The sequence below is a fragment of the Enterobacter sp. SES19 genome (genome assembly GCF_011765665.1).
Classification (GTDB): domain Bacteria; phylum Pseudomonadota; class Gammaproteobacteria; order Enterobacterales; family Enterobacteriaceae; genus Enterobacter; species Enterobacter pseudoroggenkampii.
In genome coordinates this window covers 283,381-341,051 of the sequence record NZ_CP050320.1, presented here as the reverse complement: position 1 = coordinate 341,051, position 57,671 = coordinate 283,381, and the positions used below count along the sequence as shown (strand labels likewise).

The 57,671-nt window shown below is 57.1% G+C and carries 51 protein-coding genes (1 of these 51 running past the window's edge); 13 read left to right on the top strand and 38 right to left on the bottom strand.

All coding sequences use genetic code 11. The annotated features are described in order from the left end of the window. Nucleotides 1-1,611: the 5' portion of a gamma-glutamyltransferase gene (ggt, locus tag GXP72_RS01545; protein WP_090420783.1), read on the bottom strand. Its footprint begins 132 nt before the window's first position; 1,611 of the gene's 1,743 nt are visible here — the first part of the coding sequence; it begins with the start codon at nt 1,609-1,611; the stop codon falls past the left edge of the window. A gap of 126 nt (nt 1,612-1,737) precedes the next feature. On the opposite strand from ggt, the gene GXP72_RS01540 reads away from it, so the two are divergent. Continuing rightward, entirely contained in the window at nt 1,738-2,115 is a 378-nt protein-coding gene (locus GXP72_RS01540; protein ID WP_023326493.1) for a DUF2756 family protein, read from the top strand. On the opposite strand, the gene ugpQ is transcribed toward GXP72_RS01540, so the two are convergent. From ugpQ to livK, 10 genes are all read right to left on the bottom strand, one after another. Next, nucleotides 2,099-2,845 carry a glycerophosphodiester phosphodiesterase gene (gene ugpQ, locus GXP72_RS01535; protein ID WP_090420785.1) on the bottom strand — a complete coding sequence of 249 codons (747 nt, stop codon included), beginning with the start codon at nt 2,843-2,845 and terminating at the stop codon, nt 2,099-2,101. The genes GXP72_RS01540 and ugpQ overlap by 17 nt on opposite strands. Further along, the gene (locus tag GXP72_RS01530) at nt 2,842-3,912 is read right to left on the bottom strand and encodes a sn-glycerol-3-phosphate import ATP-binding protein UgpC (RefSeq protein ID WP_090420788.1); all 1,071 of its coding nucleotides are present in this window, start codon (nt 3,910-3,912) and stop codon (nt 2,842-2,844) included. Before GXP72_RS01530 ends, ugpQ begins: the two co-directional genes overlap by 4 nt. 1 nt (nt 3,913) lies before the next feature. Beyond that, nucleotides 3,914-4,759 carry a sn-glycerol-3-phosphate ABC transporter permease UgpE gene (ugpE, locus tag GXP72_RS01525; RefSeq protein WP_013099125.1) on the bottom strand — a complete coding sequence of 282 codons (846 nt, stop codon included), beginning with the start codon at nt 4,757-4,759 and terminating at the stop codon, nt 3,914-3,916. Beyond that, entirely contained in the window at nt 4,756-5,643 is an 888-nt protein-coding gene (ugpA, locus tag GXP72_RS01520; RefSeq protein ID WP_045328892.1) for a sn-glycerol-3-phosphate ABC transporter permease UgpA, read from the bottom strand. The genes ugpE and ugpA overlap by 4 nt, the downstream gene beginning before the upstream one ends. 118 nt (nt 5,644-5,761) lie before the next feature. Further along, nucleotides 5,762-7,078 carry a sn-glycerol-3-phosphate ABC transporter substrate-binding protein UgpB gene (gene ugpB, locus GXP72_RS01515; protein ID WP_047743093.1) on the bottom strand — a complete coding sequence of 439 codons (1,317 nt, stop codon included), beginning with the start codon at nt 7,076-7,078 and terminating at the stop codon, nt 5,762-5,764. A 252-nt stretch (nt 7,079-7,330) separates the two neighbouring features. Next, complete coding sequence (gene livF / locus GXP72_RS01510) at nt 7,331-8,044, bottom strand: high-affinity branched-chain amino acid ABC transporter ATP-binding protein LivF (RefSeq protein ID WP_008500102.1); 714 nt, start codon at nt 8,042-8,044, stop codon at nt 7,331-7,333. Nucleotide 8,045: 1 nt separating this feature from the next. After that, nucleotides 8,046-8,813: a high-affinity branched-chain amino acid ABC transporter ATP-binding protein LivG gene (gene livG / locus GXP72_RS01505; RefSeq protein ID WP_024906698.1), complete on the bottom strand. Its 768-nt coding sequence runs from the start codon at nt 8,811-8,813 to the stop codon at nt 8,046-8,048. Then, nucleotides 8,810-10,087 (bottom strand): high-affinity branched-chain amino acid ABC transporter permease LivM, encoded by a 1,278-nt coding sequence (locus tag GXP72_RS01500; protein ID WP_024906697.1) that lies wholly within the window; start codon nt 10,085-10,087, stop codon nt 8,810-8,812. The genes livG and GXP72_RS01500 overlap by 4 nt, the downstream gene beginning before the upstream one ends. After that, the gene (livH, locus tag GXP72_RS01495; RefSeq protein ID WP_008500099.1) at nt 10,084-11,010 is read right to left on the bottom strand and encodes a high-affinity branched-chain amino acid ABC transporter permease LivH; all 927 of its coding nucleotides are present in this window, start codon (nt 11,008-11,010) and stop codon (nt 10,084-10,086) included. Before livH ends, GXP72_RS01500 begins: the two co-directional genes overlap by 4 nt. 46 nt (nt 11,011-11,056) lie before the next feature. Further along, nucleotides 11,057-12,166, bottom strand: coding sequence for a high-affinity branched-chain amino acid ABC transporter substrate-binding protein LivK (gene livK / locus GXP72_RS01490; RefSeq protein WP_024906696.1), 1,110 nt, complete (start codon nt 12,164-12,166; stop codon nt 11,057-11,059). A 424-nt stretch (nt 12,167-12,590) separates the two neighbouring features. Here livK and panM point away from each other — a divergent pair, with 424 nt between their 5' ends. Further along, nucleotides 12,591-12,980: an aspartate 1-decarboxylase autocleavage activator PanM gene (panM, locus tag GXP72_RS01485; protein WP_024906695.1), complete on the top strand. Its 390-nt coding sequence runs from the start codon at nt 12,591-12,593 to the stop codon at nt 12,978-12,980. 95 nt (nt 12,981-13,075) lie between these two features. On the opposite strand, the gene livJ is transcribed toward panM, so the two are convergent. The 6 genes from livJ to ftsY form a co-directional block, all read right to left on the bottom strand. Next, on the bottom strand, nt 13,076-14,176 hold the full coding sequence (gene livJ / locus GXP72_RS01480; protein WP_024906694.1) for a branched chain amino acid ABC transporter substrate-binding protein LivJ: 1,101 nt from the start codon (nt 14,174-14,176) through the stop codon (nt 13,076-13,078). 197 nt (nt 14,177-14,373) lie between these two features. Further along, complete coding sequence (locus GXP72_RS01475; protein ID WP_157188477.1) at nt 14,374-15,639, bottom strand: 4-aminobutyrate--2-oxoglutarate transaminase; 1,266 nt, start codon at nt 15,637-15,639, stop codon at nt 14,374-14,376. 136 nt (nt 15,640-15,775) lie between these two features. Further along, on the bottom strand, nt 15,776-16,633 hold the full coding sequence (rpoH, locus tag GXP72_RS01470; protein WP_024906692.1) for an RNA polymerase sigma factor RpoH: 858 nt from the start codon (nt 16,631-16,633) through the stop codon (nt 15,776-15,778). 251 nt (nt 16,634-16,884) lie between these two features. After that, the gene (gene ftsX, locus GXP72_RS01465; protein ID WP_024906691.1) at nt 16,885-17,940 is read right to left on the bottom strand and encodes a permease-like cell division protein FtsX; all 1,056 of its coding nucleotides are present in this window, start codon (nt 17,938-17,940) and stop codon (nt 16,885-16,887) included. Then, nucleotides 17,927-18,598, bottom strand: coding sequence for a cell division ATP-binding protein FtsE (ftsE, locus tag GXP72_RS01460; protein ID WP_023310016.1), 672 nt, complete (start codon nt 18,596-18,598; stop codon nt 17,927-17,929). Before ftsE ends, ftsX begins: the two co-directional genes overlap by 14 nt. 2 nt (nt 18,599-18,600) lie before the next feature. Next, a complete protein-coding gene (gene ftsY, locus GXP72_RS01455; protein ID WP_208763409.1) occupies nt 18,601-20,061 on the bottom strand; it encodes a signal recognition particle-docking protein FtsY in 1,461 nt (486 codons plus the stop codon). A 127-nt stretch (nt 20,062-20,188) separates the two neighbouring features. Here ftsY and rsmD point away from each other — a divergent pair, with 127 nt between their 5' ends. Continuing rightward, a complete protein-coding gene (gene rsmD, locus GXP72_RS01450; RefSeq protein ID WP_024906689.1) occupies nt 20,189-20,791 on the top strand; it encodes a 16S rRNA (guanine(966)-N(2))-methyltransferase in 603 nt (200 codons plus the stop codon). Further along, entirely contained in the window at nt 20,775-21,056 is a 282-nt protein-coding gene (locus GXP72_RS01445) for a DUF1145 family protein (protein ID WP_010436509.1), read from the top strand. The genes rsmD and GXP72_RS01445 overlap by 17 nt, the downstream gene beginning before the upstream one ends. Before the next feature lie 60 nt (nt 21,057-21,116). Here GXP72_RS01445 and GXP72_RS01440 read toward each other — a convergent pair whose 3' ends face one another. Next, nucleotides 21,117-21,473: a DUF2500 domain-containing protein gene (locus tag GXP72_RS01440; RefSeq protein ID WP_208763408.1), complete on the bottom strand. Its 357-nt coding sequence runs from the start codon at nt 21,471-21,473 to the stop codon at nt 21,117-21,119. 129 nt (nt 21,474-21,602) lie between these two features. Between GXP72_RS01440 and GXP72_RS01435 the strand changes: the two genes are divergently transcribed. After that, on the top strand, nt 21,603-22,229 hold the full coding sequence (locus tag GXP72_RS01435; protein WP_208763407.1) for a lysoplasmalogenase: 627 nt from the start codon (nt 21,603-21,605) through the stop codon (nt 22,227-22,229). A 76-nt stretch (nt 22,230-22,305) separates the two neighbouring features. Further along, entirely contained in the window at nt 22,306-24,477 is a 2,172-nt protein-coding gene (gene zntA / locus GXP72_RS01430; protein ID WP_208763406.1) for a Zn(II)/Cd(II)/Pb(II) translocating P-type ATPase ZntA, read from the top strand. 87 nt (nt 24,478-24,564) lie between these two features. On the opposite strand, the gene ubiA is transcribed toward zntA, so the two are convergent. The 5 genes from ubiA to malK form a co-directional block, all read right to left on the bottom strand. Then, nucleotides 24,565-25,434, bottom strand: coding sequence for a 4-hydroxybenzoate octaprenyltransferase (ubiA, locus tag GXP72_RS01425; RefSeq protein ID WP_024906685.1), 870 nt, complete (start codon nt 25,432-25,434; stop codon nt 24,565-24,567). Nucleotides 25,435-25,446: 12 nt separating this feature from the next. Next, on the bottom strand, nt 25,447-25,944 hold the full coding sequence (gene ubiC, locus GXP72_RS01420; RefSeq protein ID WP_024906684.1) for a chorismate lyase: 498 nt from the start codon (nt 25,942-25,944) through the stop codon (nt 25,447-25,449). A 180-nt stretch (nt 25,945-26,124) separates the two neighbouring features. Then, nucleotides 26,125-27,078 carry a maltose operon protein MalM gene (gene malM, locus GXP72_RS01415; protein WP_024906683.1) on the bottom strand — a complete coding sequence of 318 codons (954 nt, stop codon included), beginning with the start codon at nt 27,076-27,078 and terminating at the stop codon, nt 26,125-26,127. A 112-nt stretch (nt 27,079-27,190) separates the two neighbouring features. After that, the gene (locus tag GXP72_RS01410) at nt 27,191-28,534 is read right to left on the bottom strand and encodes a maltoporin (RefSeq protein WP_208763405.1); all 1,344 of its coding nucleotides are present in this window, start codon (nt 28,532-28,534) and stop codon (nt 27,191-27,193) included. Between the two features lie 71 nt (nt 28,535-28,605). Continuing rightward, a complete protein-coding gene (malK, locus tag GXP72_RS01405; RefSeq protein ID WP_032650555.1) occupies nt 28,606-29,715 on the bottom strand; it encodes a maltose/maltodextrin ABC transporter ATP-binding protein MalK in 1,110 nt (369 codons plus the stop codon). 370 nt (nt 29,716-30,085) lie between these two features. On the opposite strand from malK, the gene malE reads away from it, so the two are divergent. From malE to malG, 3 genes are all read left to right on the top strand, one after another. Beyond that, complete coding sequence (gene malE / locus GXP72_RS01400; RefSeq protein ID WP_048990584.1) at nt 30,086-31,276, top strand: maltose/maltodextrin ABC transporter substrate-binding protein MalE; 1,191 nt, start codon at nt 30,086-30,088, stop codon at nt 31,274-31,276. Between the two features lie 120 nt (nt 31,277-31,396). Then, on the top strand, nt 31,397-32,941 hold the full coding sequence (malF, locus tag GXP72_RS01395) for a maltose ABC transporter permease MalF (protein ID WP_029740622.1): 1,545 nt from the start codon (nt 31,397-31,399) through the stop codon (nt 32,939-32,941). A gap of 14 nt (nt 32,942-32,955) precedes the next feature. After that, the gene (malG, locus tag GXP72_RS01390; protein ID WP_023310002.1) at nt 32,956-33,846 is read left to right on the top strand and encodes a maltose ABC transporter permease MalG; all 891 of its coding nucleotides are present in this window, start codon (nt 32,956-32,958) and stop codon (nt 33,844-33,846) included. Between the two features lie 97 nt (nt 33,847-33,943). On the opposite strand, the gene psiE is transcribed toward malG, so the two are convergent. From psiE to pgi, 6 genes are all read right to left on the bottom strand, one after another. Beyond that, nucleotides 33,944-34,354, bottom strand: a complete 411-nt coding sequence (gene psiE, locus GXP72_RS01385) for a phosphate-starvation-inducible protein PsiE (protein WP_000202963.1) — start codon at nt 34,352-34,354, stop codon at nt 33,944-33,946. A 193-nt stretch (nt 34,355-34,547) separates the two neighbouring features. Continuing rightward, nucleotides 34,548-36,644 carry a YjbH domain-containing protein gene (locus GXP72_RS01380; protein ID WP_024906678.1) on the bottom strand — a complete coding sequence of 699 codons (2,097 nt, stop codon included), beginning with the start codon at nt 36,642-36,644 and terminating at the stop codon, nt 34,548-34,550. Continuing rightward, the gene (locus tag GXP72_RS01375; protein WP_208763404.1) at nt 36,644-37,381 is read right to left on the bottom strand and encodes a capsule biosynthesis GfcC D2 domain-containing protein; all 738 of its coding nucleotides are present in this window, start codon (nt 37,379-37,381) and stop codon (nt 36,644-36,646) included. Before GXP72_RS01375 ends, GXP72_RS01380 begins: the two co-directional genes overlap by 1 nt. Then, entirely contained in the window at nt 37,378-38,016 is a 639-nt protein-coding gene (locus tag GXP72_RS01370) for a YjbF family lipoprotein (protein WP_024906676.1), read from the bottom strand. Before GXP72_RS01370 ends, GXP72_RS01375 begins: the two co-directional genes overlap by 4 nt. Before the next feature lie 63 nt (nt 38,017-38,079). Continuing rightward, on the bottom strand, nt 38,080-38,322 hold the full coding sequence (gene yjbE, locus GXP72_RS01365) for an exopolysaccharide production protein YjbE (protein WP_008503423.1): 243 nt from the start codon (nt 38,320-38,322) through the stop codon (nt 38,080-38,082). 367 nt (nt 38,323-38,689) lie between these two features. After that, nucleotides 38,690-40,339: a glucose-6-phosphate isomerase gene (pgi, locus tag GXP72_RS01360; protein WP_208763403.1), complete on the bottom strand. Its 1,650-nt coding sequence runs from the start codon at nt 40,337-40,339 to the stop codon at nt 38,690-38,692. Nucleotides 40,340-40,713: 374 nt separating this feature from the next. On the opposite strand from pgi, the gene lysC reads away from it, so the two are divergent. The 3 genes from lysC (at nt 40,714) to GXP72_RS01345 (ending at nt 43,424) form a co-directional block, all read left to right on the top strand. After that, a complete protein-coding gene (gene lysC, locus GXP72_RS01355) occupies nt 40,714-42,063 on the top strand; it encodes a lysine-sensitive aspartokinase 3 (RefSeq protein ID WP_023334126.1) in 1,350 nt (449 codons plus the stop codon). Between the two features lie 93 nt (nt 42,064-42,156). Next, nucleotides 42,157-43,101, top strand: coding sequence for a ketopantoate/pantoate/pantothenate transporter PanS (gene panS, locus GXP72_RS01350; protein WP_048990573.1), 945 nt, complete (start codon nt 42,157-42,159; stop codon nt 43,099-43,101). A 50-nt stretch (nt 43,102-43,151) separates the two neighbouring features. Continuing rightward, complete coding sequence (locus tag GXP72_RS01345) at nt 43,152-43,424, top strand: DUF3811 domain-containing protein (RefSeq protein WP_023309994.1); 273 nt, start codon at nt 43,152-43,154, stop codon at nt 43,422-43,424. Here GXP72_RS01345 and rluF read toward each other — a convergent pair whose 3' ends face one another. The 5 genes from rluF to metH all read right to left on the bottom strand — a co-directional run bounded on the left by rluF (nt 43,425) and on the right by metH (nt 50,489). Further along, nucleotides 43,425-44,297: a 23S rRNA pseudouridine(2604) synthase RluF gene (gene rluF, locus GXP72_RS01340; protein ID WP_048990571.1), complete on the bottom strand. Its 873-nt coding sequence runs from the start codon at nt 44,295-44,297 to the stop codon at nt 43,425-43,427. Between the two features lie 54 nt (nt 44,298-44,351). Further along, entirely contained in the window at nt 44,352-44,669 is a 318-nt protein-coding gene (locus tag GXP72_RS01335; protein WP_029740630.1) for a CcdB family protein, read from the bottom strand. Further along, entirely contained in the window at nt 44,669-44,962 is a 294-nt protein-coding gene (locus GXP72_RS01330) for a type II toxin-antitoxin system CcdA family antitoxin (protein ID WP_048990569.1), read from the bottom strand. The genes GXP72_RS01335 and GXP72_RS01330 overlap by 1 nt, the downstream gene beginning before the upstream one ends. A 95-nt stretch (nt 44,963-45,057) precedes the next feature. After that, nucleotides 45,058-46,689 carry a Na/Pi cotransporter family protein gene (locus GXP72_RS01325; RefSeq protein ID WP_024906669.1) on the bottom strand — a complete coding sequence of 544 codons (1,632 nt, stop codon included), beginning with the start codon at nt 46,687-46,689 and terminating at the stop codon, nt 45,058-45,060. 116 nt (nt 46,690-46,805) lie between these two features. Further along, on the bottom strand, nt 46,806-50,489 hold the full coding sequence (metH, locus tag GXP72_RS01320) for a methionine synthase (protein ID WP_090420806.1): 3,684 nt from the start codon (nt 50,487-50,489) through the stop codon (nt 46,806-46,808). Between the two features lie 193 nt (nt 50,490-50,682). On the opposite strand from metH, the gene iclR reads away from it, so the two are divergent. After that, entirely contained in the window at nt 50,683-51,510 is an 828-nt protein-coding gene (gene iclR, locus GXP72_RS01315) for a glyoxylate bypass operon transcriptional repressor IclR (protein WP_139210932.1), read from the top strand. A gap of 22 nt (nt 51,511-51,532) precedes the next feature. On the opposite strand, the gene aceK is transcribed toward iclR, so the two are convergent. From aceK to metA, 4 genes are all read right to left on the bottom strand, one after another. After that, complete coding sequence (gene aceK / locus GXP72_RS01310; protein ID WP_208763402.1) at nt 51,533-53,284, bottom strand: bifunctional isocitrate dehydrogenase kinase/phosphatase; 1,752 nt, start codon at nt 53,282-53,284, stop codon at nt 51,533-51,535. Nucleotides 53,285-53,333: 49 nt separating this feature from the next. Then, nucleotides 53,334-54,638, bottom strand: a complete 1,305-nt coding sequence (gene aceA, locus GXP72_RS01305; protein WP_024906665.1) for an isocitrate lyase — start codon at nt 54,636-54,638, stop codon at nt 53,334-53,336. Between the two features lie 31 nt (nt 54,639-54,669). Further along, nucleotides 54,670-56,271 (bottom strand): malate synthase A, encoded by a 1,602-nt coding sequence (gene aceB / locus GXP72_RS01300; protein ID WP_048990563.1) that lies wholly within the window; start codon nt 56,269-56,271, stop codon nt 54,670-54,672. Nucleotides 56,272-56,541: 270 nt separating this feature from the next. Beyond that, nucleotides 56,542-57,471 carry a homoserine O-succinyltransferase gene (gene metA / locus GXP72_RS01295; protein ID WP_024906663.1) on the bottom strand — a complete coding sequence of 310 codons (930 nt, stop codon included), beginning with the start codon at nt 57,469-57,471 and terminating at the stop codon, nt 56,542-56,544. Between the last annotated feature and the right edge of the window lie 200 nt (nt 57,472-57,671).

Sequence of the window (57,671 nt, the reverse complement as noted above, 5' to 3'; positions counted from 1 at the left end):
CAGCAGCTTGATGGTATCCGGGCTAAAACCCTTCTCCACGCGCAGCTCGTCCGGCAGCCACTGGTGATGGAAACGCGGGGCGTTGGTCGCTTCGGCGACGTTCATCCCAAAGTCGATGCTGTTCACCACCATTTGCAGCACGGTGGTGATAATCCGGCTGCCGCCAGGGCTGCCGGTCACCAGCCAGGTTTTCCCGTCTTTCACCACGATGGTGGGCGACATGGACGACAGCGGACGTTTCTTCGGCCCTACCGCATTCGCATCGCCGCCAACCAGCCCGTAGACGTTCGGCACGCCCGGTTTGGCAGAGAAGTCATCCATCTCGTTGTTCAGCAGAATGCCGCTGTTGCCCGCCACAATCCCGGTGCCGAAGGTGGTGTTGAGCGTATAGGTCACCGCCACCGCGTTACCGTCTTTATCCATCACCGAGAAGTGAGTGGTCTGGTTGCTTTCATACGGCGCCAGCTTGCCGGGGCGGATCTCGCTCGACGGCTTAGCCTTGTTGATGTCGATCTGATCGGCAATGGATTTGGCATAGGCTTTGTTGGTCAGCGCCTGCCACGGCACCTTCACGAAGTCCGGATCGCCGAGATATTCCGAGCGGTCGGCATAGGCGCGTTTTTCCGCTTCCGCCATCACCTGCATGGCATCCGCACTGCCGAAGCCGAACTTGTGCATATCGAAGTTTTCGAGAATATTGAGGATCTGCACGATGTGGATCCCACCGGAAGACGGCGGCGGCATGGAGAAGACCTCGTAACCGCGGTAGGTGCCGCTAATCGGCTCGCGCTCCACCGCCTTGTAGTCCGCCAGATCCGCTTTGGTGATGAGCCCGCCGTTCTTCTGCATCTCTTGTGCAATCTGGTCGGCAATCGCCCCTTTGTAGAAGGCGTCCGGACCGTGCTCTGCAATCAGCTCCAGGCTTTTAGCGAGGTTCTTCTGCACCAGCTTATCGCCCTTCTTCAGCGGCTCACCGTCTTTCCAGAAGATCGCTTTGCTGTTTTCATGATTCGGAATGACTTCGCTACCGTAGGTTTTGAGATCGTCCGCCAGCGCATCGTTTACCACAAAGCCGTCCCGCGCCAGCTTGATGGCAGGCTGCACTACCTTGTTCAGCGGCAGGGTGCCGTATTTTTCCAGCGCCAGCGAGAAGCCCGCGACGGTGCCCGGCGTGCCGGTCGCGAGATGCGAGGTCAGGGATTTTTTGCTGTCAGGGTTACCCTGGTCGTCGAGGAACATATCGCGGGAGGCCTGAGCAGGCGCCATCTCGCGGAAGTCGATGGCCGTCGTTTTGCCGTCTTTGGTGCGCAGCATCATAAAGCCGCCGCCACCCAGGTTCCCCGCCTGCGGATGCGTTACCGCCAGCGCATAGCCGACGGCGACCGCGGCATCCACCGCGTTACCGCCCTGCCTGAGAATATCGACGCCCACTTTTGTTGCCAGCGCATCCACGGACGCTACCATGCCATGGGTTGCCCGCACGGGATGAAAAACATCTTCCTCCACGCCGTAAGAGACCGGAGGCGCCGCGGGCGGGTTGGCCGCCACGCTAAATGTACCGCCTGCCATCAGCGCGGCGAGGGCGACCCAGCGCAAAAACGTTGGTTTCATGATTGTTGTTCTCCAGGTGAAGGGATCCATATTCCCCGCTTAAGCCTGGTTCACAACTCCTAAAAAATCATCGTCATGGTGAAATCAGGGTAAACTTAAGAGAGACCTCAAGAGGAGGAAATGACAATGAAACGCTTGATGATTCTTACGGCGCTGATCCCGTTTGCCGCGCTCGCACAGCCACTCAACACCATGAACAACCCGAACCAGCAGGGCTATGTCATCCCGAGCCAGCAGCGTATGCAGACCGAGATGATGAGCCAGCAACAGCAGCAGAAAGGGATGCTTAATCAGCAACTGAGAACGCAGACCCAGATGCAGCAGCAAAGCCTGCAAAATCAGATGAACGCCAACACCCAGCGCGTGCAGCAGGGGCAGGTGCGCGAGCAGCCGTTGCCGAATAAAAACGGCGGAATGTTAGGTGGGATGACCTCGTCAGGCAGCGGACAGCAGCATATGCTGCCGCCGCAGTCGAATGGCAGTATGCTTAATCCGCAGAACTAAAGTCCGGGCCGATCAGGTCTATCGCATCGGTACAGATGCTGTCCACGCCCCAGCGCAGCAGTTCGGCCGCACGCTGGGGTTTATTGACGGTGTAAACCAGAATACGCAGGCCCGCGTCTTTCAGCATCTTCACCCGCGCCTCATCCAGCAGCTTGTGATTAAGATGAATAGAGACACACGCTAAGCGCGTCGTCAGCTCGCGCCAGTCCTCGCGCCACTCGTCCAGCAGCAGTCCGCGCGGCAGTTCCGGCGCTGCGGCCTGTGCGGCCTCCAGCGCATCGATTTCAAATGATGACAGCAGCGGCGCGGTCATCCCCTCCCACAGCTCGCGCGCGGCCAGAGCAATCACTTTGCCCGTCAGCGGCCCGGTGCCGGTGGTCGGTTTGATTTCGATATTGGCCATCATGCCGTGCTGGCGACAGCGATCCGCCACTTCCGCCAGCAGCGGCAGCGGTTCGCCTTTGAATTCACCGCTGTACCAGCTTCCGGCGTCTACCTTCAGCAGGTCGCGCCACGGCAGTTCGCCCGCGATGCCCCAGCCGTTGCTGGTGCGCTCGAGGTTATCGTCATGCAGCAGGAAAATCTCGCCGTCTTTCGACAGCTTGGCGTCGAACTCGATCATCGTGTGACCGTAGCGCGCGCCAACGTCAATCGCCGCCAGCGTGTTTTCCGGCGCCAGCTTACCGCCGCCCCGGTGGGCGACGACGTGGGGATAAGGCCAGTTGCTCATACTCGTTGTCCTGTTTCACCGTCAAATAAGTGCAGGTGATTTTCCGGCAGGTGGAGCCACAGCGTGCTGCCGGCTTTAGGGCGCTCCTGATGTGCCAGACGCACCACCATTTTTTGCTCGCCCCAGCGCCCGTGCGCCAGGTTATCTGCACCCAACATCTCCAGCGTGTCCATGACCAGCGGCACGCCGCCTTCCGCCTGAGAGGTTAAACCGATATGTTCCGGGCGGATACCGAGCGTCATCTTACGCCCGGCGTAGCCACGATAGTACCAGTTGATCGGCAATGCCATCCCGCTTTCCAGCTCAAAGTGCGAGCCCGCGCTGCTGATGCGCCCTTCCAGCAGGTTCATCGCCGGGCTGCCGATAAAGCTCGCCACAAAGCGGGTGGCCGGTTTCTCGTACACCTCCACCGGGGTGCCAATCTGCTCGGCAACGCCTTTGTTCATCACCATCACGCGCTGGGCGAGGGTCATGGCCTCAACCTGATCGTGGGTAACGTACAGTGACGTGGTTTTCAGACGACGGTGCAGCTGCTGCAGCTCAAGACGCATCTGCACGCGCAGCTTGGCGTCGAGGTTAGAGAGCGGCTCGTCGAACAGGAATACCGCCGGGTCGCGCACGATGGCGCGTCCCATCGCCACGCGCTGGCGCTGGCCGCCGGAGAGCTCGCGCGGGCGGCGCTTGAGCAGGCCGTCGAGTTCCAGAATGCGGGCGGCCTCTTTCACGCGCTCCTCGATATGGCCTTTGCCCATGCCGCGGATTTTCAGCCCCCAGGCCATGTTCTCCTCCACGCTCATGTGCGGATAGAGAGCGTAGTTCTGGAAGACCATCGCGATGCCGCGGTCTTTGGGCTCCATCTCGGTGACGCGCTGACGGTCAATCCAGATATCCCCGGAGGTCGCGCGCTCCAACCCCGCCACCATGCGCAGCAGCGTGGATTTGCCGCAGCCGGACGGGCCAACCATCACGATAAATTCCCCGTCCGCCACGTCGAGCGTCAGCGGCTGAATCACCTGGGTTTTGCCGTCCCAGCTTTTGGTTACTGCCTGAAGTTTTAAACCTGCCATCTTATTTCTCGCTATCGACCAGGCCGCGGACAAACGCACGTTGCATGGCTAAAACAATGACTACGGGTGGGATAAGGGTCAGCAGCATCGCCGCCATTACCTGGTTCCAGAGGGTGGTGCCTTCGCCGGTGGCGATCATGCCTTTGATGCCCGCCACGGCGGTGCCGAGGTTGACGTCCTGAATAATCAGCAGCGGCCACAGGTACTGGTTCCAGCCGTAGATAAAGGTGATCACAAACAGCGCCGCAAGGTTAGTTTTCGACAGCGGCAGCACGATATCGCGGAAGAAGCGCATCGGCGACGCGCCGTCGATGCGCGCCGCTTCAATCAGCTCGTCCGGCAGGGTCATAAAGAACTGGCGGAACAGGAAGGTGGCGGTCGCCGAGGCCATCAGCGGCAGGGTTAAGCCCGCGTAGCTGTCGAGCATCTTCAGGTTGGCGATCACCTCCACCGTCGGGAAGATACGCACCTCTACCGGCAGCATCAGGGTGATAAAAATCATCCAGAAAAACAGGTTACGCAGCGGAAAGCGGAACCAGACGATGGCGAAGGCCGACAGCATCGACACCGTGATTTTGCCCACCGTAATGCCGAACGCCATGATGAAGCTGTTGAGCATCATCAGCCAGAACGGCGCGCTGTTGGCGCCCACGCCCTGGGTCCAGATGGTCTTCATATTCTCGAAAAGATGCGTGCCTGGGATCAGCGTCATCGGCGTGTCGAACACCGCTTTGGTGTCCAGCGTGGCGGCGACAAAGGCCACGTACAGCGGAAACAGGATGACGATAATCCCTAAAATCAGCATGGTATGGCTGAAAATCGTCAGCCCGCGACGGTTCTCAATCATTGGTAGCGCACCTTACTTTCAACATAGCGGAACTGCACCACCGTGAGGATGATGACGAGGAACATCAGCACCACCGACTGCGCGGCAGAGGCGGAGAGATCCAGACCGGCGAAACCCTCGCGGTAGATCTTATAGATAAGCGTCGTTGTCGCCTGCACCGGGCCGCCCGCGGTCGCCGCGTCGATCACCGGGAAGGTGTCGAAGAAGGCGTACACGAGGTTAACCACCAGCAGGAAGAAACTCACCGGGGCGATCAGCGGCAGCGACAGCCTGAAGAAGCGACGAATAGGCCCTGCTCCGTCAATTGCCGCGGCTTCCACCAGCGAGCGCGGGATGGACTGCAGCGCGGCAAAGAAGAACAGGAAGTTATAGCTGATCTGCTTCCACACCGAGGCGAACACCACCAGGAACATCGCCTGACCGCTGTTCTGGGCGTGGTTCCAGTCGTAGCCGAACTCTGCCAGGAAATGGGTAATCAACCCGCGGCCGGGGTTAAACAGGAAAATCCACAGTACGGCGGCGACGGCGGGTGCCACGGCATAAGGCAGCAGCATCAGGGTCTGATACAGGCGGCTGCCGCGCACCACGTAATCCACCAGCGCGGCGAAAAACAGCGATGCGACAAGACCGCTGACGGTGACCAGCGCGCTGAACTTCATCGTCGTCCAGAAGGCGTCCAGGTAGTAGCTGTCATGGAACAGCGCGGTGAAGTTGTCCAGGCCAACAAACTGGCTGGAGAGCCCGAACGGATCGACGCTTTGTACCGAGTACCACAGCGCTTCGCCCGCAGGCCAGATAAAGAAGATAACGGTGATAACCAGCTGCGGCGCGACCAACAGGTACGGCAGCCAGCGGGAACGGAACACCGGACGGGATGATGACATAGGTTTGCTCTGTAGGTATTCACCCCTCACCCCGGCCCCCTCTCCCCAAAGGGGCGAGGGTGTAATCGTCCCCTCTCCCCTTTGGGGAGAGGGTTAGGGTGAGGGGGATTAGTTTGAATTACGATTTGGTCGACTGCTCAAAGCGGCGCAGCAGCTGATTTCCGCGCTCTACCGCAGAGTCCAGCGCCTGCTGTGGCGTTTTCTTCCCGGTCCACACGCTTTCCAGCTCCTCATCCACGATGGTGCGGATCTGCGGCATGTTGCCCAGGCGCAGGCCTTTAGTGAACGGCAACGGCGGCTTGTTCAGCATCTGGCGCGTCGCGATGTCCGCGCCTGGGTTCTTGCTGTAGAAGCCCTGCTCGCGGGTCAGGTCATACGCGGCTTTGGTGATCGGCAGGTAACCGGTCTTCTGGTGCCACTCGGCGGCGTTTTCAGGCTTGGCCAGGAAGTCGAGGAATTCGGCCACGCCTTTATAGGTGCCCTTGTCTTTACCCTGCATCACCCACAGGCTCGCCCCGCCGATGATGGCGTTCTGCGGCGCGCCCTTCACGTCAGCGTCGTACGGCATCATGCCCACGCCATAGTTGAATTTGGCGTAGTGACGGATATCCGCCAGCGAGCCGGACGAGGCGGTGGTAATGGCGCAGTCGCCGTTGTAGAACTTCTCGGTGGATTCGTCTTTACGCCCGAAGTAGCTGAAGTCGCCCTTCTTGTTCAGGTCGGCAAGCAGCGCGATGTGCTTCACCTGCTCCGGCTTGTTGAACTCCAGTACCGCATCGGTGCCGTCGAAGCCGTTGTTTTTGGTCGCCACCGGCAGGCCATGCCAGGCGCTGAAGTTTTCAATCTGGATCCAACCCTGCCAGCCGCTGGCGTAGCCGCACTTCATCCCCGCCGCTTTCAGCTTCGCGGTGTACTCCGCCAGGTCCTGCCAGGTTTTTGGCGGCTGCTCCGGGTCTAAACCAGCTTTTTTGAAGGCATCTTTGTTGTAGTAGAGCACCGGAGTAGAGCTGTTAAACGGCTGGGACAGCAGATGGCCGGTTTTGGAATCGGTGTAGTAACCCGCTACGGTCGGCACGAACTGGGATTCATCGAAGTTGATACCCGCTTCTTTGAACACTTCATAGACCGGCTTGATGGCTTTGGAGGCCATCATAGTGGCGGTACCCACTTCATAAACCTGTAACAGTGCAGGTGCGTTGCCGGTACGGAAGGCGGCGATGCCCGCGCTCAGGCTCTGCTCATAGTTGCCTTTGTACACCGGCACAATTTTGTAATCCGGGTGGGTGTCGTTGAAACGTTGCGCCAGGGAGTCAACTTCTTTACCCAACTCCCCTTCCATTGAATGCCAGAACGGAATGGTGGTGACAGCCATTGCGTTCGCCGCAAAAGCCAGACCCAGTGCCAGACCCAAAGCTGTGTGTCGTAACGATGTCATTGTCATCTCTCTTATTGTGCCGGATGCGCGATATCACGCGTTTTATGCTCGCGAGGTAACATGACATGCTCGAATTACAGAAAAATAACTGTTTGTTTACAGATAAGTGACAGCCAGGCGTCAGGGGGATGATGGTTGTGTGAAGGGGGTTGGATGGTTGGGTGCGGTCTGGTGCCCTCACCCCGGCCCTCTCCCACAGGGAGAGGGAGAAAACACTAAAAAAGGCAACTTACGTTGCCTTTTTGCTTTTACCTATCCGCCCAGATACGCGCTCCGCACCGCTTCGTTCGCCAGCAGCGCGTCGCCGGTGTCTTCCAGCACTACGCGGCCGTTCTCCAGCACGTAGCCACGGTCAGCCAGCTTCAGCGCCTGGTTGGCGTTCTGCTCGACGAGGAAGATGGTCATCCCCTCTTTGCGCAGCTGCTCAATGGTGTCGAAAATCTGCTGGATGATGATCGGCGCCAGACCGAGCGACGGCTCGTCCAGCAGCAGGAGACGCGGCTGGCTCATCAGCGCGCGGCCTATCGCCAGCATCTGCTGTTCACCGCCGGACATGGTGCCCGCACGCTGAATGCGGCGCTCCCACAGGCGCGGGAAGAGTTCGTACACCCACTTGATGCGGGTCTGATATTCATCGCGGTGAGCAAAGAAGCCGCCCATCGCCAGGTTCTCTTCCACCGTCATGCGGGAGAAGACCCGGCGCCCTTCCGGAACAATCGCCACCGCTTCACGCATGATTCTGGCGGTCTGCCAGTCGGTAATGTCTTTACCATCAAACACGATCCGCCCGCTGGTAGCGCGCGGGTCGCCGCACAGGGTGCCGAGCAGCGTAGTTTTACCCGCGCCGTTGGCGCCAATCAGGGTCACGATTTCACCCTGATTGATATGCAGGCTGACGTCGTGCAGCGCCTGGATCTTGCCGTAGTGCGCGTTGACCTTGTCGAACGTTAACATCGCTTTTTCCATCTTATGCCTCACCCAGGTATGCGCGGATCACGTCCGGGTTGTTGCGGATCTCTTCCGGCGTGCCGTTTGCCAGCGGCGTACCCTGGTTAACCACGTAGATACGGTCCGAAATGCCCATCACCAGCTTCATGTCGTGCTCGATCAGCAGAATGGTGGTGTCGTGGTGATCGCGCAGTTCGGCAATCAGCTCGTCCAGCTCTTTGGTCTCTTTCGGGTTGAGCCCTGCCGCCGGTTCGTCGAGCATCAGGATCTCCGGCTGGGTCACCATGCAGCGCACAATCTCCAGACGACGCTGGTCGCCGTAGGCCAGGTTGCTCGCCTGACGGTTGGCGTGCTGCAGCAGGCCAATTCGGTCGAGCCAGGTCGCCGCGCGGTCAAGCGCTTCATCCTGCGCGCGGCGGAAGGCCGGGGTTTTCAGCAGGCCGGAGAACAGCCCGGTTTTCAGCTGCTGATGCTGCGCGACCAGCAGGTTCTCAATCACCGTCATCTCGCGGAACAGACGCACGTGCTGGAAGGTACGCACCACGCCCATGCGGGCAATCTGCTGGCCCGGCAGCCCTTCAAGATGCTTGTCGCGCAGCATGATGGTGCCGCCCGTCGGCTTGTAGAAGCCGGTCAGGCAGTTAAAGACCGTGGTTTTCCCCGCGCCGTTCGGGCCAATCAGGGAGACAATCTCTTTCTTGTGCAGATCCAGTGACACATTGTTGACCGCCAGCAGGCCGCCAAAACGCATCATCAGACCGTTAACGGATAATAATGGCTGACTCATGCCTGCTCTCCTTTCGCCTGAGTGCGTTTCAGCTTCAGCTGTGGACGAGTCATCGGCAGCAAGCCCTGCGGACGCCAGATCATCATCAGCACCATCAAACCACCCAGCATCAGCATGCTGTATTCGTTAAAGTCGCGCATCAGCTCGCGCGAGACCACCAGCAGGATGGCCGCGAGGATAACGGCGAACTGCGAGCCCATACCGCCCAGCACCACAATCGCCAGCACAAAGGCGGATTCGGCAAAGGTGAACGATTCCGGGCTCACAAAGCCCTGACGGGCGGCAAACAGCGTCCCGGCGAAACCGGCAAACGCGGCGCTGATGGTGAACGCGGTCAGCTTGATGCGGGTCGGGTTCAGGCCCAGGGAGCGGCAGGCAATCTCATCTTCACGCAGCGCTTCCCACGCGCGGCCCAGCGGCATGCGCAGCAGACGGTTAATCACGAACAGGGTAATCACTACCAGCAGCAGCGCCACCAGATAGAGCCAGATTACGCGGTCGGACGGGTCATACTTCACGCCGAAGAAGTTACTGAAGGTGTCCCAGCCGCCTTCGCGGGCGGTACGGCTGAACTCCAGGCCAAAGAAGGTCGGTTTCGGGATCTGGCTGATGCCGTTCGGGCCGCCGGTCACTTCGGTGTTGTTAAGCAGCAGGATACGGACGATTTCGCCGAAGCCTAAGGTCACAATCGCCAGGTAGTCACCGCGCAGGCGCAATACCGGGAAGCCAAGCAGAAAGCCGGCAGCGGCAGAGACCAGCCCCGCCAGCGGCAGGCAGGTCCAGAAGCCGAGGCCGTAATAGTGGTTCAGCAGCGCGAAGGTGTAGGCGCCGATGGCGTAGAAGCCGCCGTAGCCCAGCACCAGCAGGCCGGAGAGCCCCACCACCACGTTCAGACCGAGACCGAGAATCACGTAGATCATGGTCAGAGTGGCGATATCCACGGTGCCGCGAGACACCACAAACGGCCACGCCACGGCGGCCACCAGCAGCGCTACGAGGAACAGCTTCTGCTTAACGGTAGACCCGTCGATGGCCGGCAGAACGAATTTCGGCCCGGAGACGTTTTTCAGCGACTTCTGGAACAGCGGACGCAACAGCTGGAACAGGAACACCACGGCAGTGCCGATAAATACCCACTGCCAGCGGATGTCGGGGGCGGTATCCACCACCAGCTTCGTCCCGTCCAGACCTAACTGGACGCCCATAAAGACGCCCGCCAGCACGAAGAACATGGCGGCAGAAAGCAGCGCCATTGCAAAATGCATCGGTTTCATACTTTCTCTACCTCCGGACGGCCCAGAATACCGGTAGGCATCACCAGCAGAACCAGAATCAGCAGGGCAAACGACACCACGTCTTTATATTCCGTGCTCAGATACGCCGAGGAGAGCGCCTCCGCCACGCCCAGGATCAGGCCGCCAATCATCGCGCCCGGAATACTGCCGATACCGCCCAGTACCGCCGCGGTGAAGGCTTTCATCCCGGCCATAAAGCCGATGTACGGGTTGATCACGCCGTAGAACTGGCCGAGCAGGACACCCGCCACCGCCGCCATCGCGGCGCCAATCACGAAGGTCAGGGCAATCACGCGGTCGGTGTTGATGCCGAGCAGGCTCGCCATCTTCAGATCTTCTGCGCAGGCGCGGCAGGCGCGTCCCATCCGCGAGTAGCGGATGAACAGCGTCAGGGCAAGCATCGCAATAAAGGTCACGACCCAGATAACCAGCTGCATGGTGGTGATAGACGCCGCGAAGTTTTCGCTGGCCCCCACAATCCACTGGCCGTTAAACAGGCTTGGCAACGCCACGTCGCGCGAGCCTTCGGTCAGGCTGACGTAGTTTTGCAGGAAGATCGACATCCCGATGGCGGAAATCAGCGCAATCAGGCGCTTGGAGCTGCGCACCGGCCGGTAGGCCACGCGCTCGATGCTCCAGCCGTAGGCGCTGGCTATCACAATCGCGCCGACAAACCCGGCGGCGACCAGCAGCCAGCTGCTGTCGATGCCCATCATCATCAGGGCGGCGATAATCATAAAGGAGACATAGCTACCGATCATGTAGACCTCGCCGTGGGCGAAGTTGATCATGCCGATAATGCCGTAAACCATCGTATAGCCGATGGCGATCAGCGCGTAGGTGCTTCCCAGCGTAACGCCGTTAAACATCTGCTGCAGGAAATAGAGAAACTGCTCGGACATATGCAAACCTTTTTATACCCGCCCGGCGGTCCGGGCGGTGGGATAATTATTTGGCGGCCGAGGACGAACCGTCGGCGTGCCACTTAAAGACACCAAACTCAAATCCCTTCAGATCGCCTTTCTCATCCCAGTTCAGCGGCCCAATCACGGTGTTCGCCCCGTGTGCTTTTAAATCTTTCACCAGATCCAGCGGTTCTTTGCTGCCGGAGCGATCCAGCGCGGTGGCCAGAGACTGTACGGCCGCATAGGTGATCCAGACGTACGGACCACTCGGATCTTTCTTCTGCGCCTTGAGCGCATCCACGATAGCCTTGTTGGCCGGATCCTGGTCATAGCGTTTTGGCATCGTCACCAGCATGCCTTCGGCTGAATCCCCGGCGATGTTTGACAGGGAGGCATTGCCCACGCCCTCTGGCCCCATAAACTGGGTTTTCAGACCGGTGGCGCGCGCCTGACGCAGCATCTGCCCCATCTCCGGGTAGTAGCCGCCGTAGTAAACGAAGTCGATATTCTCTTTTTGCAGACGGGCGATCAGCGCGGAGAAGTCTTTCTCACCGGCGGTAATACCGTCGAAGAAGACGATGTTCGCGCCGCCTTTTTTCAGGCCGTCCTGAACGGAGCGCGCCAGGCCTTCGCCGTACTGCTGCTTGTCATGAATAATGGCGATACGCTGCGGCTTAACGGTTTCAAGGATGTATTTGGCGGCGGTGGGCCCCTGAGAGGAGTCCAGCCCCGCGGTGCGCATAATGTGCTGATAGCCGCGCTGGGTCAGCTCAGGGTTAGTTGCGCCAGGGGTGATCATCAGGATGCCTTCGTCTTCGTAGATATCAGACGCAGGCTGGGTGGAGGATGAACACAGGTGGCCGATCACATACTGGATACCGTCGTTGACGATTTTGTTGGCGACCGCGACGGCCTGTTTCGGATCGCAGGCGTCGTCATATTCCACGCCCACCAGCTTGTCGCCTTTGATGCCGCCCTTAGCGTTGATGTCTTTGATGGCCTGGCGCGCACCGTTGAACTCCATGTCACCCCACTGGGCAACAGGGCCGGACATCGCACCCACTACCGCAACTTTAATGTCCTCCGCCATAGCGGCATGCGAGATCGACAGTGCGACCATCCCCGCGATTAACGTCTTCGCGTTCCTTTTCATCTCTGAATCCCCATTCGTGATGTCGTGTTTATATTTTGTTTTATTATGGTTAAAAAGCATTCTGTACTTTTAATGAACAACGCTATTTTTACCAGTGCCTTTAATGGTTTAGCGCAGGTTTTTGTCAAAAACCAGACTAAAATCTCTATTTTTCAGGCGATTAAGCAAAGATAATATTCTGAAATCAGGCAGAGATAAACAAATAAAAGTGCAGTTTGCAGCATAAAATAACGGTACAAAGCGCCGAATAAATCACTACCCTTCAGGTTAAAATTCTGCTTATTTTTCGATCCATGTGTTTTCAAACTGCCCATCGCGTTGCCAAAAAACTAATCACCTGGTTAATGAGAATAAAAAGAGGAAGCCGCTGAGTGAATAAATTGAGTACACTGCCCCTACTGAATCTGATTTGGACAAGTAGCTAATGAAACTGACTATCGTGCGTCTGGTGACCTTTAGCGACCAGGATCATATCGACCTGGGCAAGATCTGGCCGGAATATTCCCCTTCGTCGCTACGCGTGGATGAGACCCACCGCATTTATGCCGCGCGTTTTAACGAGCGCCTGCTGGCCGCGGTTCGCGTCACCCTGAGCGGTACAGAAGGGGCGCTGGACTCGCTGCGCGTACGTGACGTCACCCGTCGTCGCGGTGTGGGACAGTATTTAATTGAAGAAGTGATCCGCGAAAACCCGAGCGTGACCTCATGGTGGATGGCTGACGTCGGCGTGGAAGACCGCGGCGTGATGGCGGCGTTTATGCAGGCGTTAGGGTTTACGGCGCAGGAGAGCGGTTGGGAGAAGCGTTTGGGGTGAATTGTGCGGTGCGGCCTGATGCCCTCACCCCGGCCCTCTCCCACGGGGAGAGGGTGCAAACACTAAAATGGCAACCTTACGGTTGCCATTTGCGTTTATTTGGCGTCAGTAGCAGTCCCGTTAGCATGCCAGTCAAACACGCCGAACTCGAAGCCCTTCAGGTCGCCCTTCGCGTCCCAGGAGAGTGGCCCCATGACGGTCTGGACCGTGTTCGCTTTCAGCCAGGTGGCAATCTCAGCCGGTTCGGCTGACTGGTTCAGGCCCGCCTGCAGAGACTGCAGCGCCGCATAGGTGGTCCAGACGAACGCGCCGCTTGGATCCTGTTTCTTCGCCTTGATGGCATCTACGATAGGTTTGTTCGCTGGCACCTGGTCGTAGTTCTTCGGTTTGGTCACCAGCAGGCCTTCGGCTGATTCACCTGCAATGTTAGACAGGGAAACGTTCGCCACGCCTTCCGGACCCATAAACTGGGTTTTCAGGCCCGCAGCGCGCGCCTGGCGCAGGATCTGGCCCATTTCCGGGTGGTAGCCACCGTAGTAAACGAAATCAATATTCTCTTTCTTCAGACGCGCCACCAGGGTGGAGAAGTCTTTCTCACCGGCGGTGATCCCGTCGAAGAACACCACGTCGGCATTGGCTTTCTTCAGGTTGTCCTGCACTGAACGCGCCAGACCTTCACCGTACTGCTGCTTGTCATGAACGATGGCAATGCGCTTCGGCTTCACTTTTTCAACGATGTATTTCGCCGCGGTTGGGCCCTGGTCAGAGTCCAGGCCGGTGGTGCGCAGGGTCAGCTTATAGCCGCGCGCGGTCAGCTCTGGCGCAGTCGCCGCCGGGGTGATCATCAGAATACCTTCGTCTTCGTAGATGTCAGACGCGGGCTGAGTAGAGGAAGAGCACAGGTGACCGATAACGTATTTGATCCCGTCGTTCACCACTTTGTTCGCGACCGCGACCGCTTGTTTCGGGTCACAGGCATCATCATATTTTACGATCTGCAGTTTTTCGCCCTTGATACCGCCCTTAGCATTAATGTCTGCAACCGCCTGCTCAGCGCCGGTAAATTCCTGGTCGCCGTACTGTGCTACCGGACCGGACATCGCGCCAACCACAGCCACTTTGATGTCTGCCTGTGCCATGGTGCTGAATGCCAACGCGATACATCCTGCCAGTAACGCTTTACCCTTCATGTTCATCCTGAGATTCCCCATTATTATGGTTATTACGATTGTTGTGATGTTGTTGTGCAGCGCTTTATGTCAGTTATAGGTGTGCTGTTCGCGCTTTTTCAGCATACTCTGCTAAAACATACCCGATTTTTATGATTTTGGAATAGCTAATTTGAAATGAATATATGCCAGGCCCGGCAGGGATTTTCGCCGGGCATATGGCTTTAACGTGTCAGCGAGGCGGAGATAATGTCCAGCGCTTTACGGAACTGCACTTCAGGGATCGTCAGCGGATAGAGGAAACGAATGACGTTGCCGTAGACGCCGCAGCTCAGAAGAAGCAGCCCTTCCTGCAACGCGCGCTCCTGCACCTGGCGGGTAAATTCCGGCGAAGGCTGGCCCGTTTGCGGTTCGTTAAACTCCACCGCCACCATTGAGCCCTGGGCGCGAATGTCCGCGATATACGGGCAGTGTTCCTTCGCTTTGTTCAGCACTTCCACCAGGTGATGGCCCAGATGCGCCGAGCGCGTGCAGAGATCTTCCTCATCAATCACGTCGAGCACGGCATGCGCCGCGGCAATCGCCAGCGGGTTTCCGGCGTAGGTACCGCCCAGCCCGCCCGGCGCGGGGGCATCCATCACCTCAGCCCGGCCCGACACCGCTGAGAGCGGCATCCCACCCGCCAGGCTTTTCGCCATGGTGATCAGATCCGGCTTCACGCAGTGATGTTCCATCGAGAACAGCTTGCCGGTACGGGCGAAGCCGCTTTGCACCTCGTCGGCAATCAGCAAAATGCCGTGGGTATCGCACAGGGCGCGCAGCGCCTGCATAAAATCGGCTGGCGCGATGTTGAAACCGCCCTCTCCCTGAACCGGTTCGAGAATAATGGCCGCGACCTGGTCGGGTGCGATATCCGCTTTAAAGATACGTTCCAGGCTTTTCAACGCCTCAGCGGTGCTGACGCCGTGCAGTTCATTCGGATACTGCGCGTGATAAACCGAACCGGGGAACGGGCCAAAGCCGAGCTTGTACGGCGCAACTTTGCCGGTCAGCGCCATGGTCATAAAGGTGCGGCCGTGGAACGCGCCGCCGAAAGTAATAAGGCCGGGACGTTTGGTGTACGCCCGGGCAATTTTGACCGCGTTTTCGACCGCCTCTGCTCCCGTTGAAAAGAACGCCGTTTTGGCAGGGCCTTCAACGGGCACGCGTTCGTTGATACGTTCGGCAAGCGCCACATAGCCTTCATACGGCACGATCTGATACGCCGTATGGGTAAAGGCGTGGAGTTGTTTTTCGATGGCGGAAATGACTTTGGGATGGCGATGGCCGGTATTCAGCACCGCGATACCGGCGGCGAAGTCGATGTACTCGTTGCCTTCCACGTCCCACACCGTGGCGTTTTCAGCTTTATCGGCATAGAAGTTACACATCACGCCGATGCCGCGCGGCGTCGCCTGTAAACGCCGGTCGTTCAGTTCGTTGTTTTTCACCCTGTCCCCCTGAGAAAGTCGCCTGCTTAGCGCATCAGTAAGTGTTTGCCAGGGGGAGGGAATTCGCCAGAGCGGGCGCTAAAAAAACAAAACCCCCGAATTTGCATTCGAGGGTTCTCGGTGTACTTCGCGGAAATTACGCTTCGATAGCGGCGCGAAGTTTTTTCATGGCGTTCTTTTCAAGCTGACGGACACGTTCCGCAGAGACGCCGTAGCGGTCGGCCAGCTCCTGCAGCGTGGACTTGTTGTCTTCGTCCAGCCAGCGGGCGCGGATAATATCCTGGCTACGTTCGTCGAGGCCTTCCATCGCATGGGTCAGCTTGTTCGCGGCCTGATCTTCCCAGTTATCCTCTTCGATGCCATCAGCAAAGTTAGAGGTTTTATCCTGCAGATACAGAACCGGTGCCATCGGCTGGCTGTCAGATGCGTCGTCGTCTGAGGACATATCAAAGGTCATGTCCTGCGCGGCCATACGGGATTCCATCTCACGCACGTCTTTGCTGGTTACGCCCAGCTCGCGCGCCACCATTTCCACTTCATCCTGATTGAACCAGCCCAGACGCTGCTTGGTTTTACGCAGGTTAAAGAACAGTTTGCGCTGCGCTTTTGTCGTGGCGACTTTCACGATACGCCAGTTGCGCAGCACGTATTCGTGAATTTCTGCTTTGATCCAGTGCACGGCGAAGGAGACCAGTCGCACACCCACTTCCGGGTTAAAGCGACGTACAGCCTTCATCAGACCGATGTTACCTTCCTGAATCAAGTCCGCCTGCGGCAGGCCGTAGCCCGCATAATTACGAGCAACGTGAACAACAAAGCGCAGGTGAGACAGGATCAGCGTCTTAGCTGCTTCCAGATCGCCCTGGTAATGCAGCTTTTCAGCAAGCTCCTTTTCTTCCTCGGCCGTTAACATCGGCCAGGTGTTCGCAGCCCGGATATAAGATTCCAGGTTACCAACAGGGGCTAAAGCTAAAGTTTGCATTTCTTTGGTCATTCATTCCTCTCAATGTTTCTTCTGGTCCAGGTCGTCCCCGTCAGGCAACAACCATGCCAAAGCGTTTGAGCAACGAGATTAGCATTCACTCTTTTATCAGACAGTGATTTTATCCACAAGTTCCAGGTGCAACGGTGAATAAATTACGCACAAAATGTGACATGGAGATGATAACAGGGGAAGAGACAACAGGGACGCTTTCCCTGCAGAGCGAACATCTCGGTGCAGGGAAAGATTATATCACGCTTTTATTAGTCGGGAGTAAAGTGACGTAAATGTTGAACGGTTGCCAGCCAGGCTGCCACCCACCCAATCATCGAGCACACCAGCAGCAGTAACAGGCACTCATCGAAACCTAAGCCGCTGATATTAAACTTCGTTCCGAAAACCTGCGCCACTTCAGTCACGGCAGACGAAAGCCGCATCACCAAAATTTCTGACAATATCAGTGAAAGAAATGCGCCGGAAAAACCGAGCAGTGCGCCACCGTAAAGGAACGGTCGGAGGATGAAGCCATCCGTCGCACCAATCAGTTTCTGCACGTTGATGGTATCGCGACGGGCAAAGATGCTCAGGCGTACGCTGTTACCAATGACGAGGAAGACCGCCGCCACCATCAGCACGCCAATCATCGCCGCGACGCGTCCTACCAGCCCGGTCAGGGCAGAAAGGCGCGCAAACCAGCTGTCATCCATGCGCACTTCATCAATGCCCTTAATGCGCGTGATGCGATCGCGCAGCGTGTTAAGCGAATCGGTCCCCTGGAAATCCAGCTTCGGGATCACCACCGCCACGGCGGGCAGCGGGTTCTCTTCGAGCATATCCAGCGCGCCGCCAAAGCCAGACCAGTTACGGAACTCGCCCAGCGCGTCTTCACGTGAGAGATAGTTGACCTTCTCCACGCCCTGCTCGGCCTGGATTTGCCCAACCACCTGCGCCGCGGCGTTATCGTCGAGCGCTTTATCCAGATAGACCGTGATCTGCGGGGACGGATAATACTGTGAAGCCGCCTGGTTGACGTTTTTATAGACCATATAACAGACGCTTGGCAGCGTCAGGGAGATGGCAATCACCATCACCGTCAGGAACGTGGCCAGCGGTTTGCTTTTCAGGTCCTGCAGCGCGCCGTGGAAAGCGTAGCGTACCTGTTCGTTAAACACGTTGGTTTTACGGGAGGCCGGTTTTGTCGCGGCCTTCTGGCGCTTCGGCGCATTACGATTGCCGTCACCACCGCCCTGCGGCTTACGGAAACGGTCAAACCGGTTCCCGAACTGCCGAATCTGGTTTATTGCATCACGCTTGTTCACCGTGGCCTCCGTGCAAATGCCCGTCGCTCAGGGTCAGCATGCGGTACGAACGACGGGAAATGAGCCCGATATCGTGCGTCGCCATCAATACGGTGACCCCTACGCGGTTGAATTCCTCAAACAGACGCAAAATCCCTTCTGACAGGGCATCGTCCAGGTTACCGGTCGGTTCATCCGCCAGCAGCACGGCAGGCTTGTTCACCACCGCGCGGGCGATGCCCACGCGCTGCTGTTCACCGCCGGAGAGCTGGATCGGAAAGTTCTTCGCTTTGTCCAGCAGCCCGACCTTATCCAGCGCCGCAGAGACGCGACGGCGGATATCGTCATAGCTGGCGCCGGCAATAATCAGCGGAATGGCCACGTTATCGAAAACGGTGCGATCCATCAGCAGGTGGTGATCCTGGAAAATCATGCCGATCTGACGACGCAGGAACGGCACTTCGCGGTTTTTCAGGCGGCTGATTTCATGCCCGCCGAAAAAGATTTTCCCGGCGCTTGGCCGCTCGATCCCACAGATAAGCTTGAGCAGGGTACTTTTCCCCGCGCCGGAATGGCCGGTCAGGAATGCCATCTCGCCCGGCTGCAGGTGGAATGTCACTCCCTGCAGCGCTTGTCTCCCACCGAGATAGGCCTTGCTGACGTGTTCAAAGCGAATCATTGTTAGTCCTCTCGGGCAAATAATGCCTCAATAAAGTCGTCCGCCTTAAACGGACGTAAATCCTCAATACGCTCGCCCACACCGATGTAACGGATAGGAATGCCGAACTGATCGGCCACGGAGAAGATCACCCCGCCTTTCGCGGTGCCGTCCAGCTTGGTCAGCGCGATCCCCGTCAGTCCTACCGCTTCAGTGAACAGCTTCGCCTGACTGATGGCGTTCTGTCCGGTGCTGGCGTCAATGGTCAGCATAATTTCATGCGGTGCGTCTTCGTCCAGCTTCTTCATGACGCGAACGATTTTCTTTAACTCTTCCATCAGGTGCGATTTGTTCTGCAAACGCCCTGCGGTATCGGCAATCAGCACGTCCACGTTGCGCGCCTTCGCCGCCTGGATGGCGTCGAAGATCACGGACGCGGAATCCGCGCCGGTATGCTGGGCAATCACCGGAATGTTGTTGCGCTGGCCCCAGACCTGCAGCTGCTCAACCGCCGCCGCACGGAAGGTATCGCCCGCCGCAAGCATCACCGATTTGCCCTGCTGCTCGAACTGACGCGCCAGCTTGCCGATGGTGGTGGTTTTACCCACGCCGTTCACGCCGACCATCAGAATAACAAATGGCGTTTTGCCTTCAATATTAAGCGGTTCGTCAACTTTTGCGAGAATTTCACCCATCTCGTCTTTCAGCAGGCCGTACAGCGCTTCGGCGTCGCGCAGCTGTTTGCGGCTCGCCCCTTCGGTCAGGTTGGCGATGATCTTACGGGTGGTTTCCACGCCGACGTCCGCAATCAGCAGCTGTTCTTCCAGCTCTTCAAAGAGATCGTCGTCGATCTTCTTGCCGCGAAACAGACTGATAAATCCCGAACCTAAGTTTTCTTTGGTTTTGAGCAGGCTGCGCTTCAGGCGGGCGAAGAAACCTTCTTTGGTCGGTTTTTCCTGCTCCTGAACGATCTCTTCTTCCGGTTCTTCCTCCACCGGCACCACGATGACCGCTTCTTCAGCGGCTTCCGCCGCCAGCGCCTGGGCTTCAAGCTCTTCGTCGGTCAGTTCTGGCTCGAGCGCCGCTTCTTCTTCCACCGCCTCAACAATTTCAACGGTTTCCGCTTCGGCCTGCCACTCTTCGGCAGACACCTCTTCGGCTTTCACCTCTTCCGGCAGCGGCAGCTCTTCGTGCTCGATTACAGCCTGCGGCGCTTCGGTAATGTCATCAACGACAACCGATTCTGGCTTCTCGCTCTCCTGAACCTGTTCCGTGACCTCAACCACCTCTTCTGCAAAGGATTCAACCTCTTCTTTGCTGTGCGCCGTTTCTTCCGCGTCGACTACCGCGGCGGTTTCTACAGGCGTTTCAGGCGGTGACTGCTCTTCAACGGCTTGTTGCTCTTCGGTTTTCTGTTCTGTTTCTTGCTCTTTTTCACCGAAGCCCAGCCAGGAAAAGAAGCCACGTTTTTTTTGTTTTGCCATCTGCGACTACACTCCTCGCGGCGCTATATACATGGAAGCTAAAAAAATGATGAAATAGTCTAACACTTTACTTAATTGACATCACCGCCCGCAATCGCAGGCCAATTGTTAACAGAGCTTTCCTGAGATGAAGAAACCCAACCGCGCCCCGGCCGGTCAAATTCGTATTATCGGCGGTCAGTGGCGGGGCCGGAAATTACCGGTGCCGGACAGCCCCGGTTTACGCCCTACTACCGACCGCGTGCGCGAGACGCTGTTTAACTGGCTGGCCCCGTCAATGGTAGACGCCCACTGCCTGGACTGCTTCGCCGGAAGCGGCGCGCTCGGTCTGGAAGCGCTGTCGCGCTATGCCGCCAGCGCCACGCTGCTGGAGATGGAGCGCGGCGTGGCGCAGACGCTGCAGCAAAATCTGGCGACGCTGAAGGCGGGCAACGCCAAAGTCGTGAACACCAACACGCTGAGTTTTCTTGCGCAGAAAGGCACGCCGCATAACGTGGTGTTTGTCGACCCGCCGTTCCGCAAGGGGTTGCTGGAGGAGACGCTATCCCTGCTGGAGCAAAACGGCTGGCTGGCGGATGACGCGCTAATTTACGTTGAAAGCGAAGTGGAAAACGGTTTACCGCCGGTTCCCGCTCACTGGGATCTGCACCGTGAAAAAGTCGCGGGTCAGGTTGCTTATCGTCTTTATCACCGTCAGGCACAAGGAGGATCCGATGCCGGTACTGATTAACCTGGGACGTTTGCTGATGCTGGGCGTCTGGGCGTTTTTGATTCTGAATCTGGTGCACCCGTTCCCGCGCCCGATGAACATTTTCGTTAACGTGGCGCTGATTTTCACGTCGTTTATGCACGCCCTGCAGATGGTGATGCTGAAAAACGGCCTGCCGAAAGACGGACCGCAGATGACGGGCTGGCAGCAGCTGCGCGTGTTTATCTTCGGCGTGTTTGAGCTGCTGGTGTGGATGAAGAAGTTTAAGGCGCAGGTGAAGAAGTAAGGTGCGGGCTGATGCCCTCACCCTAACCCTCTCCCACAGGGAGAGGGAACCGTTCGTGCATTATTCCGTACTGAACCCTTCAAATCGCGACCCTTTGTAGCTCAGCGTTCCTTTCTCTCCCACCGTCAGCTGATGGTACTGCTGCGCCTCCAGGCGGAAGGTCATCTCCAGGCCGCCCGTTTCCGGCTTAAAGCTCGCTTCATAGCGCATTGTTGTGCCCGCAGGCGTCACCTGCTGCTGGCGCGAGCGGCGGTCACTGAGCGGTTTTTCGCGTTTGTTGGTCACCACCACGCGCTTTTGCATCAGGGGTGCGGCATCGTTATCCGCCTTCTCGCGGCGCTGCTGTACGAAGCGGAACGAGGCGGCAATGACGATAATCGCCACCACGATAATGAAAAACAGCGGCATCTTGCTCATTCTACAATCCCATCAGATTATGCGGAATTCAGGATACCCTGCCTTCCCCACCATTGCCAAACGCCCGCCCGCGTCACTACACTGGATCAGAAACTGATTATTCAGACTTAACAGATACAGGGAGTTAATATGCTTTGGTCATTTATCGCTGTCTGTTTTTCCGCATGGCTTTATGTCGATGCGTCGTACCGCGGTCCCATCTGGCAGCGCTGGTTGTTTAAACCGGTCACGCTGTTGCTCCTGCTGCTGCTGGCCTGGCAAGCGCCGATGTTTAACGCCGTCAGCTATCTGGTGCTCGCCGGGCTGTGCGCCTCCCTCATTGGCGATGCCTTAACCCTGCTGCCGCGCCAGCGCCTGCTGTACGCCGTTGGGGCGTTCTTCCTGTCGCATCTGCTGTATACCATCTACTTTGCCAGCCAGATGACGCTCTCCTTCTTCTGGCCGCTGCCGCTGGTGCTGCTGGTGATTGGCGCGCTGCTGATTGCGGTGATCTGGTCACGTCTGGAAGAGATGCGTTTGCCGGTCTGCACGTTTATCGCCATGACGCTGGTGATGGTGTGGCTGGCAGGCGAGCTGTGGTTCTTCCGTCCGACGTCGCAGGCGATGTCCGCCTTCTTCGGCGCGGCGCTGCTGCTCATCGGGAATGTCGTCTGGCTGGGCAGCCACTATCGTCGCCGCTTCCGCGCGGATAACGCGATTGCCGCCGCCTGCTACTTTGCCGGGCACTTCCTGATCGTACGTTCGCTGTATATTTAAATAAGTCTTGACTCTGGAGTCGACTCCAGAGTGTATGCTGCGGTTAATGAGAAAATTATCATTGCCGGAGACTGCCATGTCGACTCCAGAAACATCTAAAAAAGTTCCACAATTCTCGGCACTTAAGCTCAGCCCGGTTCCGCCGAAAGACGACTGCTGCTGCGAGGGGGCGTGCGAAACGCAAACTGAAATGCTGCCTGAAAGCGGAAACCGCTACAGCTGGGTCGTTAACGGCATGGACTGCGCCGCCTGTGCGCGCAAAGTGGAAAACGCCGTCAAACAAGTGCCGGGCGTGAGTCACGTTCAGGTGCTGTTCGCCACTGAAAAGCTGCTGGTTAGCGCCGATAACGACGTCAGCAAACAGGTGGAAGCCGCCGTCAGCAAGGCGGGCTATACCCTTCGTAGCGAAACGGCGCCTGCTGAAAAAGCCTCTTCCCTGAAAGAAAACCTGCCGCTCATTACCCTCATCATCATGATGGCCCTGAGCTGGGGGCTGGAACAGATTAACCACCCGTTCGGCAACCTGGCGTTTATCGCCACCACGCTGGTCGGGCTGTTCCCGATTGCCCGTCAGGCGCTGCGCCTGATGAAAAGCGGCAGCTGGTTTGCCATCGAAACGCTGATGAGCGTGGCGGCTATCGGCGCGCTGTTTATTGGCGCAACGGCAGAAGCGGCGATGGTGCTGCTGCTGTTCTTAATCGGTGAACGCCTTGAGGGCTGGGCAGCCAGCCGGGCGCGTAAAGGGGTCAGCGCGCTGATGGCGCTGAAGCCGGAAACCGCCACGCGCGTGGTAAACGGCACGCGTGAAACGGTCGCCATCAATACGCTGCGCCCGGGCGACGTGATTGAAGTCGCGGCAGGCGGACGCTTGCCTGCAGACGGCGCGCTGCTTACCGCCACCGCGAGCTTTGATGAAAGCGCCCTGACCGGCGAGTCCATTCCGGTTGAACGTGAGGCGGGTGAAAAAGTGCCTGCGGGTGCCACCAGCGTCGACCGTCTGGTACAGCTCACCGTGCTTTCCGAGCCGGGCGACAGCGCCATCGACCGAATCCTGAAGCTGATTGAAGAGGCCGAAGAGCGCCGCGCGCCGGTCGAACGCTTTATTGACCGCTTCAGCCGGATCTACACGCCCGCCATTATGCTGGTGGCCCTGCTGGTCACCGTCGTCCCACCGCTGTTCTTTGGCGCGCCGTGGGAGGGCTGGATTTATAAAGGGCTGACGCTATTGCTGATCGGCTGTCCGTGCGCGCTGGTGATTTCCACCCCGGCGGCGATTACCTCAGGGCTGGCGGCTGCGGCGCGTCGCGGGGCGCTGATTAAGGGCGGCGCGGCGCTGGAGCAGCTGAGCCAGGTTCAGCAAATCGCGTTCGATAAAACCGGTACGCTGACCGTGGGCAAACCGCAGGTGACCGGCGTATATCCGCAGGATATCGGTGAAGATGAACTGCTTACGCTGGCCGCCGCCGTTGAGCTGGGTTCCACTCACCCGCTGGCGCAGGCGATTGTGCGTGAAGCGCAGTCGCGCGGGCTGAACATCCCTCCGGCAACCGCCCAGCGGGCGCTGGTCGGGTCAGGGATTGAGGCCACCGTTGACGGTAAAAAGGTACTGATTGTCGCGGCTGGCAAGTCTTCTACTCCAGAGGTGGAGGCGTTAGAACAAACCGGACAAACTGTTGTGAGCGTGATGCAGGACGGCGTCGCAAAAGGGATGCTGGCGCTGCGCGACACCCTCCGCGATGACGCAAAAGAAGCCGTGGCGGCGCTGCATCAGCTGGGCGTGCAGGGGGTGATTCTCACCGGTGATAACCCTCGCGCAGCGGCAGCGATTGCCGGTGAGCTGGGGCTGGCGTTTGAAGCCGGATTGCTGCCTGCAGATAAGGTCTGCGCGGTAACGGAGCTGAACGCTCAGACGCCGCTGGCGATGGTCGGTGACGGGATTAACGATGCTCCGGCGATGAAAGCGTCCACCATTGGTATTGCGATGGGCAGCGGGACCGACGTGGCGCTGGAAACGGCTGACGCGGCATTGACCCACAACCGCCTGACCGGGCTGGCGCAGATGATCGATCTTGCGCGCGCGACGCGGGCCAATATCCGTCAGAACATCGGTATCGCGCTGGGGTTGAAGGGGATTTTCCTGGTGACCACGCTGCTTGGCATGACCGGGCTGTGGCTGGCGGTACTGGCGGATACCGGGGCAACGGTGCTGGTGACGGCGAACGCGCTCAGGTTGTTGCGTCGCCGGTAAAAAAACGCCCGGTGGCGCTGACGCTTACCGGGCCTACATATCCTGCTAAATCGTAGGCCGGGTAAGGCGAAGCCGCCACCCGGCTTTTTATATGAAGTAGCTCATCGCCAGGCCTAAAAACAGCACCAGACCGACGTAGTTATTGTTCATAAACGCTTTGAAGCATGCGTCGCGTTCGCGCTTCGCAATCAGCTTTTGCTGGTACGCAAACAGCAGTCCCGCCACCAGCACTGACCAGTAGAACTCCCAGTTCAGCCCGTTCAGGCGACCAATCGCCACCATCAGCGCCAGTACCGCAACCTGCAGGATACCGATGATCAGCTTGTCCTGACGGCCAAAGAGGATGGCGGTTGATTTGATGCCAATTTTCAGATCATCGTCGCGGTCAACCATCGCGTACTGGGTGTCATACGCCACGGCCCAGAGAATGTTCGCCAGGAACATCAGCCAGCAGCTGAGCGGTAAGGACTCACTAACCGCCGCAAACGCCATCGGAATCGACCAGCCAAACGCCGCCCCCAGCACCACCTGCGGCAGATGGGTATAGCGCTTCATAAACGGATACACCCAGGCCAGAGCCAGCGCCGCAACGGAAAGCAGGATGGTCATGGTGTTGAGGGTTAACACCAGCAGGAAAGAGAGCAGCACCAGAACAATAAACAGCACGCGGGCTTCTTTCCCGGTCACCTGCCCGCTGGGTAACGGACGACCGGCAGTACGCTTAACATGACCATCGAATTTACGATCGGCATAGTCATTCACCACGCAGCCCGCCGCACGCATCAGCCAGACGCCGGCAACGAATACGCCAAGGATCCACAGCGGCGGCACGCCCGGCGTGGCGAGCCACAGCGCCCAGAGGGTCGGCCACAGCAACAGTAAAGCGCCAATGGGTTTATCGGTACGCATTAAGCGGTGATACGCCAGCAGCTTATTCTGCGTCAGGCTCCACTCCATTTTTTCTTCCTCTTAGTACAACGGTGATGCCGGTAAAAAAAGCTCCGTCAGAATTAACGGTTTACCGCTCAGGCGAAGGCGGGAACGACGCCCCCAGAGTTCGGCATCACGACCAATCTCAATAAAATCCCGGGTAAGCTCAGACGAGGTGAAAAGGTAACGCCCCAGCGGCGTTTTCCCCAGACGTTGCAGCGCCAGCTCGGGCCCGGAAAGGGTGGACTCGGGCACCACCGTCCGCCCGGCAAGCCACGGCTCGCCGTCAGCACAAAGTAAAATTTCACGCAGCCAGTAACGTGGCTCTTGCGGCAGCAGCGGCAGCTCGCTGGCAATCTCATCGCCAGAGACAAACCCTTCCTGAATCAGGGTCACCGTAACCGTTTTACCCTGCTGCTCAAAACGTTTCGTCATGGAATCTTCCAGCAGCAACCAGTCCAGTTGCTGCGGTTCAAGCGCAGGTATTTGGTCGAAATAGCGCAGCGCACGCAGTTGCGTTAGCGCAGGGTGTGACATGCCAGACTCTCCGATACATAACGTAATGGCATTGTATCGCAGAAACACGGATTGAGGGGGGCCAAACGTTATTTAACGATCACGATCGCAACAAGAGTGCAACAGCCTGGCGGAGACGAAAAAAAGTGCGCCCACTCAGGCGCACCAAACGACTAACAAATCAGCACTGCGGGGAAACGGTTACCCCTTGCCTTTTACACTGCTGATAAAGGTGGAACGGGCAGTGGTTGAACCTAAACGTTCGGCTTCATCAAGCAGTTTCAGCGCTTTATCGACATCGCCGCGCTTCACCGCCTGCTTAATGGCGTTGTTGAAGTATTCTTCGGTGTCGTTCAGTACCGGCTCCGCTTTCTTCGTCGGGGCCGGTGCTGCGGTCGCTACCGGTGCGGCTGCCGTGGCAGCTGGCGCGGTATAGGCAGGCGCAGCGGTGTTGCCTACGGTGACAGGTCCGGTACCGGAGGAGCCAAACAGTGGGCCGACCAGGACGCTGGACGCACTATTGGTAGACACTTTCAGCTTCACAAGACCGTCAGTGGTGTGGCGGGCGATCGGGTCCGGGATATCCGGCACGGCGTTACCTACGCCTTTGGCATAGGCCTTAGCGGGATCAAGCAGCGTAGTGGTTTGCTGCAAATCTTTTTCCGTGGTGAAGACGAGTACATAAATTTTCTGCTGACCCAGCGCAGGCGTCAGTCGCATTACCCCTTCGAGGCGGTCTGCGCTCATGACACCAGGCTCCTGATAGGTAAAGTATTCGCTCGGGAAGAACGCAGAAGGCGTCATGTTCTGGTCAAGAATGAGCACGTTCGGTGCAAAAACGCTGGTCTGCTTGTTAACTTCACTTGTGAGCGTCAACGTCAGTTCGCCAATGTTTGCAGGCACACTGTATGCAACCACCGGACCACTGATGCCCGGAACATTAAGTGGTTGCCCCCCCGTCGAGAGCTGGGTCGTTTGGGCTTTAGATTGATCGACAGGCGTCCAGACCAGCTGTTGCAACGCTGCGGCCGGTATGGCTGGCGCGGATGTTGTGTTTTGCGGAACGAAATTCACATTAGCGAGCGTTACAGCAGGCGCGCTCGCCAGCAGCCCTGCGGATAAACAAAGGGCAAGGAGAGTTTTGTTCATTTTCATTGTTATCACCTCAAAATGCACAGGTCAGCGGTAGCCAGGCAATAGCGCGCCGTCCCAAGGATTGAGGGGCTTGCGCCCCTCAGTTTGGTCATTACGTCAGATTAAGACGGGATTACCACCAGATTTCCATCTGGGCGCCGAAGGACCACTCGTCGTTGTCACCGCGACCGAAGGAACCACCGTTAAAGCCATCTTTGACTGCTTTACCAAAGTTCGCGTTGTTGGAAGGGTTACCGGTGTAGTCGTAGCCCCATTTTTCATCCCACTTGGCATAAGTTGCGAAGACGCGGATTGCTGGACGTGACCAGATGCTGTCACCTGCCTGCCACTGTTGCGCCAGGGTGATTTTGTACTGGTTGTTGGTTTCGCCAGTTTCCTGGGATTTGACGTTGTCGTAACCCACTTCCAGCAAGGTACTCATGATTGGCGTCCATTTGAACATTGGACGAACGCCCACGGTCCACCATTTGGTGCCGTTATTATTATCCCAGTCGATATCCTGATACATACCAACGTACATCAGGTCCCAACGATCGCCCAAAGAGATTGCACCATGATCCAGGATACGCAGCAGGCTACCGTTATTGTTGATGTCATAGGCGAAATGTGAGTTAGGATCGATACCTACCCCAGAACCTTGAGACAGGCCTTTACCCTGAGAAGTCATTGAATCGGTCGCATACTGAACCACAAATTTGTTATAGCCCTTCAGCATGCTCTGAGTATGTTCAGCAGTGAACATCCAACCATCTTTAGACGCGCCGTCAACCAAACGATAATCATCACGTGGGTTAGCACGACCGTAGTCAACGCCCAGTTCCAGCGTACCCCCTGGGTTGATTTCCATCTGAGCTAAACGAACATCGAAAACATCATTCGCCGTTTTTTGGTTGTAATCATAAATGCTGTCGCTACCAAAGGTAGCAGAGCCGCCTGTTTCAGTGGAGCGTGTCGCCGCTAAAGACAGTTTACCGAAGCCAAGATCGATGTTTTCAAGACCTGCACCAGGCCCTGAAATATCCCAGTAGTAGAAGTCGATCATATGGACGTCATGACGCTGATAGAAGCGCTTACCGGCCCAGATGGTAGAACCTGGCAACCATTCAATCAGGTTTTTACCCTGCACGTTAGCTTCACGGAAAGCTGGGCTGGTGGCTTCCCAGTCGTTTTCCTGGTTAACTGAATAAGCTACGTTAGTGTCAAAATAGAAGCTTTTATCGCCTTCTTTCCACACTTCCTGACCCAGCTTCAGTTCCGCATAGGTTTCACATTCGTTACCCAGACGGTATTTACTTTGAGCACCGGTTGCCTGGAAGCACTGCTGTTGACCACCACTCCCCGTCCAGCCAATACCGGAACGAGCATAACCATGGAAATCCACGGCCATTGCCTGAGCAGACATTACGCCCGCTGCGACGGCAACTGCCAGAGGAAGTTTGCGCAGAGTAATCATCATTCTATCTCCTGAGATCATTGCTTTTCTTTGAACACTTCACCTGTCGGTTTCGTGTCTTCTTTTGGGATTGCTTAAACGCCTGGCTCTTTGTGCAACCGACGACATGCAGTGCCATCCTCACGGAACAGATGGCAACGCTCTGGCGGCAAGCCGATAGCGAATCTGGCACCCTCTTCTACCAACACCACGTCGTTCTGGCGGTAGACCAGGTTCTGACGGATGGCGGGGATCTGGATATGAATCTGTGTTTCGTGACCAAGCTGTTCGACGACCTGAACGTCACCTTCCAGGGTCACATCGGCGATGTGGCTCGGCAGCAGGTGCTCAGGACGAATACCGAGGGACATGTTTGCCCCGACCTGTACGTTGGCGCTGTCGACCGGTAGCCAGACCTGCTGGCGGTTTGGCAGCTCCACCTGTACCTGTTCAATCGCTGTCGCGGTCACTTTGACGGGCAGGAAGTTCATCTTTGGCGAGCCAATGAAGCCCGCAACAAAGCGGTCTGCCGGGTAGTGGTACAGCTCCAGCGGTTTGCCCACCTGCGCCACGCGACCGGCATCCAGCACCACGATTTTGTCGGCGAGGGTCATCGCTTCCACCTGATCATGGGTGACGTAAATCATCGTGCGGCCAAGACGCTTGTGCAGACGGGAGATTTCAATACGCATCTGGACGCGCAGGGCGGCATCCAGGTTAGAGAGAGGTTCATCAAGCAGGAACACGCGCGGTTCGGCCACCAGCGTACGGCCAATCGCCACACGCTGACGCTGGCCACCGGAGAGCGCTTTCGGCTTACGCTCCAGCAGGTGCGCCAGCTGTAACACTTCCGCCACCTGCGTCACGCGCTGGTTAATGACCTCTTTCTTCGCGCCGGCCAGCTTCAGGCCAAAGGACATGTTCTCGGCAACGGAAAGATGGGGATAGAGAGCATAAGACTGGAACACCATACCGACGCCACGTTCGGCAGGCGGGATGTCGTTCATTCGGGTATCACCGATCAGCAGGTCGCCGCTGGTGATGGTTTCAAGACCGGCAATCATACGCAGCAGAGTAGATTTACCACAGCCTGATGGGCCAACAAACACCACGAATTCGCCTTCGTTGATGTCCAGATTGATGTCTTTCGACACCACAACGTCACCCCAGGCTTTCGTTACATTACGCAGCTGTACGCTCGCCATGCCCTTCTCCCTTCGTTACAACCTGTCACCGACAGAAACATTCAAGATAAGTTCACTATGGGGTATCCATTACTTTCCCGAATCCTCCACCCCCCGCCTTTTTTATGGGGGAGGAGGCGGGAGGATGAGGGAGCAGACTCTGCGACCGCTGCGGGAGGGCTGAGGCAAAATTCGTGAAGCCGCCTGCAAAATTCGGTGGGTTTTTATGTGCGCCAGCACTCATAACTTAAATTTATGCAACGGAGATCACACAAACGGGGGGTGGGGCGTAGGGGTTGGGAGGATGGAAAGAGGATGTCAAATAAGGAGACTGAGACACGTTGAACCACTGAAGTCATACCACGAGACATCACCAAAAAGGATGGCAGCTATGAATATCAAGACTGGCGCACGCGTTTTCGCATTGTCCGCCCTCGCAGCAATGATGATTTCCGCACCGGCGCTCGCCAAAATTGAAGAAGGCAAACTGGTTATCTGGATTAACGGCGACAAAGGCTATAACGGCCTGGCCGAAGTGGGCAAAAAATTCGAGAAAGATACCGGCATCAAAGTGACCGTAGAGCACCCGGACAAACTGGAAGAGAAATTCCCGCAGGTTGCCGCAACCGGCGATGGCCCGGACATCATCTTCTGGGCGCATGACCGTTTCGGGGGTTACGCGCAGTCTGGCCTGCTGGCTGAAGTGACGCCAGACAAAGCCTTCCAGGACAAACTGTTCCCGTTCACCTGGGACGCCGTTCGCTATAACGGCAAGCTGATCGCTTACCCAATCGCGGTTGAAGCCCTGTCTCTGATTTACAACAAAGACCTGGTACCAAACCCGCCGAAGACCTGGGAAGAGATCCCGAAACTGGATAAAGAGCTGAAGGCGAAAGGTAAATCCGCCCTGATGTTCAACCTGCAAGAGCCGTACTTCACCTGGCCGCTGATTGCTGCCGACGGCGGTTACGCGTTCAAGTTTGAAAACGGCAAGTATGACGTGAAAGACGTGGGCGTGGACAACGCAGGCGCGAAAGCGGGTCTGACCTTCCTGGTGGATCTGATCAAGAACAAACACATGAACGCGGATACCGACTACTCCATCGCGGAAGCGGCGTTCAACAAAGGCGAAACCGCGATGACCATCAACGGTCCGTGGGCCTGGACCAACATCGACAAGAGCAAAATCAACTATGGCGTGACGCTGCTGCCAACCTTCAAAGGCAAGCCGTCTAAACCGTTCGTTGGCGTACTGAGCGCGGGCATCAACGCCGCCAGCCCGAACAAAGAGCTGGCGAAAGAGTTCCTGGAAAACTACCTGCTGACCGATCAGGGTCTGGATGAAGTGAACAAGGACAAACCGCTGGGCGCCGTCGCGCTGAAATCCTTCCAGGATCAGCTGGCGAAAGACCCACGTATCGCGGCCACCATGGATAACGCCCAGAAAGGCGAAATCATGCCGAACATCCCACAGATGGCCGCGTTCTGGTACGCCACCCGTACCGCGGTTATCAACGCTGCAAGCGGTCGTCAGACTGTCGATGCCGCGCTGAAAGATGCTCAGGGTCGTATCACCAAGTAAGCAGAAAAACGGCGGGTGGCGCGTGCGCTTACCCGCCCTACGACTACGGCACGATCCGTAGGTCAGGTAAGCGCAGCGCCACCTGACGATAAGATTCCACCGTTGTAGAGGAAGAACCCCATGGATGTCATTAAAAAGAAACGCTGGTGGCAAAGCGACGCGCTGAAGTGGTCAGCGATCGGTCTGCTGTGCCTGCTGGTGGGTTACCTTGTTGTTTTAATGTACGTACAAGGGGAATATCTGTTCGCCATCATGACGCTGATTTTAAGCTCTGCTGGCCTGTATATTTTCGCTAATCGTAAAGCCTATGCCTGGCGCTATGTCTACCCGGGCGTGGCCGGGATGGGGCTGTTTGTCCTGTTCCCGCTGATCTGTACCATCGCCATCGCGTTCACCAACTACAGCAGCACCAACCAGCTTGCACAGGAACGCGCGCAGCAGGTGCTTCTGGACCGCTCATATCAGGCGGGTAAAACCTTCAACTTCGGCCTGTATCCTGCCGGAAACGAGTGGAAGTTAGCGCTTACTGACGAAGCAAGCAGCAAATACTATGTCTCCGACGCGTTCAAATTTGGCGGCGAGCAGAAGCTGGCCTTAAAAGAGGCACAGGCCCTGCCGGAAGGTGAACGTGCCAACCTGCGCGTCATTACCCAGAACCGTCAGGCGCTGACCCAGCTCACCGCCGTGCTGCCAGACGAAAGCAAAGTGACGATGAGCTCGCTGCGCCAGTTCTCCGGCACGCAGCCGCTCTATACTCTGGCGGATGACGGCACGCTGACCAATAATCAGAGCGGCGTGAAATATCGTCCGAATAACGACATTGGTTTCTATCAGTCCATTACTGCCGACGGCAAATGGGGTGATGACAAACTCAGCCCGGGCTATACCGTCACCATCGGCTGGGACAACTTTACCCGCGTGTTTACTGACGAAGGCATTCAGAAACCGTTCTTCGCCATCTTCGTCTGGACGGTGGTCTTCTCCGTACTGACCGTGATCCTGACCGTTGCCGTGGGTATGGTGCTGGCCTGCCTCGTCCAGTGGGAATCCCTGAAGGGCAAAGCGATTTACCGCGTGCTGCTGATTCTGCCGTATGCCGTGCCGTCGTTTATCTCGATTCTGATTTTCAAAGGGCTGTTTAACCAGAGCTTCGGTGAAATCAACATGATGTTGAGCGCGCTGTTTGGCATCAAACCGGCCTGGTTCAGCGACCCGACCACCGCCCGCTCGATGATCATCATCGTCAATACCTGGCTGGGCTATCCGTACATGATGATCCTGTGCATGGGCCTGCTGAAGGCCATCCCGGACGATCTGTACGAAGCCTCGGCGATGGACGGCGCGGGCCCGTTCCAGAACTTCTTTAAGATTACGCTGCCGCTGCTCATCAAGCCGCTCACCCCGCTGATGATTGCCAGCTTCGCCTTTAACTTTAACAACTTCGTGCTGATTCAGCTGTTGACCAACGGTGGTCCGGATCGCCTTGGCACCACGACGCCGGCAGGTTATACCGACCTGCTCGTGAGCTACACCTACCGTATCGCCTTCGAAGGCGGCGGCGGTCAGGACTTCGGTCTGGCGGCGGCGATTGCCACCCTGATCTTCCTGCTGGTAGGCGCACTGGCGATTGTGAACCTGAAAGCCACACGTATGAAATTTGACTAAGGAGGGCATCGATCATGGCAATGGTACAACCCAAATCTCAGAAGCTGCGCCTCCTGGCGACGCACTTAGGCCTACTGATTTTCATCGCGGCGATCATGTTCCCGCTGCTGATGGTTATCGCCATCTCCCTGCGTTCGGGTAACTTCGCCACCGGGAGCCTGATCCCGGACGAAATCTCCTGGGAGCACTGGAAGCTCGCGCTGGGCTTCAGCGTGGAGCACGCGGATGGCCGCGTCACGCCGCCGCCGTTCCCGGTGCTGCTGTGGCTGTGGAACTCGGTGAAAATCGCAGGCATTACCGCGATCGGTATCGTGGCGCTGTCCACCACCTGCGCTTACGCCTTTGCTCGTATGCGTTTCCCGGGCAAAGCGACGCTGCTGAAAGGGATGCTGATTTTCCAGATGTTCCCGGCGGTGCTGTCGCTGGTGGCGCTGTACGCCCTGTTTGACCGCCTGGGTCAGTACGTACCGTTTATCGGTCTGAACACCCACGGCGGCGTGATCTTCGCCTACCTTGGCGGTATCGCACTGCATGTATGGACCATTAAAGGCTATTTCGAAACCATCGACGGCTCGCTGGAAGAAGCGGCCGCGCTGGATGGGGCTACCCCGTGGCAGGCGTTCCGCCTGGTGCTGCTGCCGCTGTCGGTGCCGATTCTGGCGGTGGTGTTTATCCTGTCGTTTATCGCTGCGATCACCGAAGTACCGGTTGCCTCACTGTTACTGCGTGATGTGAACAGCTACACCCTGGCCGTGGGTATGCAGCAATACCTCAACCCGCAAAACTACCTGTGGGGTGACTTTGCCGCGGCGGCCGTACTTTCCGCCATCCCGATTACCGTGGTGTTCTTGCTGGCGCAGCGCTGGCTGGTCAATGGCCTGACGGCGGGCGGTGTGAAAGGTTAAGTTTCATTTTGTTATGCCACTGCAACCCTCAACTTTAGACGTATTGTATTGACCCAACTTGTGACTGTTGTTAGGCGGCCTCCGGGCCGCCATTTTTTTATTCCCGTTTCAGCCGCTTCGAGTTACACAGCCAGAGGGTGATCACCAGCAGCAGGATCGCTGCCGAGTAGATCAGCACGTCGAGCGGGGATTTATGATCGACGATGATCAGCCGCACAATCGCGGTGATCCCAATGTAGACAAAATAACGCAGCGGGAAGTGAAAGCCGGACTGAAAGTACTTCACAATCAGGGCGATAAATTCAAAGTAGAGAAAGTAGACCACCAGGCCTTCCACCAGCGCATATTTGCTGGTTTGTTCAGGGGCAAACAGTACATCCGCCAGATGCACCGTCTCTTTACCCAAAAAGACGACCAGTATCAGGCCAAGGCTCAACAGACCGAGGTTCAGCACGGTCTGGAGGATAGTTGAGATAAACTCAACGCGCGGGCGAGTCAGGGATGTCATACAGCACCTCATTCTCCAGGGCGAGGTTTCTGTATAACGCAAAAATGTGACGGAGATCTATATTTTTTGTTTATGTTTAGCGCACCGGAGAGGATTCCCCTCACCCCGGCCCTCTCCCCAAAGGGGCGAGGGGGAAAAGACAGCACCGAGCGATCCCCTCTCCCCTTTGGGGAGAGGGTTAGGGTGAGGGGCATCAGCGGAAGTTAATGTTCTTGTCGCTGGTCATGTCGTACAGCTGGAACTTACGTCCAAGCTGCTGACCCCCGTCGCGCGTCAGCGGCGTCCAGCCGATGGCCGCACGGCTGCGGGTTGGGCCTGACGAGAACAGATCCAGCGGAATCGACACGTAAACCCCTTTGGTGAAGTCCCCTTCCCCATATTCGTCCGGCGAGACATTGGTGATGGTGGCGTAGCCGCCCACCACGACGCCGCTGTCGAAGTGTTTGGAGATGTCCAGCGTGCCGCCCTTATCGCCCGCCAGGTACTGGCCGACGCTGGCTTTCACCAGCACGTCAGGTGCGAACGACGGCGTCCAGTAGGCGGTCAGGTGACCGGTTTTGACGCTGTAGTCGGTGAACTTCATCATGTCCTGGGCGCTGCGCCAGTCACGCTGCTTGACGTAGTTGGCATCAACCCCGAACGCCCAGTTGCTGTCGACAGGACGATAAAGCACTTCCGCCCCCGCGCCGCCGTACATGGTTTCCAGATACCCGCCGTACACCTGGCCGTAGAAGCCGTTGCCGAAGTACTGGAAATAGTTGGCCTGCAGGTTATTCACATAGGCATCGTTCTGCACGTACTCACGCACGCGGGTACGCACGCGCGGCAGCTGTGAGTCTTTTGGCGGGTTGGTATAGTTGAACTTGTCGTAGTTGTTAGCGATGTTGCCAAACAGGCTGCCGGTGGTCAGCAGGTGGTCGGTAAGCCACAGATCCGCCGTCGCCATGACGCCCAGCTGATACATGTAGAAGTTTTCCGGCCCGCCGACGGACTGGTTCAACACCGGATCGATATGGAAATCGAAGCGCGACTTGTCGATATACCAGCCCTGCTCGGTGGTCTCCGGCACGATCGGCTCTACGCGTTTTTGCACCAGCTCGGTTTCATGCCCGAGCGGTTCGCCTTCCAGGTGGCGCTTAAGGCTGGCAACGTCCGTTTCCGTCGTCACCTGCGGCAGGTTGAGACGATTCTCCGTCACGCGGATCGTGCGGATCCCGTCCGGGAGATCGTTCATAACGATCCGGTTGGCGCGTTCGATCCCTTCGCGCGAGTCGCGGTATTTCACCTGCTCGCCGGTCACGTACAGCGTATCGCCTTTCACCTGAATTTTCGGATCCGCCAGACCGGCATTGTATTTCAGCAGCGTCAGCTGGTTTGCCACCACAGAGTGCTGCAGAATCGCATCCTGCGGCTCCGGCTGGTATGCAGGCCGCGCGTTATCATTGTAGTGCGGCCGCATGTCGTTAAAGTTGGTGCGTAGCGTGAAGCCAAACATCACCGTATTGCCGCGCTCGTAGCTGAGGTTAACGTCGGCCCAGTCGGTGACGCGATAAATGGCGCCGACGTTAAACTTGCTCTTCTGCTCAATCTTCCCGGCGAAGTCCTGCGAGTAGTCATTCCCTTCATACTCCAGCTTCAGGCGTAATGGCTGCCAGGGTGTTTGATACTCTACACCGCCAAACAGCGACGCCGGGCCGTGGAACATCTGGTCGCCGTTGATGGAGCCCGCTTTCTGGTAGCTGTTATCGCGATAGCAGTATTTATCGCTGTAGGAGCAAAACGGGTTTTTCACGTTGCCGCTGGTGCCGAGATAGCCCCATCCCATCCCGAGTGAGAAGTCGAACGGCCCCCAGGCCTTGCTGGCCACGATGTATTCCGCGTCAAACAGGCCGGTACCGCCGATATCTTTGGCACCCACTGAGACCTGCGGCATCCAGTAGCTCTCTTCCCACAGGCGCAGCTTGACGTCGAAGGCTTTATCTTTGTAGGTCTGATCGCCTGAGAACGCCTCGACGCTGCTGTATTGTTTCGTCCGCACGTCGGTATAGCGCAGCGTGGTTTCAAGCCACGGGAACAGCTGCACCGACGCCGAGTAGTAGCGATACTGGTCGTTATCACGGTAGTTAAGGCTAATTTCCCCCTCGCGCGCCATACGCGCGGTGGGCGTTTGCAGTAAACCGACGCCGCCGAAGTCTGACTGAGACGGGCCAATGGGTGCCGGATACGTTTCTGCATGGCAGGCGGCACTCACGCAGAGCGCCAGCATGCTGTAGAGATAAGTTCTTTTCATTATTCCGGTATCCGCTGAATCAGGGAGTGAAGGATATCGGCGTTAAGCCCGTCATACGCCTTCGTCCAGAAATGGTCGGCAAAACCGACAAAAATAATGCTGCCCGGCATGGGTTCGATATGCCGTTTATTCCAGTAAGCGACGGGAGCTTTTTGCGTGTGGCCGTCAGGGTAAACCACCCAGGCGTAGCTGTTATCGGCACCGCTCAGCAGGCTCTGCTCGTCGAGGTAGCTCGCCACGTCACGACCGGGGGTAAAGGGCTTTTTACCCGGGCTGCTGATAAGCCCCATCACGGTCACCGTCGTCGGCTTCGCCGGCAGCCAGAGTGTATAGTCTCCTTCCAGCGTCGGATTGCCGTTTTCCGTGACGCGCACGTCATCCGGGTCAAGATTGACGTTCTGACGGCCCGTCACCTTCAGCGCCTGCAGCTGCTGACGGACGCTGTTAACGGCCGCCGCGTCGTCGCCATCTTCCTGCTCCGCGAGTCCCGTCAGCCTCGCAAGGAGCGCCTTGTGCTGTTGTTCCGCTTCAGCGGTCTTCTGCCGTTCAGCGATGACCGCGCCCGGCCACCAGCTGTTGGCGAGCCTTGGCTGTCCGACGAGATCGAGCAGATGCTCGGCGTGGGTTAAGGTTTTGGGTTTTTCACTGTCCGGCGTGTAGACCTTTACCGTCCCGGCGGACCATGCCAGCGGCGCGGCAAAACTGGCGATAAGCGCAACGTGAATGAGCGTTTTCATGATTTCGCCGCCTTGATCAGGGTGGTTTTGACCGGGAAGAATCCGGCACCGAGATACTGTAAGGACTGACGGATCTGCCCTTCCTCGTCGATCCAGAAGCGGTTGTGCCAGGTGGCCTGGTCGGTGGTGACCTCTTCATCCAGCACGCGAACCTGCGTTTCGTCGCTGCCGACTTTCACGCTGTCGGTGCCGTCCCAGCGGAAGGTCGAGCGTGCCGTGGCGTAACGCACCTGCTTGTGTTCGGTCCAGCCCATCGTGCGCGTCCAGCCTGCGCCGTCGGCGATCTGGTTCGGCTTGATCAGCGGGTCGTCGGCGATATTATTCACCTCCAGCAGGTTATCGCCGCCCAGCAGGGTTTTCACGATACGGCCATGCTGCGTCACGATGGTGGCCTGATCCTGCGTCACCCATTTCTGCTGCCCGTTTTCATCGAAAGCGAGCACCACAAACAGTTGCGGGCCATCGTTAAGCTGCATGTACTGACTGGCATAGGGCATGTTCTGAAGTTCGTCATCGGTAAGATGCACGCCCGGTGTGCCGAACAGGCTTTCCCACAGTGAGTTTCCCAGCCCTTTAGTGGTGGCCGAGCACGCCTGCAGCAGCAGGCAAATCAGAATGATTGCAGGTCGCTTCACGACTCTTCTCCGAAGGGGCGAAATAACCACACCGAAGTGTGGTTATGATTAAAACACCCGCTATTACTGGGTGCTGGTTGTCGTGGTGGTCGTGGTTCCGGTGTTGGAGCCATCACCGCCACCGGTTGCCGCCAGCGCGACACCCACGGCTGAACTTACGGTGCTGGCGCTGGCTGCGGTAGAACTTCCCGCAGACGCAGACGTCGCAGCCGAACCTGCCGCTTCCCCGACCTGAACCGGAGCTGCATAGACAGATGTCGCCGCAAGCGCAGATATGGCAAAAATGCCATACAGTACTTTCTTCATAACAATTTCCCTTCAATGAATGAATGGAGATTTGCCCGAAAAGAATTTCAGGCGGAATCGAGTATACACAACTACTGCCGTGGGTTTGCCGTAAGGGGAAATAGGGAGAGGGTTTTCGGACTAATGGTTAAAATGGAAATGAAAGACAAATTTCATAAATATATAATTTATAAAAATCAATAAGTTATAATATAAATACATTAATGGACTACTGCGTATTTTCTTAAAATAAACCGCAGCAATTAACGGGTTAACCGTCTTTTTCGGATTAAACTCAGAACCAGAATTTGAGTTAACTAACAGACATCAGGAATTATCCGATAAAAAAATGCCGGCATTTCGCCGGCACGTTTTCATGACGTTTTAATTACGCACGCCATGCTTTATAACGGTTGATCAAACCATTTGTTGAGCTGTCATGGCTGGTAATCGCTTTATCATCACCCAGCTCAGGCAGAATACGGTTTGCCAGCTGTTTGCCCAGCTCAACGCCCCACTGGTCAAAGGTGAAGATGTTCAGGATCGCGCCCTGCGTGAAGATTTTATGTTCATAAAGGGCGATCAGCGCACCCAGGCTGAACGGCGTGATTTCGCGCAGCAGGATGGAGTTGGTTGGACGGTTGCCTTCGAACACTTTGAACGGCACCACGTGGTCCAGCGTGGCCGGGTCTTTACCCTGGTCACGGTATTCCTGCTCAACCACCTCGCGGGATTTACCAAACGCCAGCGCTTCGGTCTGTGCGAAGAAGTTGGACAGCAGCTTCGGATGGTGGTCGGACAGCGGGTTATGGGTAATAGCCGGGGCGATGAAATCGCACGGTACCATTTTGGTGCCCTGGTGAATCAGCTGGTAGAAGGCATGCTGACCGTTGGTGCCCGGCTCGCCCCAGATGATTGGGCCAGTCTGGTAGTCCACCGCGTTGCCGTTACGGTCAACATATTTACCGTTGGATTCCATGTTGCCCTGCTGGAAGTAGGCCGCAAAGCGGTGCATATACTGGTCGTACGGCAGGATCGCTTCGGTTTCAGCGCCGAAGAAGTTGTTGTACCAGATACCGATCAGCGCCAGCAGCACCGGCAGGTTTTTCTCTGGTGCGGTGGTGGAGAAGTGTTTATCCATCGCGTGCGCGCCGGAGAGCAGCTCAACGAAGTTGTCGAAGCCCACGGACAGGATGATGGACAGGCCGATCGCAGACCACAGGGAGTAGCGGCCGCCAACCCAGTCCCAGAACTCGAACATGTTCGCGGTATCAATGCCGAACTCGCTGACGGCTTTACCGTTGGTAGACAACGCCGCGAAGTGTTTCGCCACGTGCTTGTTATCGCCAGCCGTTTTCAGAAACCAGTCGCGCGCGCTGTGGGCGTTGGTCATGGTTTCCTGGGTGGTAAAGGTTTTAGACGCAACCAGGAACAGGGTGGTTTCCGGGTTCACGTTCTTCAGCACTTCGGCGATGTGGGTACCATCGACGTTAGACACAAAGTGCATATTGAGGTGGTTTTTGTACGGGCGCAGCGCTTCGGTCACCATGAACGGACCGAGGTCAGAACCGCCGATACCGATGTTTACCACGTCGGTGATCGCTTTGCCGGTGTAGCCTTTCCAGCTACCGGAGATGATCGCTTCGGAGAAGGTTTTCATCTTTTCCAGCACCGCGTTCACTTCCGGCATGACGTCTTTGCCGTCAACGATGATTGGCGTATTGCTACGGTTACGCAGAGCGACGTGCAGCACGGCACGGTCTTCGGTGCGGTTGATCTTCTCACCGGAGAACATGGATTTGATGGCGTCGGCCAGCGCAGTTTCTTTCGCCAGATCCTGCAGTTTAGCCAGCGTCTCTTCGGTAATGCGGTTTTTAGAGAAATCCACCAGCATCAGGTCGTCGAAGGTCGCGGAGAACTTGTTGAAACGATCGGCATCTTTCGCGAACAGATCCGCGATGGTGACGTCTTTCATTTCATCAAAATGTTTCTGGAGTGCCTGCCAGGCAGCGGTCTGCGTTGGGTTGATGTTTTTCATTAGCAATACTCTTCTGATTTGAGAATTGTGACTGCGGTCGATTGTAGCGCCTGCAAATAAAAATTGTGATGGTTTTTATGCCATTGCCCTGGCCTGCATCAAACGCAGGTGAAAAGACCCGAAAAGTATAGCTGCTGAAACGCCCTCCCGGGGCGGCGAAATGTCGGTCAAAATGCCCTAAAACGGAGCATAAAATCTGGCTCTGTTATAAGTCCTGTTTCTCAGGGGTACCCCCCCATAAAAAATCCGCATAATCCCAGCATTGACAGGACCTCCCCCGCATTTTATTTATAGGGCCGTATTTTGCGCCTGCACCTGTTTTCGTTTCACTCTTGTGCCAAGGTCGCTTATTCATTCCCTGACACGAGGTTGTTATGACGAGTTTTGTGGTCGCCAAGTTTGGCGGCACCAGTGTGGCCGATTACGATGCCATGAACCGCAGCGCCGATGTGGTGCTGGCCGATCCGAATACCCGCCTGGTGGTGCTGTCTGCATCTGCCGGCGTGACGAACCTGCTGGTTTCTCTGTCTGAAGGACTGGAAGCGACAGAACGTTTCGTGAAGCTGGATGCACTGCGCAAAATTCAGTTCGACATTCTTGAGCGTCTGCAGAACCCGAACGTCATCCGCGAGGAAGTGGAACGTCTGCTGGAAAATATCACTACCCTGGCAGAAGCCGCCTCTCTGGCCACCTCCACCGCCCTGACCGACGAGCTGGTCAGCCACGGCGAGCTGATGTCCACCCTGCTGTTTGTTGAAATCATGCGCGAGCGTAACATTCAGGCGCAGTGGTTTGACGTGCGAAAAGTGATGCGCACCAGCGACCGCTTTGGTCGCGCCGAGCCGGACGTTGAAGCACTGGCCGAGCTGACCAATCAGCAGCTGGCCCCGCGTCTGGCAGACGGTATCGTGATCACTCAGGGCTTTATCGGCAGTGAAGCGAAAGGCCGCACGACCACGCTTGGCCGTGGCGGCAGCGACTACACCGCCGCGCTGCTGGGCGAGGCCCTGCATGCCACGCGCGTCGATATCTGGACTGACGTTCCGGGTATTTACACCACTGACCCGCGTGTCGTTTCTGCGGCGAAACGTATTGATGTGATCGCGTTTGAAGAAGCGGCGGAAATGGCCACCTTCGGTGCGAAAGTGCTGCATCCGGCAACCCTTTTGCCAGCCGTACGTAGCGATATTCCGGTCTTCGTCGGCTCGAGTAAAGATCCGAAAGCGGGCGGGACGCTGGTCTGCAAGAAAACGGAAAACCCGCCGCTGTTCCGCGCCCTGGCCCTGCGCCGTCGCCAGACGCTGGTGACGCTGCACAGCCACAATATGCTGCACTCCCGCGGTTTCCTGGCGGAAGTGTTTGGCATTCTGGCGCGCCACAACATCTCCGTGGATCTGATCACCACCTCTGAAGTGAGCATTGCGCTGACGTTGGACACCACGGGCTCTACCTCAACCGGTGATACCCTGCTGACGCAGTCGCTGCTGATTGAGCTGTCTGAGCTGTGCCGCGTGGAAGTCGAAGAAGACCTGGCGCTGGTTGCCATCATCGGTAACAAGCTGTCACGCGCCTGCGGCGTGGGCAAAGAGGTGTTTGGCGTGCTCGACCCGTTCAGCATCCGCATGATCTGCTACGGCGCGTCCAGCTATAACCTCTGCTTCCTGGTGCCTGCCGATCAGGCCGAGCAGGTCGTGCAGAAACTTCATCAGAATTTGTTTGAATAAAATTCGTTAGCACGATAAACAATACCTATAAGCCGGGCACAGACCCGGCTTTTTTATAACTAAACAACACGACAATACTGCAAGGAATCCACTATGTTATCCGCTATTACGCGGCTGTTCCCGTTATGGGCGCTGCTGCTCTCCGTACTCGCGTATTACACGCCCACCACGTTCACCGGTATTGGTCCGTGGGTCACCACGTTGCTGATGCTGATCATGTTCGGTATGGGCGTGCATCTGAAAGTCGACGACTTCAAACGCGTGCTGTCTCGCCCTGCGCCCGTCGCGGCAGGAATATTTCTGCACTACCTGGTGATGCCGCTCGCGGCGTGGCTGCTGGCGATGGCCTTTAAGATGCCGCCCGACCTTTCCGCCGGGATGGTGCTGGTGGGCAGCGTGGCCAGCGGCACGGCGTCCAACGTCATGATCTATCTGGCGAAAGGTGACGTGGCGCTCTCCGTCACTATCTCGTCCGTCTCTACGCTGGTGGGCGTGATTGCCACGCCGCTGTTAACCCGCCTGTACGTGGATGCGCATATTCAGGTGGACGTGATGGGCATGCTGCTGAGCATTCTGCAAATCGTGGTGATCCCGATTGCGCTGGGGCTGGTCATTCACCATCTTTTCCCGCGCGTGGTGAAGGCCGTTGAGCCATACCTGCCCGCATTTTCGATGGTCTGTATTCTGGCCATCATCAGCGCCGTGGTGGCGGGCTCCGCCTCGCACATTGCTTCCGTAGGCTTTGTGGTGATCGTCGCGGTGGTGCTGCATAACACCATTGGTCTGCTGGGCGGCTACTGGGGCGGGAAACTGTTTGGCTTCGACGAATCGACCTGCCGCACGCTGGCTATTGAGGTAGGGATGCAGAACTCCGGCCTGGCGGCGGCGCTTGGTAAAATTTACTTCTCCCCGCTGGCGGCCCTGCCTGGCGCGCTGTTCTCCGTCTGGCACAACCTCTCCGGCTCGCTGCTGGCGGGCTACTGGTCCGGCAAACCGATTGATGAACAAACAAAAAAAGATGCGGTGAAGCAGGGTTAATTTACGCTGCTTGCTTTACACTGAAGCCTCTCTCTCAGGAGGCTTCAGCAATGGCTACACCACGTTTGACCCAGAAAGACATGACCGAAGCCGAGCAGCGCGAACTGAAAACGCTTCTCGACCGCGCCCGTATCGCACATGGCCGCACGCTGACGAACGCCGAAACCAATCAGGTGAAAAAAGAGTACATCGATAAGCTGATGGCGCAGCGTGACGCCGCGGCGAAAAAAGCCCGCAAGCTGAAAAAAGAGCAGGCTTATAAACCGGATGCAGAGGCGACCTTTTCCTGGTCGGCCACAACGTCTACCCGTGGAAGGCGCTAATCAGCGCCCTTTCTTTTTGCGCCCCGGCTGGGTAAAGCGTTTTCCGTTACCCGGCTTGCCGCGCCCTTTCTCTTCCGCCTGCGGCGCCTTCACCACCGGACGCTTAATCGCCTGGGTTTTCGGTTTGGCTTTGGCCTTCGGCTTCGCTTCGGACGAGGAATTCTCGATAAGCTTGAACAGCTCGATCAGTTCGTCATCCGTTAAGTCGCGCCATTCGCCCAGCGGAATGCCGGACAGGCTGACGTTCATGATGCGCGTGCGCTCAAGCTTCGTCACTTCATAACCGAAATGTTCGCACATGCGGCGGATCTGGCGGTTTAAGCCCTGCACCAGGGTAATACGGAACGCGAACGGCGCTTCTTTCTTCACCTTACACTTTTTCGTAACGGTACCGAGGATCGGCACACCGGCGCCCATACCGCGAATAAAGTCGTCCGTGACCGGCTTATTTACCGTCACAATGTACTCTTTCTCGTGATCGTTACCGGCACGCAGGATCTTGTTGACCAGATCGCCGTGGTTGGTGAGGAAAATCAGCCCCTGAGAGTCTTTATCCAGACGGCCAATCGGGAAGATACGGCTGCTGTGGTTCACGAAATCAACGATGTTGTCCCGCTCACCGTCTTCCGTGGTGCTGACAATCCCAACCGGTTTGTTCAACGCGATAAACACCAGGTCTTCAGCATCACGCGGTTCGATGACCTGACCATTCACTTTAACCACATCGCCAGGCACCACCTGATCGCCGATGGTGGCGCGTTTGCCGTTAAGAAACACGTTACCTTGTTCAATGTAACGGTCAGCCTCGCGACGTGAGCAGATCCCGCTCTCGCTAATGTATTTGTTTAATCGGGTTGATTGAGTTGGCAGCATAGTTTCTCCTGTGAAGGGCGAAATATACCTTACCTTGCGGCTGACAAAAAAGTGTTAGTAACCGTTGATCAAAAAATCGAGTGCATCCCGCAATGAAGCACGGTTTTGCGTAAGATCGGCGACACGCTCGCCTAACTCTTTTGGCGATATGCCTGCCATCATGTGCATCATTACCACACAGGGTTTACCCGCTATCTCAACGACAGGGCACACTTTCGCAGGTGGCTGAATGCCTCCCAGATGGCTAAGTTCAACTGCGGGGGCGACCAGAACATGCTTCATCACATTAGCCACGGGATGCTGCATATTGATTAGCCAGGGATAGGCAGTTTTCCCCTTACCTTCATTCTCATAAGCAAAATATTGCTCCATCAGAACGACCTCTGAAAGTCACTAAAGGAGCCGTTTTCATCAACCCATTGGTTAATGGCCTCGATAGAAGCTTTATTTTCTGCTAACCACTCTGCACGCTGATGCGCACGAAACTGCTCCTGCAGTGCAGCCGTGAGCACGGCAGAGAGATTAAGTTTAAGCCGTCGCGCCTCTTCAAGGATTTCAGGTGCTAACGACACGTTGACTGATTTTTTAATGCCATGAGTAGTGCGCATGAAAACCCCCATCGGAATGCGCATGAATTGGCGAAGTGTAGCGTAATAAACGACCATTTCCTATTCCCTAAAAAACGTAAGGTCTGAAGGGTAAATGGCGCTTGATAAGGTGTCACGCCTCGCAACAAGGTTTTGCGAGGCGCTTTCAGAGATTAATACTCATCCCGCTCGTCGTCTTCATCCGGCTGTTCCATCACGCTGTACGCCACCGCGCAGAACAACGAGTTGAGACGCTTCATATCGCCCAGCAGTCCCAGGTGGAGTGAGCTGGTTTCGATACTCTGCACGTTCTGCTGGTGCAGACGCTCAACGTGGGCGTGCGAGTAGCGGCGGTTCAGAATACGGAAACGATGCTTGTTGCGGCGCAGGCGGCGCGCGCTCGGCACATCGCTGGAGAAGAATACCGACATCGCCAGCTTGAGGTTGCTGACAAGCTGTTCGTGCAGCGCTTCCAGCTCCTTCAGGCCTTCACCTGAAAACGCACGACGCGCGGCAAGGGATTTGTCGGCGATCTCGCTGCCCATGCGTTCAACGATATCCGAAGCCTGCTCAAGGTTAAGCGACATCTCGATAATTTCCGCCCAGCGGCGGGACTCCTCTTCCGCCAGCTCGTCCTGCGGCATGCGCGCCAGGTAAAGCTTGATGGCGGTATAGAGCACGTTGATATCGTCAGCTAACCTGCGCAGCTCTTTCTCTTCACGCGGCTCGCCGTGCATCACCTTTTGCAGACCTTCGAGCATGGTTTCCATCGCGTCGCCCATGCGCAGCGTCTCGCGCGCGGCATTCGCCAGCGCCAGCGCCGGGGTATCCAGCGCGGACGTATCCAGGTGCTTCGGTTTCAGGCGCGCATCCAGCTCCGGTTCGTCCTGAATGAGGCGTTCGCAGAAGCGGGCCATCGACCCGGCAAAAGGTACCATCGCCAGGCAGCGCACCAGGTTGTAGAACACGTGGAAATAGATCACCAGCTCCGCTTTCGGCAGCGGGAGGTTGTCCATCAGGTTCGCCAGCGGGTGGATAAAGGGCAGGATAATCAGGCTGCCCACCAGCTTAAACAGCAGGCTGCCGAGGGCCACACGGCGGGCGGCGGCGTTGGCCGCGCTGTTATTGAGCATCGCCAGCAGGCCCGAGCCGAGGTTGGCACCGATCACCAGGCACAGCGCGACCGGGAAGGAGATCGCCCCGGCCGCGGTGAGTGTGGCCGTCAGCAGCACGGCGGCCAGGCTGGAGTAGCTGACGATAGCAAACACCGCGCCAATCAGAGCATCCAGCATAATGTCCCCGGTCAGGGAGGCGAAGATGACCTGAACACCGTTGGCTTCGGTAATAGGCGTGACCGCCTGCACAATCAGCTCCAGCGCCAGCAGGATCAGCCCCAGGCCAATCCCTACGCGCCCGAGCTGACCGGCGCGGGTCTGTTTGCGGCCGAGGAAGAAGATCACGCCGAGAAAAATCAGCAGCGGCGACAGCCAGGAGAGATCGAAGGTCAGAACACGCGCCATCAACGCGGTGCCCACGTCCGCCCCCAGCACAATCACCAGCGCCGGGGCCAGCGCCACCAGATCCTGCGCCACAAAGGAGGTGACAAGCAGGGTCGTGGCGTTGCTGCTCTGAACCAGTGCCGTTACGCCAATACCCGCGCAGAAGGCGAGCGGCTTCTTCTCAACGCTGCTGCTGAGAACAGTACGTAAGCGCGCGCCAAAAACGCGCATCACGCCGGTACGGACGATATGGGTGCCCCATACGAGCAGTGCGACTGCAGAGAGCAGATGTAACAGGGTCAGCACGGAAGGTTTTCCTCCTTATCGTTATTCGTTTTCCATAGGTTCAGTATAAGGGTTTAAGCGTAAGAAAGAGACAAGGCACCATTGAGGTGCCCTGTTTGTTGTAAGGAAAAGTGATTTTAGTCGGCGTCGTAGCCGAGATTAGGGGCCAGCCAGCGCTCCACTTCTGATACGCTCATCCCTTTGCGCAAGGCGTAATCTTCGATCTGATCCCGCTGCAGCTGCGCCACGGCGAAGTACTTGCTGTCCGGATGGCTGAAGTACCAGCCTGAGACTGACGCGCCCGGCCACATGGCGAACGACTCGGTGAGCTTCATACCTGTATGCGCTTCGACGTCCAGCAGTTTCCAGATGGTGCCTTTCTCGGTGTGTTCCGGGCAGGCCGGGTATCCCGGTGCCGGGCGAATGCCCTGGTAATTTTCGCGGATCAGATCCTCATTGCTGAGGTTTTCGTTCGCCGCGTAGCCCCAGTGCACCTTACGCACGCGCTCGTGGAGGTACTCTGCGAAGGCTTCCGCCAGACGGTCGGCAATCGCTTTCACCATGATTTTATTGTAATCATCGTGCTGCGCTTCGAACGCGTCCGCCAGCGCATCTTCTTCCAGACCGCCGGTTACCGCAAAGGCGCCAATATAGTCGGCTTTACCACTTAACTTAGGCGCGACGAAATCGGCCAGGCAGTAGTTGGCAAAGCCCACTTTCTCGGTTTGCTGGCGCAGATGGCGGCTGACTGCCAATACGTGGGTGCGGGTTTCATCGCGATAAATTTCAATGTCGTCACCCACGCGGTTCGCCGGGAACAGCCCCACCACGCCCCGTGGGTTGAGGGTTTTCTCTGCGCTCAGCGTGTCGAGCATGTCGTTGGCATCTTTAAACAGGCGCTTCGCCTCCTCGCCTACCACCTCATCCTCCAGGATGCGCGGATATTTACCCGCCAGCGACCAGGTCATAAAGAACGGCGTCCAGTCGATGTAGTTGCGCAGCGTCTCGATGCTGGCGCTGACCTCCTGAACGCCCAGACGATGCGCGACCGGCGGCGTATAGCTCGACCAGTCAAAGGCCAGATCGTTGTCGCGCGCCGCCTGGAGTGAAACAGGCGGGGTGCGCGGCTTCTTACGGCCGTGCTGGATGCGGACGGTTTCGTACTCTTTGCGGGTGCGCTCAACAAACTCGTCGCGCTGGGTGTCAGAGAGCAGCGCGGAGACCACGCCCACGGTGCGCGAGGCGTTCTGCACGTACACCGTCGGCCCGCTGTAGTTCTGCTCGATTTTCACCGCCGTGTGCGCTTTCGAGGTGGTCGCGCCGCCAATCAGCAGCGGAATGGTGAAGCCCTGACGCTCCATCTCCTTCGCCACGTTAACCATCTCGTCCAGCGACGGCGTAATCAGGCCGGAGAGGCCAATCAGGTCGGCGTTCACTTCGCGCGCGGTCTTGAGGATTTTATCCGCCGGGACCATCACGCCGAGGTCGATAATTTCGTAGTTATTGCACTGCAGCACCACGCCGACGATGTTCTTGCCGATGTCGTGCACGTCGCCCTTCACGGTGGCAATGACCATCTTGCCGTTGCTGGATCCTTTCTCTTTGCTGGCTTCGATGTAGGGCTCAAGATACGCCACCGCCTGCTTCATCACGCGGGCGGATTTCACCACCTGCGGCAGGAACATTTTGCCTTCGCCAAACAGATCGCCGACCACGTTCATGCCGTCCATCAGCGGGCCTTCAATGACCTCAATCGGGCGGGCTGCCTGCTGGCGCGCCTCTTCGGTGTCGAGCTCGATAAATTCGGTAATGCCTTTAACCAGCGAGTATTCCAGACGCTTTTTCACATCCCAGGAACGCCACTCGGCCTGCTGAACGTTTGCCGCCTCATCCGATTTGCTGCCGCGGTATTTCTCCGCCAGGTCCAGCATGCGCTCGGTGGCGTCGCCGCGGCGGTTAAGGATCACGTCCTCGACGGCATCGCGCAGCTCGGCAGGAAGGTCGTCGTAAATCGCCAGCTGTCCGGCGTTAACGATCCCCATGTCCATGCCGTTGCGGATGGCGTAGTAGAGGAACACGGCGTGGATCGCTTCACGCACCGGGTCGTTACCGCGGAATGAGAATGACACGTTCGATACGCCGCCGGAGATCAGCGCATGCGGCAGCTCGCGCTTGATGTCCTCGCACGCGCCGATAAAGTCCTGGGCATAGTTATTATGCTCTTCGATGCCGGTCGCCACGGCGAAGATGTTCGGGTCAAAGATGATGTCTTCCGGCGGGAAGCCCACCTCTTCGGTCAAAATCTTGTACGCGCGGCGGCAAATCTCGATTTTGCGCTCGCGGGTATCCGCCTGGCCCACTTCGTCAAAGGCCATGACCACCACGGCGGCACCGTAGCGGCGGACCATTTTCGCGTGGTGGATAAAGATATCAACGCCCTCTTTCATAGAGATAGAGTTGACGATGCCTTTACCCTGAATGCACTTCAGCCCTTTTTCGATGACTTCCCATTTGGAGGAGTCAATCATGATCGGCACGCGGGCGATGTCCGGCTCACCGGCGATCAGGTTGAGGAAACGCACCATCGCCGCTTCGGCGTCGAGCATCCCCTCATCCATGTTGATATCGATAATCTGCGCGCCGCTTTCCACCTGCTGGCGGGCGACGTCCAGCGCTTCGCTGTACTTCTCTTCTTTGATCAGGCGCTTAAACTTCGCGGAACCGGTGACGTTCGTACGCTCACCCACGTTCACAAACAGGCTGTCTTCGCCGATGGTCAACGGCTCGAGTCCGGAAAGGCGACAGGCAACCGGCAGCTCGGGCAGCCTGCGCGGCGGCAGTCCGGCGACGGCGTTGCTCATGGCCGCGATGTGCTCCGGCGTGGTGCCGCAACAGCCGCCGACAATGTTCAGGAAGCCAGACTCGGCCCACTCGCGGATTTGCGCCGCCATGGTGTCGGCATCGAGATCGTATTCACCGAACGCGTTCGGCAGACCGGCGTTCGGGTGGGCGGTGACGTAGCATTCCGCGATACGGGACAGCTCCTGCACGTACTGGCGCAGTTCATCCGGCCCCAGCGCGCAGTTAAGGCCAAAGGAGAGCGCTTCGGCGTGGCGCAGGGAGTTATAAAACGCTTCGGTTGTCTGGCCAGACAGGGTACGGCCAGAGGCATCGGTGATGGTGCCGGAAATCATGATCGGCAGGTCAACACCCAGCGCCTCAAACTCCTCTTTCACCGCATAAATTGCGGCTTTGGCGTTGAGGGTGTCGAAGACGGTTTCAATCAGGATCAGGTCGGAGCCGCCTTCCACCAGCGCTCTGGTCGATTCGCGGTAGGCGGCGACCAGCTGGTCAAAGGTGATGTTACGAAACGCCGGGTCGTTGACGTCCGGTGAAATCGACGCGGTGCGGTTCGTCGGGCCAAGCACCCCGGCAACGAAGCGCGGCTTGTCCGGCGTGCGGGCCGTCCACTCGTCGGCGCAGGCGCGCGCCAGCTTCGCGGCTTCCAGGTTGATTTCCGCCGACAGGGATTCCATCTGGTAATCCGCCATGGCGATTGTTGTCGAGTTGAAGGTGTTGGTTTCAACGATATCCGCACCCGCTTCGAAGTAGGCGTTGTGGATATCCTTAATCACGGACGGCTTGCTGAGCACCAGCAGGTCGTTGTTTCCTTTAAGGTCGCATGGCCAGTCGGCAAAGCGCTCGCCGCGGAAATCGTCTTCACTCAGACGATAGCTCTGGATCATGGTGCCCATGCCGCCGTCCAGCACCAGAATTCGTTCATTTAACTGCGCACGCAGTTGCTCTACTTTGCTGCTCACACTTGCTCCCGACAACGCTCAACAAGGCCAAAAGGCTGGGTTCCATACTGGCATAATCTCGCAGGGTGGAAAAGCCACTCAGGGGTAACATGAGACATGTTCACCATCACTCCTCCGATCAGTCAGGATAACGGTTGCAAATCCACCAAATAAAACGAAAATGATTTCCACGATACAGAAAAAGGAGATCGTCATGGTCGCGACCGTTCCCGCCAAACGCGGCAGAAAGCCTGCTGCCACCGCCGCCGCACAACAGGGCGGACAGGTTCAATCGCTCACGCGCGGTCTGAAGCTGCTGGAGTGGATAGCCGAGTCGCACAGCAGCGTGGCCCTGACGGAGCTGGCCCAGCAGGCTGGCCTGCCGAACTCCACAACGCACCGTCTGCTGACCACCATGCAGCAGCTGGGCTTTGTGCGTCAGGTGGGCGAGCTGGGGCACTGGGCGGTGGGCGCGCACGCGTTTATCGTCGGCAGCAGCTTCCTGCAGAGCCGCAACCTGCTGGCGATTGTGCACCCGATTCTGCGCAAGCTGATGGAGGAGTCCGGCGAGACGGTAAACCTGGCGGTACTGGACCAGAGCGATCATCAGGCGATTATCATCGACCAGGTGCAGTGCACGCAGCTGATGCGCATGTCCGCACCGATTGGCGGCAAGCTGCCGATGCACGCGTCCGGGGCGGGGAAAGCATTTCTCTCGCAGCTGAGCGAGGAGCAGGTAACGGGGCTGCTGCACCGTAAAGGGCTGCACGCCTACACCCACGCCACGCTGGTGTCGCCCGTGCATCTGAAAGAAGATCTGGCCCTGACCCGCAAGCGCGGCTATTCGTTTGATGATGAAGAACATGCCCTGGGCCTGCGCTGCCTCGCGGCCTGCATTTTCGACGAACACCGCGAGCCGTTTGCCGCCATCTCCATCTCCGGGCCGATTTCACGCATGACCGACGACCGCGTGACCGAGCTCGGTGCGCTGGTGATTAAGGCGGCGAAAGAGGTGACGCTGGCGTACGGTGGGATTCGTTAAAATTGAGTGCGGCCTGATGCCCTCACCCCGGCCCTCTCCCACAGGGAAAGGGAGAAAAGCGAATGCAAAACCGCTGCTTGCGGCGGTAAGCGTACACATCTTCGACATGCCCGTTTTTGATCCGCGTTTGCAGTCCGCGCCAGTAGCTGGCGCGAAACAGATCGGCATGCATCTCTTCGAATAGCGGTCCGATGCGCGGATCGGCACACAGCCAGTGACGAAACTCTTCGGGAAACACATCGCCCGGCGAAACGCTGTACCACGGCTCGCTGGAAAGCTCATCTTCCGGGTAGCGGGGCGGTGGGATATCGCGGAAATTCACTTCGGTCATGTAGCAAATCTCGTCGTAATCGTAGAACACCACCCGCCCGTGTCGGGTGACGCCGAAGTTTTTAAACAGCATGTCGCCCGGGAAAATATTGGCGGCGGCGAGCTGGCGAATCGCGTTGCCGTATTCTTCAATGGCATCCCGCAGCGCCTGACCTTCGGACTGCTCAAGCCAGATATTCAGCGGCACCATGCGGCGCTCAATGTAGAGATGGCTAATCACGATTTTGTCACCCAGATCGGTGATTTTCGCGGGCGCTTCCTGCATCAAAAGCGTCATGAGCGCCGGGTCGATCTGCTGTTTATCCAGCACAAAATTTTCGAACTCTTGGGTATCCGCCATGCGCCCGACGCGATCGTGCTCTTTGACCAGCTGGTAGCAGGCGCGAACGTGCGCGGCGGTCATCTCTTTCTGCGGGGCGAATCTGTCCTTAATCACCTTAAAGACCCGGTCGAAACCCGGCAGCGTAAAGACCAGCATCACCATACCGCGAATGCCTGGCGCTTCGATAAACTGCTCATCAGCGGTAGTGACATAACGCAGGTATTCCCGGTAGCTTTCCGTTTTAGCGTGCTTCTGGCAGCCAATGGCCATATACAGCTCGGCGGTGGTTTTACCCGGCAGGATCTCGCGCAGCCACTCCACCAGTGCGGCAGGTAACGGTGCATAGACCATAAAATAGGAGCGGGCGAAACCAAACACGATGCTGGCCTCGGCGCCGGTGGTCAGACAGGTATCGACAAACAGTTCCCCGTCGTCGGTACGGTGAATCGGCAGCAGAAACGGCACAATGGCGGTTGGCGTAACCAGTTTGCCCACCAGCCAGGCGGCTTTATTGCGGTAGAAAAGCTCGTTGGCCACCTGCAAATGGCTGTGGCTGAGCACCTCCGCGCCGAAGGTTTCGTTGAGATGGGCGTAGATATAGCCGATATCCCGGGTTTTATTCTCCCAGGGCAGGCGCAGCGGCAAATCCGTTAGCACGCGGTGCAGGAGCTTTTCCCATCCGCGATCGGGAAAGAAATCTTTCGCCAGCGGACGTGGGATGGTTCGAAAGCGCCGCTCGGGCTGGGAGCTGAAGATAAATAACCGCTCAGGAGATAATGAGCGGTGGTCAAATAACCGGCAATAGACGGAGTTGAAAAAGCTCTCCGCAATCTCGAAGCGAGGGTAGTCGGGTAACAAATGGGTGTAGTGCTCCTTCACGCGCAGTAAAAATTCCGCGTCGGGACTTTTACCGTCGGTAATACAGCGCAGCTGCTCCACCACCAGACCCACGTGGTGATCATAGAGATGGATACGCTGCTTCATGGCCTGCTGAACCGCATGCCAGTCTGCATGTTCAAAGCGCTGCTGCGCGCCGGATGTCACTTCAAGAAAACGACCATACTGGGCATCAAAGCCCTGCAAAATAGTTTGGGCAATCAGTAATTCCAGGCCACGCGACATATATTCCCCTTACCCAACCCTCTCCCCAGAGGGGAGAGGGGGGAAAAGATTAGAACTGTGCTTCTTCCGTTGAACCCGTTAAGGCGGTGACGGAGGAGGTGCCGCCCTGAATAATCGTGGTCACATTATCAAAGTAGCCGGTTCCCACCTCCTGCTGGTGAGACACGAAGGTGTAGCCGTCTTTACCCGCGGCAAACTCCGGCTGCTGCACCTTCTCAACGTAGTGCTTCATGCCCTCACCCTGCGCGTAGGCGTGCGCCAGGTCGAACATGTTAAACCACATGCTGTGGATGCCTGCCAGAGTAATGAACTGGTATTTGTAGCCCATGTCGGACAGCTGCTGCTGGAAGCTGGCGATCGTTTTGTCATCCAGCTTTTTCTGCCAGTTGAAGGACGGCGAGCAGTTGTAGGCCAGCAGCTTGCCCGGGTATTTCGCGTGGATGGCGTCGGCAAATCGTTTTGCCAGCGCCAGATCCGGCGTGGAGGTTTCACACCAGACCAGGTCCGCATAAGGCGCGTACGCCAGACCGCGGCTGATCGCCTGCTCAATGCCGGCATGTGTGCGGTAGAAGCCTTCACTGGTACGCTCGCCGGTGATGAATTCGCTATCGTACGGGTCGCAGTCAGAGGTGATCAGGTCAGCCGCGTCGGCATCGGTACGGGCAATCACCAGCGTCGGCACGCCGAGCACGTCAGCAGCCAGACGCGCGGCAACCAGCTTCTGCACGGCTTCCTGGGTAGGAACGAGCACCTTACCGCCCATGTGTCCGCATTTCTTCACTGACGCCAGCTGGTCTTCGAAGTGAACGGCCGCTGCACCGGCCTCAATCATCGATTTCATCAGCTCGAAGGCGTTCAGCACGCCGCCGAATCCCGCTTCCGCATCTGCGACGATCGGCAGGAAGTAGTCAATAAAGCGCGGATCGCCAGGTTCGATACCGGCAGCCCACTGGATCTGATCCGCACGGCGGAAGGTATTGTTGATCCGATCCACCACCGACGGCACGGAGTTAGCCGGATAGAGCGACTGATCCGGGTACATGCTGGAGGCCAGGTTGGCGTCCGCCGCGACCTGCCAGCCGGAGAGGTAAATCGCCTCAATACCGGCCTTCGCCTGCTGCAGCGCCTGACCGCCGGTCAGCGCGCCGAGGCTGTTGATGTAGCCTTTTTTAGAGCCACCGTGCAGCAGCTTCCACATTTTCGCCGCGCCATTTTGCGCCAGCGTGCATTCCGGATTGACCGAGCCGCGTAATTTCACCACTTCCTCCGCGCTGTAAGGACGGCGGATGCCTTCCCAGCGAGGTTGTGTCCACTCTTTCTTTAACTCTTCGATTTGTTGGGTACGGGTTTTCATGTGCAGATGCTCCATATTGTTATGTGGTGAGTTACGCCAGGAAGCGGTAGCCCGGCAGGGTCAGGAAGTCGATTAAGTCATCTGATGTGGTGATTTGCTCCATCAGGCGCGCAGCGTCGTCAAAACGCCCACTACTGAAGCGGTGTTCGCCCAGCTCGTCCTGGATCACCCGCATCTCTTCGGCCAGCATCTGGCGGAACAGAGATTTGGTCACCGGCTTGCCGTTGCTGAGCGTTTTTTGATGGTGGATCCACTGCCAGATTGAGGTACGTGAGATCTCCGCCGTCGCGGCATCTTCCATCAGGCCGTAGATCGGCACGCAGCCGTTGCCGGAGATCCACGCTTCGATGTATTGCACGGCGACGCGAATATTGGCACGCATGCCCTCTTCCGTCCGCTCGCCCGCACACGGAGCAAGCAGCTGTTCTTCAGCCGTTGGGGCATCCTCTTCGCGCGTGACAAACAGCTGGTTTTTATTGTCACCGAGTACGCGGTTGAAAACCTCCATCGCCGTATCGGCCAGGCCGGGATGGGCAATCCACGTGCCGTCGTGACCGTTACGGGCTTCAAGCTCTTTGTCGGCCTTCACCTTGTTGAGCACCTGATTGTTGCGTTCTGCGTCTTTGCTCGGGATAAATGCCGCCATGCCGCCCATCGCAAAGGCACCGCGCTTGTGGCAGGTTTTGATCAGCAGACGCGAGTAGGCGCTCAGGAACGGTTTATCCATGGTCACGACCTGGCGATCCGGCAGCACGCGATCGGGATAGTTTTTCAGGGTTTTGATGTAGCTGAAAATATAGTCCCAGCGTCCGCAGTTCAGGCCGACAATGTGGTCTCTCAGGGCGTGCAGAATTTCATTCATCTGGAACACGGCGGGCAGCGTTTCAATCAGCAGCGTGGCCTTGATGGTGCCGCGCGGCAGGTTGAAACGATCTTCTGCATAGCTGAAGACCTCGCTCCACCAGGCCGCTTCCTGCCAGGCCTGCGTTTTTGGCAGATAGAAATACGGGCCGCTGCCCTTCGCCAGCAGGGCTTTGTAGTTGTGGAAGAAATAGAGCGCAAAATCAAACAAGCTGCCCGGAATGGCTTCCCCACGCCAGGTGACATGTTTTTCAGGCAGGTGCAGCCCGCGTACGCGGCAGATCAGCACCGCCGGGTTCGGCTTGAGCTGGTAAATTTTGCCGGCTTCATTGGTATAGCTGATGGTGCCGTTCACGGCGTCGCGCAGGTTGATCTGCCCGTCGATAACTTTGTTCCAGTCAGGCGCCAGTGAGTCTTCAAAATCGGCCATAAAGACTTTAACGTTGGCGTTCATGGCGTTGATCACCATTTTGCGCTCTACCGGACCGGTGATCTCAACGCGACGATCCTGTAAATCTTCAGGGATGCCGCGGATTTTCCACTCGCCACGACGAATGGAAGCGGTTTCCGAAATGAATCCAGGCAACTTGCCATCGTCAATTTCCTGCTGCTGATGAATGCGTGCCGCCAGCAGCTTATTACGCTGCGGCGTAAAGCGAGTCACCAGTTCAGTCAGAAATTCTACCGCTTCCGCCGTCAAAACTTGCTGTTCTTGCTCGCCATACGGCTGGGTAAAGGCCAGTTCATCGACCGTCGTTGCCTGTTGAGTCATTACTCTGCTCCTCATCAAAGATCCAAAATCACGCTCCCGATGCGAACGAAAGATCGTTGGGTAGTTTTCGCTCAGCAGAATTAAGACTATCTCTATTTTTTCCAAAATCAAAAACAATTTCCATTTTAATTTTTAATTGCAATTAATTATTTGATTTTATTGAGATTAAAGTTTGACTGAATGATGAGGGGTATTTCGGAAATAAAAAAGGCACCCGAAGGTGCCTGATTTGAATAGCTGAAACGCTTTAGGATCGTTTAGTGCAGACGATTACTCCAGCGTTGGATTCATGTGACGCAGATCGTATGGCGTTATCTGATAGACGTAATAGTTGAGCCAGTTAGTAAAAAGCAAATTCCCGTGGCTGCGCCAGGTTGCTCTCGGTTTGTTTTGCGGATCGTCTTTCGGGAAATAGTTGTACGGCACATCCGGATTAAGACCCGCTTCGACATCACGGAAATACTCTGACGCGAGAGTGTGCGGATCGTACTCAGGATGCCCGGTCACAAAGGCAATGCGCTTATCTTTGCTGGCAAACAGGTAAGCGTCCCCATCTTCCGTTTCGGCCAGGATCTCCAGATCGGTGTAATCACGAATCAGCTGGGCCGGGAAGTCAGCGTAGCGAGAATGCGGGGCCAGGAAAGAATCATCAAACCCGCGCGTCAGCAACGCATGTGGATGGAGAATATGGTGTTCGTATACGCCGGAGAGCTTTTCAGTGCGGGTTTGCTTGGGGATGCCATAGAGAATATTCAGTGCGGCTTGTACTGCCCAACAGACAAACAATGTGGACGTGACGTGATCTTTTGCCCACTCCAGAACCTGTTTGATCTGCGGCCAGTAGGCGACATCGTTAAATTCAACCAGACCCAGCGGGGCGCCGGTCACAATCAGTCCGTCGAAGTTTTCACCCTGGATGTCATCGAAGTTGCAGTAGAAGTTGTTCAGATGCTCAGAAGGCGTGTTACGTGACTCACGGGCGTCGATTCGCAGCAGCTGAATATCGACCTGCAGCGGGGAGTTCGACAGAAGACGCAGGAACTGGTTTTCTGTTTCGATCTTTTTGGGCATCAGATTGAGAATAAGCACCTTCAGCGGGCGAATTTCCTGACCTGTCGCACGCGAAGCCGTCATGACGAAGACGTTTTCTTCACGCAAGAAATTGACGGCTGGTAGCTCGTCCTGCACCCGAATCGGCATAGCTTTATATCCTCACAGCATACGTATAAACGTTTAGACATCCAGATAGCTAACGATACCCAGAAATGGTTTGAATGTCGAGTCTGCAAGCAGAAGGTGAGAAAGTTTCAAGGAGGGGGAAAGACAAAAGCAAAAAACCCCGCACCTTACGGTACGGGGTTCTTCTTAATTGATGCCTGGCAGTTCCCTACTCTCACATG

Excerpts from the sequence above, each read along its gene's own strand:
- GXP72_RS01540 (WP_023326493.1), top strand. The coding sequence starts at position 1,738 with ATGAAACGCTTGATGATTCTTACGGCGCTGATCCCGTTTGCCGCGCTC.
- ugpQ (WP_090420785.1), bottom strand. The coding sequence starts at position 2,845 with ATGAGCAACTGGCCTTATCCCCACGTCGTCGCCCACCGGGGCGGCGGT.
- GXP72_RS01530 (WP_090420788.1), bottom strand. The coding sequence starts at position 3,912 with ATGGCAGGTTTAAAACTTCAGGCAGTAACCAAAAGCTGGGACGGCAAA.
- ugpE (WP_013099125.1), bottom strand. The coding sequence starts at position 4,759 with ATGATTGAGAACCGTCGCGGGCTGACGATTTTCAGCCATACCATGCTG.
- ugpA (WP_045328892.1), bottom strand. The coding sequence starts at position 5,643 with ATGTCATCATCCCGTCCGGTGTTCCGTTCCCGCTGGCTGCCGTACCTG.
- ugpB (WP_047743093.1), bottom strand. The coding sequence starts at position 7,078 with ATGACATCGTTACGACACACAGCTTTGGGTCTGGCACTGGGTCTGGCT.
- livF (WP_008500102.1), bottom strand. The coding sequence starts at position 8,044 with ATGGAAAAAGCGATGTTAACGTTCGACAAGGTCAACGCGCACTACGGC.
- livG (WP_024906698.1), bottom strand. The coding sequence starts at position 8,813 with ATGAGTCAGCCATTATTATCCGTTAACGGTCTGATGATGCGTTTTGGC.
- GXP72_RS01500 (WP_024906697.1), bottom strand. The coding sequence starts at position 10,087 with ATGAAACCGATGCATTTTGCAATGGCGCTGCTTTCTGCCGCCATGTTC.
- livH (WP_008500099.1), bottom strand. The coding sequence starts at position 11,010 with ATGTCCGAGCAGTTTCTCTATTTCCTGCAGCAGATGTTTAACGGCGTT.
- livK (WP_024906696.1), bottom strand. The coding sequence starts at position 12,166 with ATGAAAAGGAACGCGAAGACGTTAATCGCGGGGATGGTCGCACTGTCG.
- panM (WP_024906695.1), top strand. The coding sequence starts at position 12,591 with ATGAAACTGACTATCGTGCGTCTGGTGACCTTTAGCGACCAGGATCAT.
- livJ (WP_024906694.1), bottom strand. The coding sequence starts at position 14,176 with ATGAACATGAAGGGTAAAGCGTTACTGGCAGGATGTATCGCGTTGGCA.
- rpoH (WP_024906692.1), bottom strand. The coding sequence starts at position 16,633 with ATGACCAAAGAAATGCAAACTTTAGCTTTAGCCCCTGTTGGTAACCTG.
- ftsE (WP_023310016.1), bottom strand. The coding sequence starts at position 18,598 with ATGATTCGCTTTGAACACGTCAGCAAGGCCTATCTCGGTGGGAGACAA.
- ftsY (WP_208763409.1), bottom strand. The coding sequence starts at position 20,061 with ATGGCAAAACAAAAAAAACGTGGCTTCTTTTCCTGGCTGGGCTTCGGT.
- rsmD (WP_024906689.1), top strand. The coding sequence starts at position 20,189 with ATGAAGAAACCCAACCGCGCCCCGGCCGGTCAAATTCGTATTATCGGC.
- GXP72_RS01445 (WP_010436509.1), top strand. The coding sequence starts at position 20,775 with ATGCCGGTACTGATTAACCTGGGACGTTTGCTGATGCTGGGCGTCTGG.
- GXP72_RS01440 (WP_208763408.1), bottom strand. The coding sequence starts at position 21,473 with ATGAGCAAGATGCCGCTGTTTTTCATTATCGTGGTGGCGATTATCGTC.
- GXP72_RS01435 (WP_208763407.1), top strand. The coding sequence starts at position 21,603 with ATGCTTTGGTCATTTATCGCTGTCTGTTTTTCCGCATGGCTTTATGTC.
- zntA (WP_208763406.1), top strand. The coding sequence starts at position 22,306 with ATGTCGACTCCAGAAACATCTAAAAAAGTTCCACAATTCTCGGCACTT.
- ubiA (WP_024906685.1), bottom strand. The coding sequence starts at position 25,434 with ATGGAGTGGAGCCTGACGCAGAATAAGCTGCTGGCGTATCACCGCTTA.
- ubiC (WP_024906684.1), bottom strand. The coding sequence starts at position 25,944 with ATGTCACACCCTGCGCTAACGCAACTGCGTGCGCTGCGCTATTTCGAC.
- malM (WP_024906683.1), bottom strand. The coding sequence starts at position 27,078 with ATGAAAATGAACAAAACTCTCCTTGCCCTTTGTTTATCCGCAGGGCTG.
- GXP72_RS01410 (WP_208763405.1), bottom strand. The coding sequence starts at position 28,534 with ATGATGATTACTCTGCGCAAACTTCCTCTGGCAGTTGCCGTCGCAGCG.
- malK (WP_032650555.1), bottom strand. The coding sequence starts at position 29,715 with ATGGCGAGCGTACAGCTGCGTAATGTAACGAAAGCCTGGGGTGACGTT.
- malE (WP_048990584.1), top strand. The coding sequence starts at position 30,086 with ATGAATATCAAGACTGGCGCACGCGTTTTCGCATTGTCCGCCCTCGCA.
- malF (WP_029740622.1), top strand. The coding sequence starts at position 31,397 with ATGGATGTCATTAAAAAGAAACGCTGGTGGCAAAGCGACGCGCTGAAG.
- malG (WP_023310002.1), top strand. The coding sequence starts at position 32,956 with ATGGCAATGGTACAACCCAAATCTCAGAAGCTGCGCCTCCTGGCGACG.
- psiE (WP_000202963.1), bottom strand. The coding sequence starts at position 34,354 with ATGACATCCCTGACTCGCCCGCGCGTTGAGTTTATCTCAACTATCCTC.
- GXP72_RS01380 (WP_024906678.1), bottom strand. The coding sequence starts at position 36,644 with ATGAAAAGAACTTATCTCTACAGCATGCTGGCGCTCTGCGTGAGTGCC.
- GXP72_RS01375 (WP_208763404.1), bottom strand. The coding sequence starts at position 37,381 with ATGAAAACGCTCATTCACGTTGCGCTTATCGCCAGTTTTGCCGCGCCG.
- yjbE (WP_008503423.1), bottom strand. The coding sequence starts at position 38,322 with ATGAAGAAAGTACTGTATGGCATTTTTGCCATATCTGCGCTTGCGGCG.
- pgi (WP_208763403.1), bottom strand. The coding sequence starts at position 40,339 with ATGAAAAACATCAACCCAACGCAGACCGCTGCCTGGCAGGCACTCCAG.
- lysC (WP_023334126.1), top strand. The coding sequence starts at position 40,714 with ATGACGAGTTTTGTGGTCGCCAAGTTTGGCGGCACCAGTGTGGCCGAT.
- panS (WP_048990573.1), top strand. The coding sequence starts at position 42,157 with ATGTTATCCGCTATTACGCGGCTGTTCCCGTTATGGGCGCTGCTGCTC.
- GXP72_RS01345 (WP_023309994.1), top strand. The coding sequence starts at position 43,152 with ATGGCTACACCACGTTTGACCCAGAAAGACATGACCGAAGCCGAGCAG.
- rluF (WP_048990571.1), bottom strand. The coding sequence starts at position 44,297 with ATGCTGCCAACTCAATCAACCCGATTAAACAAATACATTAGCGAGAGC.
- GXP72_RS01335 (WP_029740630.1), bottom strand. The coding sequence starts at position 44,669 with ATGGAGCAATATTTTGCTTATGAGAATGAAGGTAAGGGGAAAACTGCC.
- GXP72_RS01330 (WP_048990569.1), bottom strand. The coding sequence starts at position 44,962 with ATGGTCGTTTATTACGCTACACTTCGCCAATTCATGCGCATTCCGATG.
- iclR (WP_139210932.1), top strand. The coding sequence starts at position 50,683 with ATGGTCGCGACCGTTCCCGCCAAACGCGGCAGAAAGCCTGCTGCCACC.
- aceK (WP_208763402.1), bottom strand. The coding sequence starts at position 53,284 with ATGTCGCGTGGCCTGGAATTACTGATTGCCCAAACTATTTTGCAGGGC.
- aceA (WP_024906665.1), bottom strand. The coding sequence starts at position 54,638 with ATGAAAACCCGTACCCAACAAATCGAAGAGTTAAAGAAAGAGTGGACA.
- aceB (WP_048990563.1), bottom strand. The coding sequence starts at position 56,271 with ATGACTCAACAGGCAACGACGGTCGATGAACTGGCCTTTACCCAGCCG.
- metA (WP_024906663.1), bottom strand. The coding sequence starts at position 57,471 with ATGCCGATTCGGGTGCAGGACGAGCTACCAGCCGTCAATTTCTTGCGT.